The organism is Bacillus sp. SKDU12 (genome assembly GCF_010093085.1).
GTDB lineage: Bacteria > Bacillota > Bacilli > Bacillales > Bacillaceae > Bacillus > Bacillus mexicanus.
Genome location: NZ_MSRC01000004.1, coordinates 1 through 57,671, shown reverse-complemented (window position 1 = coordinate 57,671; position 57,671 = coordinate 1). Strand labels below are relative to the sequence as shown.

Below are 57,671 nucleotides of genomic sequence, written 5' to 3'. Positions count from 1 at the left end.
GACAATAGTTCTAAGAAAAGTGAATGCCTTGCAAGGGAAGTGCTGACATCCTTGAATCATCAGACTGCATTTGTCTGCGCCTCTGATCGAATCGCGCTCGGTGTTATTCGTGCAGCACAATCGCTTGGAAAACGAATTCCGACAGACGTCGCGGTGACTGGGAATGATGGTGTTTTTCTTGATCGCATCTCCTCGCCCCGGCTGACTACGGTCAGACAGCCTGTCGTTGAGATGGGGGAAGCCTGTGCGAAAATGTTATTGAAAAAAATGAATGAAGATGGAGCCGCTCAAGGAAATCTATTTTTTGAGCCGGAGTTAATTGTACGTGAATCAACGATGTAAGGGCTTATTTTGTTATCGATAACAAGGTAAAAAGGATTGTTCCTGCTATTTCATCATGATACTTTCAAACTAAAAGCCGACCTTAATAAAACGGAGGTCCAAGGAGGAGACAGGGTGGAGTATGCAGCGATACATCATCAGCCGTTCAGTTCTGATGCTTATTCTTATGACGGGCAGAAAGTGCATATCAAGATTCGGACAAAAAAAGGTGATGCAGAGCAGATCTCATTAATCTGGGGTGATCCTTATGAATACAACGACGGCAGGTGGTCGGCAAACGAGCAGCTGATGAGGAAAATAGCCGAAACAGACATGCATGATCATTGGTTTGCTGAAGTGGTGCCCCCATTCAGGCGCTTGCAATATGCGTTTGTTGTCACTGACCATCATGAAGACATCTTTTTCGGGAGTTCTGGTGTATGCCCTTATAACAAAAAAACACTGGAGACAATTCATTATTATTTTAAGCTTCCATTTGTTCACGAGGCTGATACATTTCAAGCGCCTGAGTGGGTGAAATCAACCGTCTGGTATCAAATTTTCCCGGAGCGTTTTGCAAATGGCAGAGAAGACTTGTCACCGGAGAATGCATTGCCGTGGGGGAGCAAGGACCCGGACGTGAATGATTTTTTTGGAGGGGATTTGCAAGGGATTGTTGATAAGCTTGATTATATAGAGGATTTAGGGGTGAACGGAATTTATTTGACGCCGATCTTTTCCGCGCCTTCTAATCATAAATACGACACGCTGGATTACTATTCCATTGATTCTCATTTTGGAGATCCCGATCTTTTCCGCACATTAGTCAGCCAGCTTCATGAGAGGGGAATGAGGATTATGCTTGATGCTGTTTTTAATCATATTGGCAGCGCTTCTCCGCAGTGGCAGGATGTCGTAAAATACGGTGCACAATCCCGTTATAAAGATTGGTTCTATATTCACTCCTTTCCTGTCAAAGAAGACAATTATGACAGGTTTGCCTTTACACCTAATATGCCGAAGCTGAATACGGCAAATCCCGAGGTGCAGAGATATTTGCTTGATATTGCTTTGTACTGGATTCGGGAATTTGACATTGACGGCTGGCGTTTGGATGTGGCCAATGAAGTGGATCATACTTTTTGGAAGTTATTCAGGCAAGCCGTCACAGCAGAAAAGCCTGACGTCTATATTTTAGGTGAGATCTGGCATTCTGCCGAACCGTGGCTTAGAGGTGATGAATTTCACGCGGTGATGAACTATCCTTTTACTGAGCCAATGATGGAATACTTTGCTGACCGGACGATTCCGGCCTCTCGTATGGCCCGCCGTATGAATGCGCATTTGATGAATGGGATGAAGCAGGCTAATGAGGTGATGTTTAATTTACTGGACAGCCATGATACAAAACGGCTTTTAACCAGATGCGAACATGATGAGAAAAAAGCACGCGCTTTGCTGGCCTTTATGTTTGCCCAGACAGGTTCACCATGCATCTATTACGGAACGGAAATCGGCCTGGACGGCGAAAATGATCCTTTATGCCGAAAATGTATGGTCTGGGAAAAAGAAAAGCAGAATCAAGACTTGCTGCGATTTATGAAACGGATCATTGCTTTACGCAAACAGGAACACACTTTATTGACTGAGGGAAGTCTTGAGTGGAATCTGCTGGATGACCAAAATGACTTTATTAGCTTTTCGCGGACTCTTGATGAAAAAACATTGATTTACTTCTTTAATCAAGGAGGCGAGACTCGACATGTCAGTTTGCGAGATTTGAATATTGAAAGGAATAAGAGAATCTGCGATGTATGGACAGAGCAGCCCCTTCAACTTAGCGATGTGATTGCTGTTCAGCCGGGAGAATTTTTTATTTTGGGTGCCTCCGCTCCTGTTTAAATTCTGTTATCGGTAACAACTCAAAAGAAGTTGTAATCGCTTTCTCTGAAATCATACCATTGTAATAGATTCATAAATAGAAGGGGGAAAAGAGATGATCCTTTTTAAAAGGGGGTTCGCCTTATTGGCCGCATCAGTTCTGGCAATTAGCCTTGCCGCTTGTTCTCATTCAAAAGATCCGGCAAGCTCTGACGGCAAGAAAGTATTGACTGTGTCTGTCGAAGAAAACTATAAAAAATACATTGAAAGCATTAGACCAACATTCGAAAAAGAGCATAAGGTCACGATAAAAATTGTTGAAAAACAAATGTTCGAACAGTTGGAAGCGCTTCCTCTAGATGGCCCAGCCGGTAACGCACCTGATGTTATGCTTGCAGCCTATGACCGAATCGGCAGTTTGGGACAGCAAGGACATTTGCTTAACATTAAGCCATCTCACACAAAAAGCTTTGGAGATAAAGAGATGCAGCAGGTAACCATTGACGGCAAGGTGTACGGAATGCCGCTAGTCATTGAGACACTTGTTTTGTATTACAACAAAGCTCTCTTACAAACAGCGCCAAAAACATTTAAAGATCTTGAAAAAGTAACGGAGGATCCCCGATTTGCGTTTGCTTCGGAAAAAGGAAAATCAACCGGATTTTTAGCGAAATGGACTGACTTTTATATGTCGTACGGTTTATTGGCAGGTTACGGCGGCTATGTATTTGGCAAAAACGGCACAGACGCCGATGATATCGGCCTGAACAATAAAGAGGCTGTTGAAGCGGTGAAATATGCGGAGAAATGGTTTAACACATATTGGCCAAAAGGCATGCAAGACAATTCAAGCGCAGACGACTTTATTCAGCAGATGTTTTTAGATGGAAAAGCGGCTGCGATCATTGGCGGTCCGTGGTCAGCTGCCAACTATAATGAGGCGAAATTGGACTACGGAGCGGCCCCTATTCCGACATTGCCAAACGGTGAAGAATATGCCCCTTTTGCCGGAGGGAAGGGCTGGGTTGCATCCACATATACAAAAGAACCTGAACTCGCTGAAAAATGGCTTGAGTATGCTGCTAATGATGCCAATGCTTACACTTTTTATGAAAATACAAACGAAGTTCCAGCTAACACAGCAGCAAGGAAGAAAGCGGATGAGCAACAACATGAGTTGACTTCAGCTGTGATAAAACAATATGAAACAGCGACACCGACACCAAATATTCCAGAAATGGCTGAAGTATGGACGGGAGCGGAAAGCTTGATTTTTGATGCGGCTTCAGGAAAAAAATCAGCACAAACATCAGCGGATGATGCTGTAAACGTCATAAAAGAAAATATCAAAGAAAAGTATGTGAAATAAAACGGCGGGACAGCGTCCTGAAGAATAGAGGGCGAAAAAATGAATACACACCACACACTTGCAAAGCAAAAACGAACGGCCGGGCTTTTATCGATCATTCCCGGGCTAGGACAGATCATAAATCAGCAGTTTTCAAAGGGGCTCTTGTTTCTTGCTGTCACCGGCTTGTTTGCTGTTGAATTAAGCGTTTTCGGCATTCAGGCGCTCCTCGGCTTGATGACATTGGGAAGTGTTCCCGGTGAGGATCACTCACTGTTTATGCTGATTGAAGGCACGCTGCAATTGATCGTAACGGTGATTTTCCTTATGTTCTACATCTTTAACATTCATGATGCACGTAAGATTGCTGCTATGAAAGCGGCGGGTATGGAGGTCAATGCAACGGCCAAGGATATGATCCGTCACGCGGGTGATAAAGGGTTTCCCTATTTATTTACACTGCCGGCATATATCATGATGGTGTTTGTGATTATTTTTCCGGTTTTGGTGACTCTGTTTGTTGCATGTACAAACTATGATTTTTATCATATTCCGCCTAATAGTCTGATTGACTGGGTCGGTTTTAAAAACTTCTTAAATATATTTTTCCTCGGCTCCTATCGTGAGACGTTTGTGAATGTACTGGGCTGGACAGTCATCTGGACCATCTGTGCAACAACGCTGCAAATCATATTGGGGATCGTGACGGCGCTTTTCGTCAATCAGGATTTTATAAGGGGCAAGCGGATATTTCGGATGATTTTCTTATTTCCATGGGCTGTTCCGGCCTTTATTACAATTATGAGTTTTTCCAACATGTTTAACGACAGCGTAGGAGCGGTGAATGCACAGGTGATTCCATTATTGAATCATCTGCCGTTTGTTGAGCTGCCGGCGATCTCATGGAAAACTGATCCATTCTGGACAAAAACAGCCCTCATTATGATTCAGACCTGGCTCGGCTTTCCCTATATTTATGTCATGGTAACCGGAGTGCTTCAGGCGATTCCAAGTGAATTGTATGAAGCGGCTAAGATTGACGGGGCCACTTTTATTCAGCGTTTTCGACGTATTACATTCCCCATGATTTTATTTGCGACAGCACCAGTGATGATTACCCAGTATACATTTAATTTCAATAATTTCTCGATTATTTACTTATTTAATGAGGGAGGGCCGGGCAGTGCGGGAGCTGGGGCAGGGTCGACCGATATCTTAATTTCTTGGATTTATAAACTGACAACAGGCACATCACCGCAATATTCTGTGGCCGCGGCTATTACACTGTTAATTTCCTTCATTGTGATTGGAATTTCCCTGATTGCTTTCAAAAAATCGAATGCTTTTGGCAATGAGGAGGTGATGTAGGTGAACGCGAGAACGGCTAAAATGCTTAATCGGATCTGCACCTATTTATTTTTGACCCTCTTAAGCATTGTCATTATCTATCCGTTGCTGATTACAGCCTCATCCGCTTTCCGTGTGGGGAATGCGGCGGCATTTCAGCTCGATTTTTCGGGATCTTGGACTTTGGATCATTTTAAGCGGTTATTTGATGAAACACTTTATCTTCATTGGTACAGCAATACACTTGTCATCGCACTATCGGTCATGGTATTGCAGGTGACGATCGTGACGCTTGCCGGTTATACGTACAGCCGTTATCGGTTTGCGGGCCGAAAAAAGAGCCTAGTCTTCTTTCTCATCATTCAAATGGTGCCGACGATGGCAGCGCTGACCGCTTTTTATGTTCTGGCAATGCTGATAGGCGCACTCGATCAATACTGGTTTTTGACTGCGATCTATATTGGCGGAGGAATCCCGATGAACACGTGGCTGATGAAAGGTTATTTTGACACTGTGCCGAGAGAAATTGATGAAGCCGCGCGCATTGATGGAGCGGGCCATCTGAGGATTTTCGCTTCAATTGTTTTACCGCTTGTTAAGCCAATGCTTGCAGTACAAGCGCTTTGGGCGTTTATGGCGCCGTTCGGCGACTATTTGCTGGCAAAGTTTTTGCTTCGCTCACCGGAAAGGCTGACCATCGCTGTAGGATTGCAGTCTTTCATTTCAAATCCCCAGCAACAAAAGGTCGCCCTGTTTGCAGCCGGTGCTATACTTGCCGCTCTGCCAATATGCGTTTTGTTCTTTTTTCTCCAAAAGAACTTTGTGTCCGGGCTGACAGCCGGCGGAACAAAGGGGTAATGACATGAAAAATGATCTGCAAAATGAAAGCTTTATTATCTGCTTCTTGAAAGCGATTTTCTGCCCGTCAGGTGTTTGCCGTTACAGGAATACATTCAGCTGGCTGAAGCTTTTCTTTCTGTTTATGTTTATAACAGCCTGTTTGATGGCGCCGTTAACGGTCTCGTTTATGAAAATGGATCACTACAGGATTACATCCTTTATGCCATCAGCGATTCAACAGGTTAATAATCAATTTGCTGATCAATTACAAGGTTTTCACATCAGAAATGGAAAACTGACAGGCGGGAAGAACTCTGAGCAGGTTGAAGAGGGGCGGAATTTGCTGGCGATTGATAAAAGGCATAAATATCAGACAAGCGGGGAAAATGGCCGCTTGAAAGTAAATGGGTATGATAATGCCGTCGTATTTCAATCTGATCAACTAGTGATCACCGATCAAAACGGAGCGGGATTTTCTGTTGGTTATGCAAAAATGGACACTGAGCTTAAGGAACCGAACGTTCATGATATAGAGGTGTTGATCAATACATTGTGGCTGGCACAGTATAAGCCGATGATCATGGTGCTGGCATATGCAGTGATGTTTATGATTCAGATTTTTGTAACGGCTGTTCTTGCGGGAGGCATCTGGATCACAAAAAAATCAAACATGATCTCTATTGCGTCGATCAAGGAAGCGGCATCTATGGCGGTTTGCGCATCAGCACTGCCGGCATTTACGGCAGCTGCTGTCGGTATGGTTCATTTTGACCTGATTACTGTATTGATGATTCATTCGTGCGGCGTCACTTTGATGATCTCTTTTGTATTTAAATATTTGACCAAAATCCGCCATTATAATGGAAACTTACATTCGGGAGGAAATCATGATAAATCAGCGATTATTTGAGATTGATGAATGGAAAATCAAAACACATACATTTCAAAAGGAGCATACAAGACTGCAGGAAAGCCTGACTTCTCTTGCTAACGGTTATATGGGAGTGAGAGGGAATTTTGAAGAGGGCTATTCAGGTGACAGCCATCAAGGCACATATATTGCAGGCGTGTGGTTTCCTGACAAAACACGAGTAGGCTGGTGGAAAAACGGGTATCCGGAATACTTCGGAAAAGTGATTAATGCGATGAACTTTGTTGGCATTGGCTTATATGTTGACGGTGAAAAAGTCGATCTTTATCAAAATCAAATCGAATCATTTAAGTTGGAGCTCAATATGAAAGAGGGAATTCTGCGGCGAAGCGCTGTTGTCCGTATTCAGGATAAGATCGTCAAAATCAAGTCAGAGCGATTTCTTAGCCTTGCCGTAAAAGAGCTTTGCGTCATTCATTATGAAGCGGAATGCCTGACAGAAGATGCTGTTATTACGCTTGTGCCTTATCTAGACGGACATGTCGCAAATGAAGATTCTAATTACGAGGAACAGTTTTGGCAGGAAGAAGCAAGGGGGGCTGATACTCACCACGGCCATTTGGTCACAAAAACGATCGAAAATCCGTTTGGAACACCGCGCTTTACAGTTTCAGCCGCAATGGCTAACGTGACAGAAGATTTTATTAATGAAAGCTCTCAAACAGCCGCGATGTATGTCGAGAATCGCTACAGCTACCAAACAAAGGCTTCATTGAAAAAGTTTATTATCGTCACGACTTCTCGTGATGTTCGGGAAACAGAGCTTTTATCGACAGCCAAGAAGCTTTTGGCGGGTGTTCTTGAGAACGGCTATGAAGAAGCAAAACGGAGGCACACCGAGCAATGGAAGGAAAGGTGGTCAAAAGCGGATATAGAAATTAAAGGAGATGAGGAACTTCAGCAAGGAATCCGCTACAATATCTTTCAGTTATTTTCGACGTATTACGGAGCCGATGCCCGTTTGAATATCGGGCCGAAAGGATTTACTGGCGAAAAATACGGAGGGGCCGCCTATTGGGATACGGAGGCGTACGCTGTTCCGATGTATGTGGCGACAGCCGAGCCGGCGGTGACGAAAAACCTGCTTTTGTACCGCTATCACCATTTGGAGGCTGCTAAACGGAATGCTGCCAAACTGGGGATGAAAGGGGCACTTTACCCGATGGTGACATTCACAGGGGATGAATGCCACAACGAATGGGAAATCACCTTCGAAGAAATTCACCGCAATGGCGCCATTTGCTATGCGATCTGGCATTACGTCCAATATACAGGCGATCATGATTATATGAAAGAATACGGGATAGATGTACTTGTGGAAGTCAGCAGGTTTTGGGCGGACCGCGTTCATTTCTCGAAACGGATAAATAAATATATGATTCACGGCGTCACAGGGCCGAATGAATACGAAAACAATGTCAACAACAATTGGTATACAAATGTCATGGCAGCTTGGACATTGGAGTATACATTAGAAAATCTCGAAAGGATTTCAGCGGAAAAACGCCGCCTGCTTGCTGTGCAGGCAGAAGAACTGAAGGCCTGGAGAGACATCATTCAGCATATGTATTACCCGTATAGTGAAGAGCTGCAAATTTTTATTCAGCATGATACATTCTTGGACAAAGATCTGCAATCTGCGGACGAGTTAGATCCAGCTGAGAGGCCGCTTTATCAAAATTGGTCATGGGACAAAATTCTCCGCTCTAATTTTATTAAGCAGGCAGATGTGCTTCAAGGCATTTATCTGTTTCATGACCGTTTTACAATGGAAGAAAAGCGGCGAAACTTTGAGTTTTATGAACCGATGACTGTTCATGAATCAAGTCTGTCGCCTTCTGTCCATGCGGTACTCGCAGCCGAGCTCAAGATGGAAAAGAAAGCGCTCGAATTATGTAAGCGTACAGCTAGGCTTGATCTTGACAATTACAATCATGACACGGAAGAAGGTTTGCACATCACATCAATGACGGGAAGCTGGCTTGCGATCGTTCAGGGCTTTGCAGGCATGCGGATCACGAATGAGACGCTGTCATTCGCTCCGTTTATGCCGAAAGAATGGGATGGATATTCGTTCAACATCAATTATCGAAACCGATTAATCAGTGTTGCGGTTGACAGAATGAGCGCCGTCTTTGAGCTTGTAAAAGGTGAGCCGCTTCGCATGAAAGTGTATGAGGAACCGGTTGTCTTAAATGGACAATGTGAAAGGAGAACGCCTGATGAGTGAATGGTGGAAAGAAGCTGTCGTTTATCAAATATACCCGCGCAGTTTTTACGATGCCAATGGAGATGGATTCGGGGATTTGCAAGGTGTGATTCAAAAGCTGGATTACATCAAACATCTCGGGGCAGATGTGATTTGGCTCTCGCCGGTGTTTGATTCCCCGCAGGATGACAACGGTTATGACATCAGCGACTACAGAAATATGTACGAAAAATTTGGGACAAATGAAGATATGTTTCAGTTAATCGATGAAGTGCATCAGCGCGGAATGAAAATCGTCATGGATTTGGTTGTGAACCACACGTCAGATGAGCATGCTTGGTTTGCAGAAAGCCGCAAGTCAAAGGACAATCCTTACCGGAATTATTATTTTTGGAAAGATCCGAAATCGGATGGCTCAGAGCCGAATAATTGGGGATCGATTTTTTCGGGTTCGGCGTGGACGTTTGATGAAGGGACAGGACAGTATTATTTGCACTATTTTTCGAAAAAACAGCCTGATTTAAATTGGGAAAATGAAGCCGTACGCCGAGAAGTTTATGATGTGATGAGATTTTGGATGGATCAAGGCGTTGACGGCTGGCGGATGGATGTGATCGGCTCCATTTCCAAGCACACCGATTTTCCGGACTATGAAACAGATAACAGCAAAAACTATATCGTCGGCCGTTATCATTCCAATGGCCCTCGCCTTCATGAATTTATTCGGGAGATGAACAGAGAAGTGCTTTCTCATTACGATTGCATGACGGTCGGAGAGGCAAACGGCTCTGATATTGAAGAGGCGAAAAAGTACACAGATGCAAGCCGGCAAGAGCTGAATATGATCTTTACATTTGAACATATGGATATTGATACAGAACAAAACTCGCCAAACGGGAAATGGCAGATTAAGCCGTTTGATTTGATTGCTTTAAAAAAGACGATGACAAGGTGGCAGACCGGGTTAATGAACACCGGCTGGAATACCCTGTATTTCGAAAACCATGACCAGCCGAGGGTTATTTCCCGCTGGGGCAATGATGGAAAGCTGAGAAAACTGTGTGCAAAGGCATTTGCAACGGTTCTCCACGGTATGAAGGGAACACCGTTTATTTACCAGGGAGAAGAAATCGGCATGGTTAACAGTGATATGCCGCTGGAGATGTATGACGATCTTGAAATCAAAAATGCGTATCGTGAGCTGGTCATTGAAAACAAAACGATGTCAGATGAAGAATTTCTAAAAGCCGCGGCAAAAAAAGGACGGGATCATGCGAGAACACCGATGCAATGGGATGACGGAGAACATGCGGGATTCACAGCCGGAAACCCTTGGATAGCGGTAAATTCCCGTTATCACGATATCAATGTGAAAGAGTCCTTGGCAGACCAAGATTCAATTTTTTATTACTACCAGAAGCTCATTCAATTACGAAAGCAATACAAGATTATAATATATGGAGATTTTCAGCTGCTTCACGAGAACGATCCGCAAATCTTTTCTTACCTTCGTGAATATCAAGGGCAAAAGCTGCTCGTCATTGTGAACTTGTCGGCAGTTAAAGCTCTGTTCGAGATGCCTCAAGAATTGCTTCATAAGCAATGGAAAGTGTTAATTTCAAACTATCCGCAGGGGCGGGCCGACTTGAAGAGCATTTGCCTCGAGCCTTATGAAGCTATGATGGGCATCAGCACATGAAAGCGGTCATTTTTGATTTAGACGGAGTGATAACAGATACTGCGGAATACCATTTTCTCGCTTGGAAGCATATCGCAGAACAAATCGATATTCCCTTTGACAGAAGTGTGAATGAAAGCCTAAAAGGAATCAGCAGAGAAGAGTCACTTGAACGCCTGCTTATCTTTGGCGGTGCAGAAACAAGGTATACAAATGAAGAGAAAAAAGAACTTTTAAATCAAAAAAATCACTATTATCAAACATTGATCAGCAAATTAACGCCTGAAGATCTTTTGCCGGGAATCGGCGGGCTTCTTTGTGAATTGAAAAGTCAGCATATAAAAATCGGGTTAGCATCTTCCAGCCGCAATGCTTCCGCGATTTTAAAACGTTTGGAGATCATTGATGTTTTTCATGCCATTGTTGACCCGGCTGCTCTCACAAACGGGAAACCTGATCCTGAAATCTTTTTAACAGCTGCATTGCTTCTCGGTGTTTCCCCGGCTGATTGCGCGGCAATAGAAGACGCTGAAGCAGGCATTTGCGCAATCAAATCTGCGGGGATGTTTGCGGTTGGAGTCGGTCATGAACAGTCAATGTGTGGTGCTGACCTCATTGTGCGGCAAACGTGTGATTTGACGTTTGGGCTGTTGAAGGAGGAATGGGAACAGTACAGAATAAAAGGTTTATCATGAAAAAAACCTGCAAGAGACATAGCCCTTGCAGGTTACAGTATTATTTTTGCTCTTCTGTGTTACGAGTCATGACTTTGTCAATCAGACCGTATTCAAGCGCTTCTTCAGCAGACTTGAAGTTATCGCGGTCTGTGTCGCGTTCGATCACTTCAAGCGGCTGGCCAGTACGTTCAGCAAGAACTTTGTTTAATTTGTCGCGAAGCAAGAGAATGCGTTTCGCAGCAATTTCAATTTCTGTCGCCTGACCTTGCGCACCGCCAAGAGGCTGGTGAATCATAACTTCACTGTTTGGAAGCGCATAGCGTTTGCCTTTTTCGCCGGCAGCAAGCAGGAACGCGCCCATTGATGCAGCCATACCGATACAAATGGTAGATACCTTCGGCTTAATAAACTGCATAGTATCATAGATCGCCATACCAGCTGTGATAGAGCCGCCCGGGCTGTTGATGTAAATAGAAATATCTTTTTCAGGATCTTCCGCTTCTAAGAATAAAAGCTGTGACACGATGGAGTTCGCAACGTTGTCATCAATCGCAGATCCAAGCATGATGATACGGTCTTTCAATAGACGGGAGTAAATGTCATACGCTCTTTCCCCGCGGTTCGTTTGTTCAATGACTGTAGGTATTAAATTCATAATGCTCCTCCTTCACCTTTTAGGTAAGTATGTAGTTACATGATACATTTTTGGTCAATAAAGGTCAAACAAAAAGCTGGCTGGATATGCAAAGTCGTCTCTTTTTCCCATTTTCCCCAAAAATACAGAGGTTCAAACCATCATATGCCAGATTGCCAAATCAGATGATGTATCTGTTTTTAAAAAGGTTGCTCTTGAAATAGAGGGTTGTTATTTGAATGGAATTATCGTATAATGATTTGTGCTGACGTTCTTATAACACAGTGAATATGCGCTCGTAGCTCAGTTGGATAGAGCGGTGGTTTCCGGTACCACGTCTGTCGGGGGTTCGAATCCCTCCGAGCGCGTCATGAGCATTAGATAGGTTTAGATTAATAAACCCTAAAGAAGTTGAAAACCCTTGCTGAGCAAGGGTTTTTCTTTGTTTTGATGGATTTATTGGGAGCCTGAGAAAGCGATAAAAAAGTTACTATTTCATTGTTTTACACAAATCTTGCACACGGTTTTTTTACACGCTTGTTTTTTTCAAGAGAGAGCATTTGTTGAAACAATTCGAGTGTGTTTTGTGTATCTTCTTCTCGAAGCTCTTTCACCACATGTGCATAATATTTAAGAGTCGTATCAATCCCAGCATGTCCTAACCGTTCTGATACATAATAAATGGATATTTTCTTGTAAAGAAGTATGCTGGCGTGGGTATGTCTTAAACCATGAATCGTTACAGGTTCAATTTCTAAGTCGTTCAACGTTTTGCGCAATATTTTATTAACAAATTCGTTTGTAAGAAATTTCCTTGAGTTATTGGGACTGACAAAAATAAGGCCTTCCTTATGATAAGGTATTCTTTCAAATAAATTTTCGAACAGGCTCATTGTTTTGGAATCCATTTTAATTACCCTGTTTGAAGGATCATTTTTTGTAGAAGTAAATCCTTTTCCTGTTTTATAGTCCCATGTTTTGTTGATTGTGATTTCATTCGAATCGAAATTAAAATCGTCTTTAGTTAAGGGAACCGTAAATCTATCGGTGTTGAAATCTGTTACAGCAAGTCAGGAGGCGCTAAATATAAGGCGGCAGAAAAGCTGGCAATCAAATTTGTGGCGCAGCTGCTTAAAGAACGCGGCTGGGGTGTTGATCAAGTTCGTAAACATCAAGACTGGAACGGGAAATACTGTTCTCACCGTATTTTGTCAGAGGGTAGATGGGATGAGGTTAAGACCGCCATTGAAAAACAATTGAAGGCGCTGGGCGGGAAAAACATCTTCTAAACCGTCATCGTCTGCGCCTAAAGCTTGTGGGGCACTTACACAGTAAAAAAAGGAGATACTCTTTCCACAATTGCAAAAGAGCATGGGATGAGTGTAGCAACCCTGCAAAGCTTGAACGATATCAAAAACCCGAACTTGATCAAGGTCGGCCAAGTATTAAAGCTCACAGGTTCGAGCACTTCAAGCCCTAAACCAAGTAGCCAAAAAACGTCCTATGCGCTGCCTTCTGGCATCTATAAAGCAACAAGTCCTATGCGAAAAGGGGATGACGTAAGGCAGATTCAAAATGCTCTGGCTGCTCTTTATTTCTACCCGGACAAAGGAGCGAAGAATAACGGCATCGACGGCGTGTATGGATGGAAAACAGCAAATGCGGTCAAACGATTCCAGTCAGTAAATGGCCTGACTGCTGACGGCATTTATGGACCGAAGACTAAAGCGAAAATTGAGGAGAAATTGAAATAAAAAGACTTCTGACCAAAGACTTTTAAGTGTCCCTATGTATGCACTTAATTTCGGAAATTGAATAAAATAAAAAGGGGTATCAACCACCCCTTTTTGCTTTTAATATAAACGCAAACTGCCATTCCAAGTTTGTCCGATTTTAGCTCCAATCGTAAATCCTTTAATGTCAATACCAAGAACCATAGCTCCTACAACCTTAATTTTTGCAGTATCATTAGTTGTTTTGGTTTTAGTAATGTTATAGCTCTGTCCAGTTTGTTTCCACCAAGCTACGTTAATGCCAGTAACATAAGAGTCAATACCCGACACTTTGGTGAACTGAGGCTTCTTATTTACAAATTTATATTGGTAATTAAACGCGATATTTTTCCAGCAAGCCACCCCTGTCATACCCCAACCTGTAAAAGGGGCCCACCAATTGATAACATGTGAGTCACTCACTTGTGGTTTTATTAGTGGAGTATCTTCACTAACATTAATGGTCTCTTCAAATTTTTGTGGTTGTTGAGCATCTTTAATAAACTCTTTAAAATCCTGAACTGAGTCAAACTTCAAAAAATCCTTTTTAGATACACTTGAAAATTCTTCACTTGAGACATCCACTAATTCAAAACCAAGGTCCTTTTGTAACTCTACCACTTGGTTCTTTGTTTCAGCAATCTCTTTTGTTGTGGATTCTGCGTTGGCTGAAGCAAAAGGAACCAAAGCCAAGCCAAGGGCAATGACTAAGACTAAAATCCTTTTCATACTTTCAACCTCCATTCAATTTAGTTCTTACAAACTAATTAAAACATATGAAAGTCCTGAAATCCATAAAAAACCAAAATATTTATATTTTTCAATAAATTTATTTATTTGGATATGTTATAATTGCCGGATAACATATAAGGGGAAGGGAGTGATTGCATGAAAAACCGATTGAAAAAATACAAGTTAGGTTTGATAAGCTTTCTAGTTCCGCTTATTTCGATTTTTGTAATACCCTATGAGAAGGTATCAGAATTGGGGTATGCTCTCGGTTTCCCTATTCAATTTGTGATTTATCGTAGCTATGATGGGTTTGTAGGAAATAGGTTTTTGTTATTTACTCCAACAGAATTTATAAAGACAGAGTTTAATGTTGTAAATTATTTAATCGCTGTCCTAATGGTTTATGTAATACTAAAGATCATCAAAAAAGTGATAACAGGGTTGAAATCAACTAAACACAATCCTATTGAGGAAAGATAATAGCCTCAAAAAAAGCCCAACTCATATGAGAAGGGCTTTTTATATAATCCATATTTTCTTTTCTTTATCCCAAGAAAGAGCGCCTTTGTGGATAAAAGCGATAACGCAAAACGGAGAAAACCCCTGTTTTATGTCCATCTCCAGTTAATAGCTCCGTCAGGGTAAACTGCAGGAACAATGATTCCTCGTTTGCTGTTGTTCTCGTCAAGGATGTACCAATTTTCATCTTCTAACCATTCTTCGTCGTATTTCGTTTCATCAAAGTCACCATCTTCGTCAATAAGGTCATTAAAAAGGTCTCGAAAGGTCTCGATGTTTTCATATGGGCTGAGTATACCGTACATCCACATACCTTCTCCGCTAACGTCGTGAATTTCGCCTAGCTTTTCATCTTTATAGTAAAGGAACACTTATTTTCCCTCCTTTTGATGCAATTTAAAATACTCTTTTGGTATTTCGCCTCTTATTAAATATTCAGTATCCCTTTTTGTCCAACTAAGAGCCCTTTTCTTCCAATAATCTGAATGCTTATCATTCTTTATTAGACGTTCAATTTGTTTTGGAGATAAAATAGCTACTCCTTTTACTTCTCCTGATTGGATGGCCTTTCGCAAAGCCGGCAGATTCAATTCAATAGAACTATCACCGTAATTAATGATTACATTTTTATTCATCGTGAAACTGGTGTACGGACTATTAGACTTTTGAGCTCCTCTAAATCCGCCTAAAATATGTTCTGTCACTGTGACTTGTCTACCTTTATACATTCCTTCTTTATTTATTGGCACAAGATTTCCGGTGTCCGGATCAATATGTGATTTTCCTAATCCGTTAGCTGCTTTGGTGGAATATAAATCTTTATCTCCACGATAGAGATTTGAGGATTTTCCGGCTCCTGCGCTTGCTTTCAATAATTTTCCCGTCCCGATTGCTCCTACAGGACCGAGAGCAGCTAGAGCGCTATTAAAGCTGTTTTCACGTCTCTCCTCAGAAATCTTATTCCCAAACATATCTCGGCCGGTTATTGCTTCACTAAATCCATTCGCTGAGGCAAGTCCGTAGAGTCCTTTACTGGAGTTTTGAAGAGCATGGAATGTCTTTGGCGTTTTGTAGACATCAAGTGCTTTGTCTGCTGTGTAGAGTGCTTTACTGGTTGAATAAACAGCTTTTCCGCCTTTTGCTAATTTTCCAGCCCATCCCACAATCGGGATATAACCTGCCGCAGCCATCGCTCCAGCTGCCACCCGTTGCCCAGCAGTTAATTTTTCACCGGTGACTGGATCGACGCCATCAGCGGCTCTTTTATAATCATAATAGCCAGAGACTTCCCCTGTAAAATTACAAACGACATCCCAGGTCTTTTCATACCATGGTCTATTTGCGAGTTCTTCCTGTTCCTTCGCAATTCTTCTTTGTTCGGCCTGCTGATCTTTAAAGGAAATATAGTCAGTAGTTTGTTTTTTTACATCCTCGGTCATCTTATGAATTTCACTGTCCCTATAAGCTTTTGCATTATAGTGGATAGGGGAGGCGTTTTTACCTTTTGCTGTAGCGTTCATGAGTGCTTGGTAACCCGCCTGAATCATTTGTTCATTTGCTTCTGAGAGTGCATATTCAGATGTTAAATTTTCATCGACTTCATGAATTTTTTTGATGGTCTTGGTACGTTTGTTGTCGGCTGAAGAGAGTTCGTCTTTAAAAGTTTCTGTGGAGAATAAATCTAGTGGTAGTATGTCGTTGATGTCATTTAGAATGTCTTTTATTGCTTTTTTCTGTTCTGACATGATGGATTTTGATTTAGTATAAGCGTTGGCCAGCTCGTGTTCTAAAAAAGATTCTTCTATGTAGGCATCGGATAAGCTTGCATCTTCCAAAATGCCAGTAATACTTGTGAGAAATGTGATTTTTGTCTCGATCAAATCAATCCACTGGTCAGCGATCCCGGCTTGATCCTCATAGAATGCCTTTATGTTGTCGGCACCTTTACCGGAAAACTCACTGTCATCTAAATCAGCTACGGCTTTAAAAGCCTTTTTTAGATCGACCATCTGACTTTTTAATTCCTTGTATTCTTTTACGCGTCTATCTGCTTCTGAAAGCAGTGATTTGGCTTCAAATACTTTCATGTTCATGTCCCTTCTTTTGGAATTTCACACTCAAAATTTTACCACGAGGAAAAGGTGAACAATTGAAAAGTCTTTGTATTAGATGAAAATGAATCGTTTGATCTGTGTCTTTATTCCTGTTGTGTAAAACAAAAAGGTCCCGACTCATTAGAGAGGGACTTTATATAATCCATATTTTCTTTTCTTTATCCCATGAAAGAGAGCCTTTTCGGATCAGGCTTTTTGTGGACTCACGTATTTCTTGTTTGCTTTTCCCAATCTTTCTTTTTAGTTCGGGAAGAGGCGGATTCTTTCATTTTCTTGCTAATCGGGGTTACATAAACATTTACACAAATTTCACACAAGTATTCTTAAAAAAACTTATATATCAACGTTTAGAGAGGTATATTATACGTCCTCCGTACGCGTCCGATACAACAACAGAAAAGACAAGGGTTTGGCATTATGCCGCTCTTGTCTTTTTTTGTTTTATTTCAAAAATCTTTCTCAACGGAACATACTTGTTCCTCCTCTTGGGCACGTTATGGTATGTGTGACATTGAATTTTGCAAGGAGGATGAACATGGGTATTTTAAGCGGAAATCCGCAAGATGAACCGATGCATTACGGTGAGGTATTCAGCTTATGGAGTTATGTGCTGGCGGGCAATAAAATGATCGGCAATTACCAGATGCTATTGAATCATGTCGGTGATGATGATCTAAAGAAGCTGCTTCGTGAATCGATTGAGAAGGGTCAGGATGAAATAAAACAGGTCAGCACAATCTTGAAGGAAAATGGGGTGGCGCTCCCGCCGGCTTCACCTGAACCGCCGTCAGCAGATCTGAACGATATCCCGCCGGGTGCGCGGTTTCTTGATCCGGATGTGGCGGCCTCTGCGGCAGCAGAAAATGCTGCAGGCCTTGTGACATGCAGCAAAATAATGGGGCAGTCGATTCGTGAGGACATCGCCATGATATTTGGGCAATTTCATATATCGAAAGCGGCAACCGGCGCAAAATACTTAAAACTGCTAAAAAACAAAGGCTGGCTGATCCCGCCGCCGCTTCATCTTCAAAAACATCAAGACGCTTAATGGCAAGGGCATATACAGCTGTATGTGCCCTTATCTTATGAGGAAGCCGTCAGACGCAGACCGATAACGCCCGCTAGGATAAGGCAAAGGGAAATCACCTGCGGCAGCTGAAATCGCTCCTTAAACCAGATAAATCCGACTGCCGAAACGCCAATGCTGCCAATGCCGGTCCAGACGGCATAAGCGACTCCTGCAGGAAGGACCAGCATCGCTTGGGAGAGGCAGTAAAAGGATAAGCCAAATCCAGCAGTCATCACGATAATCGGCCATTTTTTTCTTGTTCCGTCTATATATTTCATGGCGATTGCCGCGATAATTTCTTCTATGCCGGCAACCACTAATAAAAACCATGCCATTATTTTTCACCTTCCGGATTCGATTTAGTTTCTTTCGTGAATCGCTTCATTCCTAAAATACCGGCCAGCAATAAAGCTAAAAAGAACATTTGCGCTGCTGAGAAGGCTTCGCCTAACATAATTCCAGTAAGATATGTTCCGATGGTTCCAATTCCGACAAACACAGTGTATGCAGCAGCCATCGGGATTTTTTGATAAGAGCGGATCAACAAGATAAAGCTGATTGCGATTAAAATAAAAATGATCACCCAATCCAAAAGCGAATCGGCATGTTTAAGGGAAGAGGCCCAAACCACTTCTAAAAGCCCTGCAATGAAAACGAGCACCCAATTCAAATCAAACACCTCACTAATTTATGAATGAACGTCAGTCATTTTTGAGCCGTTAAAAAATGAGTGGTGTTACCCAGCCATTTTTTAAGCTGTATCTAAACTCCGTTTTAAGAAAGTAAAGATTTCTTTTTTATACACTTCGATATTTTCATCTTGTTCAAATCCAATATAGAATCGCTCTGCGGTATTTTCGACCAAGTTGATAATCGTTCTGGCCGTCCATTTTGCATTGATTCCTTCCGTTACCTCATGGTTTGCAATCGCCTTATTAATGATTTTTTCCAGCCAAGAATAATAAGGCTGGTAAATCGCCTCCCATTTTTCCATGGAGTGATCAATCGCGAGTCCAGAGTAACAGAGGATGATAATATCCTTATGACGTTCAGTAATGAGAAATGTCTCATCAATCAATATATCTAAAACAGCCCAAAATTCCTCATCCCCTTGAAGTCTTCCTTTGATTTGATCCAGTGTGTGGGTGAGAAGATTTTCTGCAATTGCCGGAATGAGGGCGTTTTTAGATGAGAAATACAAATAGAACGTTCCTTGAGCAGTGCCGGCCTTTTTGACAATATCAGAAATAGAGGCCTTGTCGAGACCTTTTTCAGAAATCACTTCTATGGCAGCCTGCAGTATTTTCTCATATTTGCCTGATGTTTGTTTTGGCATGAGAGGAACACCTCCTGTAATGACTGACTATCATTCATTTTATCGCCGGTATGTATATTTTGTAAAGAATAAAGAAGCAAGAAAATCTCTTGCTTCTTTATTTATCATAATCAATAGCGGCTTTCGGAAGCCCGGTATACTTTGCCCAGTAGAAAATCGCAAGTGACCCGATAGCGACTAAAATGAGATCGACGGGATTGCTGATGATGCCTACGCCATTTCCGAATGAACCGATATAGGAAAAGATCAGCATCATGATATAAAACCCGACAAGCCACCATGCTGATTTTAACTGTTGGGCAAGGCTGACATCCTCTTGTGGCGCATATTTTCTGAAACAGAGATAGATCAAAAACATCACGAGCTGTGAACCGAGCAGCCAGGAAACAGTTTTCCAGCCTGACCAGTACACAATAAACGCTGTGAAAATAAAGGAGAGCGGTCCGATGATGCTCATTCCTTTTAAATAAAACGGCCTGTTCAAGTCCTTCGCATTAACCCTTAGCGCTGCTGAACAAATCGGGGCAATCGCATAAGAAAGGATGAGCGCGACAGAACAGACATTGACGAGCGCGTTCCACGAAGGGAAGGGAAGCGTCCAAAATATCGACATGGCAAACGAAAGCCAGAGTGAAGCGCGGGGCGTTCCGGTTTCTTTATTGACCTTTGAAAATATGCCGAATAATGTGCCGTTCCGCGCCCAGGCGTAAACGAGGCGGGATGTCGTATTCATGAAAATATTCCCGTTTCCTCCGGGAGACAGAATGGCATCTAAAATGACAAGCGTTGCAAGCCATCCCAAACCGAGCATAATCGCAATATCTTTAAACGGCAATGAAAATTCCTGCCCGATAGCCGGCCAGCCATGTTTTAGCGTTTCTGTCGGAATGGCCCCAATAAAGGTAACCTGCAGAATTGTATAAATAATGGTTGAAACGATGATACAAATGATTAAAGCAATCGGGATGTTGCGTTTTGGATTTTGCACTTCACCTGCGACGGCGACAATCGGGTGCAGGCCAAGATAGGCAAACATGACGCCGCCTGTGGAAATCGCAGCTTGAATACCTGTAAAACCAAATGGTACAAATCCTTGAACAGATAAATTCTCCGGCTGAAAATGGAAGATGAGCACGATGATGATGGTAATCGGTACAATATATTTAAAAATCGATATGATGAAATTCGCTTTAGCGAAGGTTTTGACGCTCCAATAATTCAGCAGGAAAAACATGCATAGCAATGCAAACTGTAAGATCCATCCTGCTATGGTCGGCGAATCAGAACCTTTTATGGTCAGCCCGGGAAACCAATAGGCCACATATTGACGAACAGCTGTCACTTCAATTGAAATCAAGCTTGTGTAAGCGACAATCGTGACAAATGAAATTAAATAGCCGACAAGATGGCCATGGGAATACACAGGGTATCGAATGATGCCTCCGGTACGGGGGAGAGCGGCTCCAAGCTCCGCGTATACGAGTCCGATTAACAGAATAATGGCTCCGCCGATGATCCAGGAAAAAGCGCCCGATGGACCTGCTTTTGAAGCGACATTACTGACAGCGAACAGCCATGCTGATCCAAAAATGGCTCCCATCCCAATCAAAATCAGATCAAACAGCGACATTGATTTTTGAAAATTTCCTTGTTTAGACATTCGATTCCTCCTTAGAAACCAGTCCTACCTTCCTTACAATGCCCAATATGTAAAAGAGAATACCGCTCTAATAAAAAAGAGGTGCAGCCTGCGCTGCACCTCTTTTTTATTCATGAATCGAATCTAAATGCTTCACCGTTATATTTTTAAATGTGGCTGTGCCGCCTTCTGAAAAAAGAGACATTCCTTTATCATCAGGTTTTGGAAACACTTCATTTGAAAAAACAGCTTTCCCGTCGCCGACAAATACTTCTATCGTTGTTTTATCGACGAGGATTTTTAAATGTACCTGCTGTTTATCCACATCGAAAGGAGCCTTGCTTTCGACATAGTTATTGCTTTTGTCAGGCTGATTTGTGGCTGATCTGTTGACATATGCATAGCCGCCTTCAGCAAAAATGCCGACATCGATGTGACTTTTTTTGTCTTCTGACTCTCTCAGTCTGACCCCTGCATTCTTTAGCTCTGACCAAGAAAGGTCCAAATCAAGCTGGTACGTATCACCTGTAATGGGAAGTGTTTTTGACCCGTTCACATCTTGATTCTCTGCTTTATCAGTTGAAACAGTCAGTTGATCCAAAGCTTCGGTCGGCTGTGAGATGAGGCTGTATATGCCGTCCTGCTCTTGCAGCCGTAATTCGCGTATGACAGAATCTGTCCCGTTAAAGCCATGTTTTAGTGTCGGTGTGTTGTTGGCATAATCCCAATTGTTCATCCAGGCAAGTGCATAACGCTTTTCTAATGGATCTGTGCTATTGCCGTCTTCAAATGTGACGCCTCCGTACCAGTCAAAGCCATAGTCAAGCCATTGGGCTTCAGTCTGATCCGCTGTAAATGTTTTTCCGTCGAAGCTTCCGGTCCAGTAGGCATACGTATTTGGTTTGCCCCACGGTTTGCCATTCGCACTGGCGCCGAGAACCCACTTATTCGTTCCGTCGCTTGCCCGCATCATGTAGAGGTCGGGACATTCCACCATGCCCGCCTGCTCTGGGAAGAATCCGCCTGTGTAACGCCAGTCCTTTAGATTATCGGATTCATAAAAGCCGATTTTTGTTCCTTCAGCCATGACCATTACCCATTTGTTGTCCTCTTCATTCCAAATGACTTTCGGGTCTCTGAAATCGTCTGTACCCGGATTAGGCATAACAGGATTATCACTGTAGGGCTTGAATGTTTTTCCTTTGTCTGTGCTGTACCACAAATATTGCTCTTGATTTTTTTCTTTGTCTGAAGGCTGTGTCACAATTGCAACAAGCGCGTTTTTCCCGAATCCGGCTGTGTTTTCTTTATCGATCACCACAGAACCGGTCCAAATGTCACCGGCTGGGTTTGTATATTTCGGGATCGCCACGCCTTCATCAGTCCAATGCACCAAATCCTCTGATACGGCATGGCGCCATTCTGTGCCATTCCCATTTGGGTAATCCCGGTTATACAGATAGAAATAATGATACTGTCCATCCAAATAAACCGGTTTTTGGGGATCGTTTTTCCATTTATCTGGAACTGTAAAATGATAGGCTGCTCGGTAGTCCGGCTTCTGTGCTGATTTTGTTTTTTTGACAGTTTCTTTGTTTGGAAATAGGTTGATAAACAGTAATATTCCTAAAAAGATTAGGAATATGGTTAGGCATTTGCCTGCTTTTATAAAGTCCATTGGGATTCACCTTTAAAAAATTGATAAGAAATAAAAGAAAATGCCAATAGAATATCGGCATTTTCTTTCGCATTTTTTATTTGTTAACTGTTAATTGCCCTTGTTCAAGGATGCTGTCTTTTACAACAGATGTTTTATTGTTTTTGATGTTTAAGAGGAAGCTTGGTGCAAACGTTGCTTTTTTGTCTTCAAAGAAACCTCTATTTGTCATGTAGCTTGTAATGACAACGTTGTTTCCTTTAGCTTGAGGCACAGCGAAGTGTGAATAAGTAAAGGTTACATCGTTAGGATCAAGATCCATTTTTAACACGAGACCTGTTTTGTTCAGCGGCTTGTATGGGCCAGTTAAGGAATTAGATACATAACCAAGCATGTAAACGTCATTAGATGTAATGCCATCGATTGTCATTTTTGAGCCGCGAGAGTCAGTGAACAGATACCATTTGCCGTTCATTTTAAAGACATTCGCACGTTCAATTTCATCTGTGACCGTGTTAGATGTAATTAATGGTTTCATGACTTTTTTCAGTGTGTAATCATCATTTAGCTCAACCATACCGAGTGCGCCGTTTGCTAATTCAGCTGTGCGTTTTTTATCACTTTGCAAAAGTTTTTTACTCTCTTCACGGAAGAAAGATGTGCTCTTGCCGTAGTATGCTTTGTTAAATAAAGATTCTTCACCTTGGTAGCCGTTTTCAGTACCAGTGTTTGCTTCAAATACTAAGTATTTGCGGCCTTTATCTTCTACGTAGTGCGGATCTCTCAACGTATGGTTATCGCCGGAAGTGTAGTTACCTTCATCGATGAACTGCTGTACATTTTGATACTTTTTGCCGTCACCGCCGTCAAAGATTGATTTGAAGTCCTCTACACCCTTGATGTTCAGAGAGCTGTCAGATGTGTCTACGTTAACCTGTGCAGTTGTCAGTGTTTGTTTACCGTAATGTTTACCAGAAAAGTTCGTGTAGAACAAACGGATGTGACCGTCAGATGTGAATGTTGCTGAACCAGACCATTCTTGTGTTTGATCTTTCAGGATTGAATCATTTGTATCGAATTTGTCGCTGTCTTTGAAGACGCGGCCAGCGTTTTTCCAGCTGTCAATAGAAGTTTCGCCAGCTTTTTGATAGAACATGTAAATGGATGTATCATCCGCATCTTTAGGGCTTCCAGCTAATGCGAAAACGATGTGGTAGCCATGATAGTTTGCGACTGTGCCGTCAGCGTTTTGCAGTGGCCAGCTGTCCCAAACGTCCAAGCCTTCTGCAGAAGGGATATTTTTAATTGTGGATGAATCAAATTCAGGCACCTGATATTTTTCATTTTTTTGCTGTTCAGGGATTTGCAGCATATCATGGCGGGTAATATGGGAAACGCCGTAAGATTTCTTATACGGTTTTTGAGATGTTTCTTTCGCAAATGCTTGAGTCGCGCCTCCTGCCAACAGTGCAGTAGTAAAGGTTAATACTGTTGCTTGTTTTGCAAACTTTTTGAAGTTCATCGTTCATGTCTCCTTTTTTTATGTACTGTGTAAGTGATCCGCTTCTTCCAGCCCTCCTGTTAGAAGATGGCAAGTCCGTTACGCACAATAAAAAAGACCTAAAACATGTAAGGGGTCGTACAAAGAATACACTTTGCCCTTTACATATTTTAGGTCTTGCCTGCTTTATCAGTAACAAACCTGCGTGATTTACTTTTCGACATCATTCTATTAGACTCTTGTTTCGATTGCAACGGGTCTTTTATCCCCTTTTGTTTGATAGATAATGAAATAAGGCCTCTGTTGATGTAGTTCTATTAGACTAATAAGTTGTATGGAAAATGCGTGATGTTTTCTGCATAAAAACGTGGTGAATCCGTTTTCTTTCCTGGTATATCGGTCTTTTAAAAGACAATGCTTAGCTGCTGTGTGGACGGTGCGATTTCGACTTTAGATTTGCAATTATATTTCAGAATATTTTCAAATCATTGAAACATAGAAGGATAATAATCGTAGACAATAAGGGAGGTGTAAAAATGAAACAAGAAAAAAGCAAGCATCTTAGCAGGTTATTTTCTGTTTTAGCTGAAAAATATCAGTTTAATGGGACGGTTTTGGCTGCGGAGGATGGCTATATTTTATATCATCACTCTTTTGGTTATGCAGAGCTGAAGGAAAAACGCCCTTTGCAGACCAATTCTTTATTTGAATTAGCATCCCTGTCAAAACCATTTACAGCTTTGGGCATTATATTGCTGGAGGAGAAAGGGATTCTTGGATATGAAGACAAAGTGGAGCGGTGGCTGCCCGGTTTTCCATATCAGGGCGTTACCATTCGACATCTATTAAACCATACGTCAGGGCTTCCTGATTATATGGGCTGGTTTATTGCCAATTGGGATCAACAAAAGATTGCGGTGAATCAGGATATTGTCAATATGCTGATGAATGAGGGGCTGCCTCGTTATTTTAAGCCAAATGAAGGCTGGCTGTACAGCAATACGGGGTATGTGCTTCTGGCAGTTATTATTGAAAAAGCATCTGGCATGAGCTATGCGGATTTTATGAAAACAAGTGTATTTTCACCAGCCGGCATGAAGGAAACGAGAGTGTATAATAGGAGGCATAGGCCTGAGCGATTGGAACATTATGCATATGGATATGTGTATGATGTACATTCAGAAACATACGTCCTTCCAGATGATCTGGTGGAAACAAACTATGTTATGTATCTCGATGGCATACAGGGAGATGGGACAGTGAATGCTGTCGCAAGTGATTTGTTCCGATTTGATCAGGCTTTATATCGGGATGATTTCATCAGCAGGGCTTCTAAGGAATCCGCATTTGCTCCTGTGCGTCTCAACAATGGGGAAACAATTAATTACGGCTTTGGCTGGGGGCTGCAAAACACGACTGAAAAAGGGCGAATTGTCAGTCACGACGGAAGGTGGCCCGGCTATTCGACGATGATGATGCGATATATTGATCATCGCAAAACGCTGATCTATTTGAGCAATAAGGAAGAGGAAGCTGAATATGAACAGGCGATTCTGAAGGCGGCGGAACATATTTTATTTGATCAGCCTTATGAGATCCCGGAACGTCCTGCTCATAAAAAGAAACAAGCAATTGATACGTCGATATACAGTCGCTATATTGGCAGCTACTCCTTTCAGGATGGAACAGCTATATGGGTGACAGCCGAGCATGAACGTCTTTATTTGGAGATCACCGGCCAGCCGAAACTGGAACTATTTCCTTCCTCGGAAACCCGTTTCTTTCTGCGATCATTGTCTGTTGAAGTCGAATTTATATTAAGGGAAGAAGCTGTGAAAAGCTTTATCCTCTATGAAGATGGCTCCAAAGAAGAAGCGATCCGTAAGAATTAGAAAGGAATGAACGTGATGATCGGAATATTAGCCGGAATGGGGCCGAAATCGACCTCGCCGTTTATTGATAAGGTAATTGATTACTGTCAGAAGCTGTATGGAGCTTCACATGATATGGACTACCCGCACATGATGATCTATTCTTGTCCGACCCCCTTTTATGCAGATCGTCCCATTGACCATGACGAGATGAAAAGAGCGATTATTGATGGAGCGGTGAATCTCGAGAAGACAGGCATTGATTTTATTGCTCTTCCTTGTAATACGGCGCATGTGTACTATGAAGAGATTCAACAGGCGTTATCGGTTCCTTTGTTACATATCATTGAGGAAACAATAAAAGAAATTCCGCAATCTGCAAAAAAAGCGGTGGTTTTAGGGACAGATTCAACCATCCAATCCGGCATCTATCAAAAAGGGCTGAGCTCAAACGGACAGGAATTTGTTCACAAGGATCATTGGCAGCAGGCTGTGAATCAGCTTATCGCCGCAATTAAACAGCCGAACCATATGCAGCATACACACGTATTGTGGCAGACGCTATATGAAGAAATCAGTCTGCATGCAGATATCATCATTTCAGCCTGTACAGATTTAAATGTGGTGTTAGATCATATTCAAAGTGAGATTCCGATTATCGATTCCGCTGACTGTCTTGCAAAAAGCACTGTCAGCACATATCTTTCCTATCGAAGCTAACAAGGACTGTCTGCAAATCGTCCTTGTTTTTTTGATGCTCCTATTGTTTGACAGTTGCATGAAATAATGTTAAATTAAACATGTAAATAGTTACATGATTTTTTCTGGAGATTGAGTGGTGCTAGTGAAGGATCATCCGATTTTAAAACCATTCGCCTCTTTAGAAATTAAGGTTGATCTGCCTATTGCCATTGGTGGGGCAGAATTGGGACTAAGACGATGAATTTTTATTCGTTCGGGAACAATAACCGTGGCAGTGAAACATTTATCTGCCACATATCTCAGAAACAGCCGATCATGAACTGATTTACATGAAAAATAATAGAATACGGCAAGTCATCGAGTCGTTTCGAGGACAAGCTGCGGCCGGAGAAATCATTGATCCGGAGCATGTTTTTTCCGTACGGTGCCGAAGCAGGCAGTGAGCCGATATCGGTTCCGCAGAAAGAACCCCTGATTACGTTCGACGAAGTACAGTAAAGACTAAGGAGAGTGTGAAAGATGGAAAACTTTATCGGAAGCCACATGATTTATACTTATGAAAACGGATGGGAATACGAGATTTATATTAAAAACGATCATACTATTGATTATAGAATTCATAGCGGAATGGTTGCCGGGCGCTGGGTTCGGGACCAGGAAGTCAATATTGTTAAACTGACAGAAGGCGTTTATAAAGTGTCTTGGACAGAGCCAACAGGCACAGATGTTTCATTAAACTTTATGCCGAATGAAAAACGTATGCACGGCATTATTTTCTTCCCGAAATGGGTGCATGAGCATCCAGAAATTACGGTCTGTTACCAAAATGACCACATTGACCTAATGAAAGAATCCCGTGAGAAGTACGAAACATATCCAAAATATGTTGTACCTGAATTTGCAGAAATTACTTTTCTGAAAAATGAAGGAGCCGACAATGAAAAAGTAATTTCGAAAGCTCCTTATGAAGGCATGACAGACAATATTCGCGCGGGAAAATTGTAAAAAACAAAAACCCGGGAAAAAGAGAGTGAGTTCTCTTTTTCCCGGGTTTTCTTTTTGTTGAATTTACGGGAACGATCACAGTTCCCGCGAAAATCGTGATGATTCCCAGTCAATTAAACGGTCTTGAAATGGATGTTCCCATAAAACCACGACTGCTGACAAGCAAATGATACAAGCAGCTACAATGATGACAGCGTATCCTTTTTCCTTATGTTTATTTTCCTTGTGAAGGGAATAGGCTTTGTCTTTTTTCGGAGTCAGGATCGTTTTCAATTGTAAGCTCAGAATCGAAAATCAGCGTCTTCCTTGTATCTTCATGATACGATGGCCAATTTACATCTTTAGTGCTTGGGTTTCCTGTTTTTGCGAACGTGATCCATGCTGATTGTATGGTATGGGACAGCTGTTTTACATCTTCGGTAATCTCCGCTTTTGCCATGCGTTCTAACCCGTCCAGATTTCCGAAAACAAAAGGAATTTCTATGGCGTGAACCGCTTTATGAAACGGCGGATGATCCGAGTGCCAATCAAAGCGGTACATCCAGACAGGTGCGTAATGGGACTGGGCGGATGCATAGGCAACCGACGGACGCCAAAACAATAAATCAGTCATCATATGAATTTGGCTTTCCAGCGAACGGGGATAAAGGTCGGCAACTTTCTCGGCCAGCGGCTGCCCTAATAAATACTCAAGTGCGGCATCCAGCGTTTCCTGCGGAAGAACGGCTGAGTCGGGTGGGAAAAATAAATAGCCTTCATCTCGATTTGTACCAATAATAATCGGAATGCCGTCAGCAGCACCTTCTGCGATTGCTGTTTCTGGTTCAGCGGGCAGCGTTTTCGGATCAATGGCGGGCTGGAAGAACAGCTGAAAGATATTTTCACCTTCTTCTTTTCGAAGCTGATCGGCAGCTTTCAGCAAATCTTCCGCAGATACAGTGTGCAATCTGTCCAATTGATTCTCGTCAATCCCAAGAACCTGTAAAAAGGCGGCTGCTGTACTAGCCGCTTTTTCTTTTGTCATCGTTCTGGAAGCGCCGCTTTCCATGATCGCTTTCTGGAACAGGCCTTTTGCTGCCGGCATAGTAAGCAGCGCGGCAATACTCATGCCTCCTGCCGATTCTCCAAATACTGTTACGTTATCCGGATCACCGCCAAATGCTGAGATATTGTCTCGCACCCATTTCAGTGCGGCGGCTTGGTCTAAAAGCCCAAGGTTATCGGAATATGCATCATCAAACGAAGACAAATGTAAAAATCCAAATGGCCCCAGTCGATAATTCAGCGTAACGACAATAACTTCTCCCTGTGCCGCAAATTTTGAGCCATCGTATAATGGCTCACTGCCTGATCCAAGATAAAAAGCGCCGCCGTGAATCCACACCATGACAGGCAGGTTTTGACTTAGAGTGTCCGGCGCAAATATATTGAGAGACAGGCAGTCTTCAGACTGACGGGGCGGCTCAGCATAGGAAAATGACAGTAAATCAGATGGCTGCGGGCAAATCGGGCCGTACACTGTTGCGTCAAGTTCGTTTTCCCACGCTTCTGGAGGTTCCGGTGCTTTAAAACGCAATGGTCCGACAGGCGGCTTGGCATAAGGGATGCCTTTCCATTTATGTACACCATTTTCCGTTGTGCCTTTCACTTTGCCATATTGAGTTATTACTGTTTTTTGAGTCATTGCATTCTCTCCCTTTTTCCCCCATTATAAACAGGTTTGCCCTGCGGATGCGAACGTCAGCCCTTGACCGATATTCATCTTCCCATCGTTTTGAAAAAGGATTTAACTTCCTGGACGGTCAAGCCGATTTCCCTGGCTTCCGCCATCAGCGCCTTCCATTCTTCAATATTAGATTCAGTCAGTTTACGTTTGCGATAGGAAGCAGTTTTAGACGGTTCTTCCTTTAGTATGTTCGTAAAAGTGAACAACTCTTCTTTTTCCATTCCAGCTTGGACGGCTTGCACAAGATGCACGCGCCATTCGTTTTCTCCACCGCTGATTTTTTCATACAACATGGTTTCTGCGTCGAATAATTCTGTTAATTCAACCTCTAGTGTGGCAGAAATTTTCTTTAAGAATTGAACGGATGGATTCGTGTGAACCCCTCTCTCAATCTTGCTTAAATAGGATTTAGATACACCTGATTCCATAGCCAGCTGATTAATAGAATAGCCTTTTCTTTTACGGTATAAACGGATAATTCTTCCAATCATGATATGAAATTCTCCTCTATTCCTGTCGTTATTTTGTTCATTATAAGGAATAGTTTGTTCTTTATAAAATTTGAAATCATAAGGGAAGTGTAGTAAATTAGAGAAAAATCATGATTTTGTTCTTTAAAGAGAACTTAATGGCTTATTTTGCAATTTTTAAATAGAATAGTTTTCTTTTATAATCCAATCATTAACAGAAAGGGGCGCGGGAAGCCTGAAGGCTATGAATACATGAATGAGAATATGAGTTTTAAAGAGTTATATGCGATTGTCAGACAGAGGTTCGTGCTGATTCTGCTCCTTACAATCGGCGTGACCCTGATTTCGGGTTTTGTGCAATTTAAGGTCATATCACCGATCTATCAAGCGTCGACACAAGTGCTGATTCATGAATCAGGCGGTGGAGGAAACTCGAATCTCAGTGACATCCAGCGAAATCTTCAGTACAGCAGCACGTTTCAATCGATTATGAAAAGCACGGCTTTGATGAAAGAGATCAAGGCAGAGTTGCATCTTTCTGAATCGGCTTCCACGCTGAAAGGAAAAGTAGTGACCAGCAGTGAAAATGATTCAGAAATTATCACCATTGCCGTCCGAGATCACGACCCGGAGAAAGCGGCTGAGATTGCAAACACATTAGTGGACAAGTTTGAAAAAGAAGTAGATGAAAGAATGAATGTGCGAGGCATACATATATTATCGGAGGCAAAGGCTTCTGAAAGTCCGATGATCAAGCCGGCCAGAGTGCGAAATGTGATTATGGCTTTTGGCGCTGCTGTCATCGGCGGCATTACACTGGCATTTTTTCTGCATTTTCTCGATGATACGTGCAAAAGCGCACGGCAGATCAGCGAGAGAACCAGAATGCCATGCTTAGGCTCCGTCCCTGATGTCCGAAAAGGGCGGAATTGCGGGAAACAACATTTCGGGGAGTGAAGCTGATGGTCTTTAGAAAAAAGAAAGCAAGGAGAGGTTTGGACCAAATATGTGTTTTGCACAATAAATCAATTGTTGCGGAACAATATCGCACCATTCGGACAAATATTGAATTTTCATCCGTTCAGACCAACTTGCGGTCTATCCTTGTCACCTCCTCTTTGCCTGGTGAAGGTAAATCGTTCAGTGCAGCGAATCTTGCGGCTGTCTTTGCGCAGCAGCAGGAAAAGAAAGTGCTGTTGGTGGATGCTGATCTCAGAAAGCCGACCATCAATCAGACGTTTCAGGTGGAGAATGGAACAGGGCTGACAAATGTGCTGGTGGGGAATGCTTCGCTCTGTGAGACGGTGCAAAAGACGCCGATCGATAACTTGTATGTGCTGACAAGCGGACCGACTCCGCCGAATCCGGCTGAGCTGCTGTCTTCACAAGCGATGGGAGATTTCATCTCTGACATCTATGAACAATTCAGTCTCGTTATTTTTGATTCCTCTCCGCTTTTGGCGGTTGCGGATGCTCAGATTTTAGCAAATCAGACAGACGGCAGTGTGCTCGTCGTTTTAAGCGGAAAAACGAAAATCGATACCGTCCTGAAAGCGAAGGATGCACTGGAGCAATCCAATGCGAAGCTGTTAGGCGTTCTTTTAAACAAAAAGAAAATGAAAAAATCAGAACACTATTCCTACTAAATAGATAGAAAAGGTGATGTCTCCTGACCTGTATCAATGGAGGCACTCGGCTCTGCTGTGGGCAGCTGAAGTTGCTGCCTTAGATGCTGGTCGTCGCTGGCGGGGTGTGAGGACGGGTTAAATGCCCACTTATCTGATATATACATAAGACATGTTGTCGGTTTAGCTGTTGACGATGTTTTGAAAGCAAAAAACCGCCGCAGCTAAACCGATAAAGATTAGGGGGTAAAAGGTTGAGTTACCGGAGAAGACTGTCAATGATTATTGCATTGGATACGTATCTCGTTTTACATTCAGTTATTGCAGGATATCAATTTTTAGAAGATTCTTATCAGTTTGATGACTCCGGAGCATTATTGCTTACAGCTGTCAGCTTGCTCCTCAGCTATCATGTATGCGCTTTTCTGTTTCATCAGTATAAACAGGTATGGACATATACCGGACTCGGCGAGCTGATCATCCTGCTTAAGGGTATTACACTTTCAGCTGCTGTGACAGGCATCATTCAGTATGCTGTGTATCATACGATGTTTTTTCGTCTGCTCACTGCATGCTGGGTGCTTCAGCTTTTGTCTATCGGGGGAACCCGTGTGTTATCCAGAGTGTTTAAAGAAAGCATCAGAAAAAAACGCAGCGCTTCATCCCGTGCGCTGATTATCGGAGCGGGTTCAGGCGGGACTTTGATGGTCAGGCAGCTGCTTTCAAAAGATGATCCCGACATCCTGCCAGTCGCTTTTATTGATGACGACCAAACGAAGCATAAATTAGAAATTATGGGGCTTCCTGTGATTGGCGGAAAAGAAAGGATCATGCCAGCAGTGCAAAAGCTCAAAATTAACTATATTATTATTGCCGTTCCTTCCCTCCGCACTCATGAGCTTCAGGCGTTATATAAAGAATGTGTGCGAACAGGAGCAACCATTAAGATTATGCCTCATGTTGATGAAATGCTGCTCGGCACACGAACTGCCGGACAAATCAGAGATGTAAAAGCTGAGGATTTGCTAGGCAGAAAGCCTGTAACCCTCGACATCAGTGAAATTTCGAACCGCATCAAAGGAAAAACAGTTCTCGTGACAGGAGCGGGCGGATCAATCGGCTCGGAAATCTGCCGGCAGATCAGCGCGTTTCAGCCTAAGAAAATCATTCTGCTCGGCCATGGAGAAAACAGCATTCATTCAATTTATACAGAGCTGAACGGACGATTCGGCAAACACATTGTATTCCATACGGAAATTGCGGATGTGCAGGACCGTGATAAAATGTTTACTTTGATGAAAAAGTACGAGCCGCATGTTGTTTACCATGCAGCTGCCCATAAACATGTGCCTTTAATGGAACATAATCCTGAAGAGGCTGTCAAAAACAATATTATCGGAACGAAAAATGTCGCGGAAGCAGCCGATCTGTCGGGTACAGAGACATTCGTGCTGATTTCATCAGACAAAGCGGTAAACCCGGCCAATATAATGGGGGCGACAAAACGATTTGCAGAGATGATGATTATGAATCTCGGAAAAATCAGCAGAACCAAATTTGTCGCTGTCCGCTTCGGCAATGTGCTCGGAAGCCGCGGCAGTGTCATTCCGATTTTCAAAAAACAAATTGAAAAAGGCGGACCGGTGACGGTAACACATCCGGCGATGACCCGTTATTTTATGACGATCCCAGAGGCCTCAAGGCTTGTTATTCAGGCAGGGGCACTGGCAAGAGGGCGTCAGATTTTCGTTCTCGATATGGGAGAGCCCGTTAAGATTGTGGATCTGGCCAAAAATCTTATTCATCTCTCCGGCTACACGACTGAGCAAATTCCAATTGAATTTACGGGTATTCGCCCCGGTGAAAAAATGTATGAGGAATTGCTGAACAAAAATGAAGTGCACACGGAGCAAATCTTTCCGAAAATACATATCGGCAAAGCGGTGGACGGCGATTGGACCGTGCTGATGCGCTTTATCGAGGACTATCATGAGCTTCCGGAAGCCGATCTGAGAGCGAGGCTGTTTGCGGCCATTGATACTTCTGACAAAATGACGGCCGCCACGGTTCGTTAGGGGGAGCGAAGATGACGAAAAAAATCTTGTTTTGCGCGACTGTTGACTATCACTTTAAAGCGTTTCATCTCCCTTACTTTACCTGGTTTAAACGAATGGGCTGGGAGGTTCATGTCGCCGCAAGCGGTCAAACCAAGCTGCCGCATGTGGATGAGAAATTCTCCATCCCGATGCGCAGATCACCCTTTCATCCTTACAATCTGTCCGTTTACAGACAGCTGAAGGAAGTGATCGACGCCAATCAATACGACATTGTCCATTGCCATACGCCGGTTGGCGGCGTGCTTGCCAGACTTGCGGCGAGACAGGCAAGGCGGCATGGAACAAAGGTGCTGTACACAGCACATGGATTCCATTTTTGCAGCGGAGCGCCGATGAAAAATTGGCTGCTTTACTATCCGATTGAGAAATGGCTTTCGTCTTATACAGACTGCCTGATTACCATCAATGAAGAGGATTACATACGGGCGAAAGGACTTCAAAGATGTGAAGAAAACACGCGAAAAATACATGGCATCGGCGTCAATACTGAACGGTTTCGGCCTGTCAGTCTGGATGAGCAGCATAAACTAAAAGAAAAACATGGCTTTCGTGAAGACGATTTTATATTGATTTATCCGGCTGAGCTCAATCAAAACAAAAATCAGAAGATGCTAATCGAAGCCGCAGCCTTGCTGAAAGATAAAATTCCGTCGCTCCGCCTTGTTTTTGCCGGAGAAGGAGCGATGGAGCAAGCGTATCGGACGTTAGCTGACAAGCTTAGTGCTTCTGACAATGTCCGCTTTTACGGCTTTTGCGGCGATATTCACGAACTGATCCAGCTCGCAGATGTCTCTGTCGCATCCAGCATCAGAGAAGGCCTCGGCATGAATGTGCTGGAAGGGATGGCAGCGGAAAAACCGGCGATTGCCACGGATAACCGGGGGCACAGGGAAATCATTCGGGACGGAGAAAACGGTTTTTTGATTAAAATCGATGACAGTGCCGCTTTTGCCGACCGGATTGAACAGCTTTATCACCAGCCCGAACTTTGCAGAAAGCTTGGACAGGAAGGCCGAAAAACAGCCTTGCGTTTTTCAGAGGCGCGAACGGTGGAAGAAATGGCGGATATTTATTCCGCGTACATGGATATGGATACAAAGGAGAAAAGCGTATGAACTCAGGACCGAAAGTTTCTGTCATTATGGGCATTTATAATTGTGAACGCACTTTGGCGGAAAGCATTGAATCCATACTCAGCCAATCCTATAAAAATTGGGAGCTGATTATGTGCGATGATGCCTCAACAGACGGCACGCTCCGCATCGCGAAGCAGTACGCCGCTCATTACAGCGACCGCATCAAGCTGATTCAAAACAAAACAAATAGGCGGCTGGCCGCTTCGTTAAATCATTGTCTTTCACATGTGACAGGCGAGTATATCGCACGCCAGGATGGAGACGACCTTTCCTTCCCGCGCCGTTTGGAAAAGCAGGTCGCGTTTTTAGAAAAGCACCGCCACTATCAGGTGGTTGGCACAGGCATGCTTGTATTTGATGAAAACGGCGTGAGAGGCACACGCACCCTGCCTTCCGCTCCGGAGCCGGGTATTATGGCAAAAGGAACTCCGTTTTGCCACGGGACGATTATGATGAGAGCCAGCGCCTACCGCACGCTGAAAGGCTACCGTTCGGTACGGCGGACGAGACGGATGGAGGATATTGATTTGTGGCTTCGCTTTTTTGAAGAGGGCTTCAGAGGCTACAATCTTCAGGAAACCTTGTATAAAGTAAGGGAAGACAGCGATGCATTCAAACGGCGGTCATTTACGTATTCTATTGACAATGCCATCCTTGTTTATCAGGCATGCAGACGCTTAAAGCTTCCTATATCTGACTACATATATGTCGCAAAACCGCTCATTCGCGCGTTTATGCCTGCCTCCGTAATGAATCGATATCATAAAAAAAGGATAACGAATCAAAAGGAAGGGCTTGTCAAACATGAATAGCAGTCAAAAACGCGTGCTCCATGTTCTTAGCGGCATGAATAGGGGCGGCGCGGAAACGATGGTGATGAATTTATATCGGAAAATGGACAGACACAAAGTACAATTTGATTTTTTGACGTATCGAAATGATCCGTGCGCTTATGATGAAGAGATTTTATCTTTAGGCGGACGGCTTTTTTATGTCCCAAGCATCGGGCAAAGCAATCCTCTTACATTTATAAGGAATGTGAAAAACACGATAAAAGAAAACGGGCCGTTCAGCGCGATTCATGCGCATACAGATTTTCAAACGGGTTTTATCGCTCTTGCAGCAAGGCTTGCTGGGGTGCCGGTCAGGGTATGTCATTCTCACAATACGTCATGGAAGACTGGATTCAACTGGAAGGATCGCTTGCAGCTAATGATGTTCAGGCGGCTGATTTTGTCGAATGCGACAGCACTGTGTGCCTGCGGAGAGGATGCGGGCAGGTTTTTATTCGGGCAAGCCAGCATGGAAGAAGATCGTGTCCATCTCCTCCCGAATGGAATTGATCTTGCTTTATTCGCTCCAGACGGGCAGCGGGCTGATGAAGAAAAAACAGCACGCGGCATAGCAGCTGACCGTCTTATCATCGGCCATGTAGCCCGGTTTCATGAAGTGAAAAACCACGCGTTTCTGCTCAAGCTTGCCGCTCATCTGAAGGAACGAGGGGTCCGCTTTCAGCTTGTGCTCGCAGGAGACGGGCCGCTGCGAGAGGAGATGGAAGAGGAGGCACGGCGGCAGGATCTGCTTTCAGATGTCCTTTTTTTAGGCACTGAAGACCGCATTCATGAATTAATGCGCACATTTGATGTGTTTGTTATGCCGTCTTTATATGAAGGCTTGCCGGTTGTGCTTGTGGAAGCGCAGGCGTCGGGGCTTCCATGCATTATTTCAGATCACATTACAGATAAAGTCGACGCCGGACTCGGGCTTGTGACGAGATTGAGCCTTTCTGAGCCGATCAGTATCTGGGCTGAAACCATTGCGAGATCGGCCGCCGCAGGCAGGCCGAAGCCGGAACTCATCAAAGAAACTCTCGCAAAACTCGGCTACGATGCACAGCAAAACGTAGGAGCGCTGCTGAATGTATATAACCTCAGCGGCGGAAAAGGACAATAAACGATGATTGTATATGCCGTCAATATGGGCATTGTATATATTTGGTCCTGGTTTGCCAAAATGTACGGCGGACGAGACGATTCACTCGCCACGAGGCATCGGCCGAATACGCTTCTGATTTGGATTCCGCTTGCTTCTCTTGTGCTCGTATCGGGTCTCCGCTATAGAGTAGGCACAGATTTTCAGACGTACACGCTCCTGTACGAATTAGCGGGCCAATATCAAAACGTGTGGCAGATATTCGGCTTTGGCACAGCAAAAACGGCGACAGATCCGGGCTTTACAGCACTGCTTTGGCTGTTGAATTTCATAACGGAAGATCCGCAAATCATGTATATCACGGTGGCTGCTGTGACCTACAGCTTTATTATGAAGACACTCATCGACTATGGAAGGCCGTTTGAATTGAGTGTCTTTTTATTTTTGGGAACTTTTCATTATTACGCGTCTTTTAATGGCATCAGGCAATACATGGTGGCAGCCGTTTTGTTTTGGGCCATTCGTTATATCATCAGCGGGAAATGGAAGCGATATTTTCTGATCGTACTGATTAGTTCGCTTTTTCATTCCTCAGCGTTCATTATGATTCCAGTGTACTTTGTTGTCAGAAGAAAAGCCTGGTCACCTGCGATATTCATCTTATCCGCTTTATTTCTGGGCATGACATTTTTATATCAAAAATTCATTTCAGTATTTGTCGTTGTGCTTGAAAACAGCTCATACAGCCATTATGAAAAATGGCTTACGACAAACACAAATGGAATGAATGTGATCAAAATCGTTGTCTTGATTTTGCCGCTATTGCTCGCCTTCTGCTACAGGGCGCGTCTTCGGAAGCTGTGGCCGCAAATCGATATCGCCGTTAATTTGTGCCTGCTTGGTTTTTTGTTCGGGCTTTTGGCTACAAAGGATGTGATCTTTGCCAGATTCAATATTTATTTCGGACTGTATCAAATCATCTTAGTCCCATATTTCGTCAGGCTGTTTGATGAAAAATCAAACGCCCTTATCTATATCGCGATCGTTGTTTGTTATTTTCTTTACAGTTATTTGCTTATGCCGGTTGATTCATCCGTTCTGCCTTACAGAACGATTTTTTCCCGGTAATTTTTTATGCAAGAGGAGCCGGTCATTATGGAAATACCTGCGGTTAGTCTGTTAGTCGCTGTTTATAACACAGAAACATATATCAGAACATGTCTCGAATCATTGCGGAACCAGACCGTGGACAATATTGAAATTATCATCGTTAATGACGGTTCTCAAGATGCCAGCCCGGATATCGCGGAGGAATACGCCAAAAAGGATCACAGATTCAAAGTGATTCATCAGGAGAACCAGGGTCTTGGCGCGGTTCGAAATAAAGGCATTGAAGCGGCGCGAGGTGAGTTTATCGCGTTTATCGATTCAGACGATTGGATCGAGCCCGATTACTGCGAGCAGATGCTTCGGGCAGCAGGCGATGAAACTGATCTGGTCATTTGCAATTACGCCGCAGAGTTTGAGGACACTGGAAAAATGATGGTCTCTGACATGGCGGAAACCTATCAGGATCAGCCGAAGGCGTATTATATAAAGGCATTATTTGAAGGGAAGGTCAGAGGATTTTCATGGAACAAGCTGTACAGAAGAAGCATGGTTAAAGCTCGTGGACTGGCGTTTCCGCTCCGAGGCGAGCTGGAGCATGTAGAGGATCAGTTTTTCAGCTTCCGGGCTCATTTTTTCGCCCGCTCGGTATCCTATGTAAAGGTGCCGCTCTATCATTACCGAATCCACCTTTCGTCCATCGTGCAGCGCTATCAGAAAAAACTGTTTGAATCAGGGCTTGCACTGTATGAGGCGAACGCGGCATTTTTACAGGAGAACAACAAACTGGATGAGTACAGTAAGGAGCTTGATACCTTCATCGTGCTTCACAGCAGCATCTGTATGCTGAATGAATGGAAAACAAGCGGCAGCGGCCGGCTGTTTGACAAGGTTAAAAATGTCAGCGTCATTTGCGCGGATCCGGTGTTTCAGCAGAGCCTCTCAAAAACAGGTACCGCGCCTTTTGACGCAAAACGGTCATGCCTGCTGCTGATGGCGAAATACAGAATGATTCCGTTCGTCGCTATAGCATCGGCTGTGTATCAGCGGGTGATCGAGTACAAAATGAGAAACAGAGGGTGAGGACATGTCGTTACAATCGTTGAAAATCAATCTAGCAGAATGGCTGCTGCTTAAGGTCAAATACCCATCCCAATATTGGCTGGGTGCGGCCGGCCAGCAGGTAAAAGCCCAAGTACATCAGAAAAAAATCATACTGACCCTGCTGCCGTCCCATGACAATTTGGGGGACCACGCGATTGCTTATGCCAGCAAGGCGTTTCTTGAGCAGGAATACCCCGATTTTAACATCGTCGAAGTCGATATGAAGGATATGTACAAATCAGCAAAGGCGCTGCTTCGCTCGCGTCATCCGGAGGATATGGTCTTTATCATCGGCGGGGGAAATATGGGAGATCTATACCGTTATGAGGAGTGGACGCGCCGCTTTATCATAAAAACATTTCATGACTATCGAGTTGTCCAGCTGCCGGCAACGGCGCATTTTTCTGATACGAAAAAAGGTCGCAAAGAGCTGAAACGGGCCCGGAAAATTTATAACGCGCATCCCGGATTATTGCTGATGGCCCGGGATGAAACAACCTATCAGTTTATGAAACGTCATTTTCAAGAAAAAAAGATTTTGAAGCAGCCGGACATGGTGCTGTATTTAGATAGAAGCAAAGCTGCGTCAGAGCGCGAAGGGATTTATATGTGTTTGCGCGAGGATCAGGAAAGTGTGCTTCAGAAGGATGAGAGAAACCGGGTCAAGGCTGCTCTTTTTGAAGAATTCGGCGAAATTCAATCCTTTACGACGACGATTGGGCGGCGGGTCAACCGCCATTCCAGAGAGCAGGAGCTTGAAGCGCTGTGGTCTAAGCTGAAAAGCGCAGAAGCTGTTGTTACTGACAGGCTTCATGGCATGATTTTTTGTGCGCTGACAGGAACGCCGTGTGTTGTCATCCGTTCCTTTGACCATAAGGTGATGGAAGGCTATCAATGGCTCAAGGACATTCCATCCATGAAGCTGATTGAACATCCGCAGCCAGAGCGTGTGACAGCCGCAGTAAAAGAGCTGTTAACAAAAGAAATACCCGGCGCCGGCTTTCCGAGAGATATGTACTTTAAAGGACTGCGGCGCAAAATCAGCGGTGAAGCGAAATGAGCCCGCTCGCCAGTATTATTGTCCCGATGTATAACGTTGAACCATTTATAGAGGAATGTATCAATTCTTTGCTTTGTCAAACGCTTTCTGATATTGAAATCATCCTCGTGAATGACGGCTCACCCGATCGTTCAGGCGAAATTGCAGTGAACTATGCAAAACAGGATGCGAGAATCCGGGTCATTCATCAGACAAACGGCGGGCTGAGCTCAGCACGAAATGCGGGAATAAAGGCGGCGCGGGGCACGTACATCGGCTTTGTTGACGGCGATGATTATGTATCTTCGGCCATGTTTCAGAGGCTGATTGAAGAAGCGGAAGAGCACCGGCTTGATATCGCTGGCTGCGGTTTTTACAAACAGTCAGCGGACAGGCGGACTTATGTGCCGCCGCAGCTTGACAAAAATCGTGTGCTGACAAAACCGGAAATCGCTGAACGGCTCAAACAGGCGCACGAAACGAGATTTATTTGGTTCGTATGGCGTTATGTTTATCGCCGAGAGCTTTTGGAGCGAACCAATCTGATGTTCGATGAAGACATCCGTTTTGCCGAAGATTCTCCCTTTAATTTGTCCGCTTTTTGCGAAGCGGAGCGGGTGAAAATGCTTGATGAAGGCTTGTACATCTATCGTGAAAATCCGAACAGCCTGACAGAAATTCCGTATAAGCCGGCAATGGACGAGCAGATTCAAAAGCAATATGAGGCAAAAATTGCATTTTACCAGCATTACGGATTGGAACGTGCGTGTCAAGAAGATCTGAATGTGTACATTTGCAAGCACCAGCTTCCAATGCTTCTGGCAAACGCCTGTGCTTCTCCGAACCCGTCAAAAGATATTAAAAAGCAGATCAAACACATTTTATCCTATGATATGGTGCGGCTGGCTGTCAGACATACACCGGTTCAGCATGAGAAATTATTAAGAGGCGAGCGTCTGGTATTAGGACTATGCAAATGGCGGCTTATATTTCTCATTAAGCTGTTTTTTGAGCAGCGGGGAATGGTGAAAGGCAGTGCGAAGCAGGCATGAAATTCACCATCAACTTAAGCGCTAATCTCACAGCATTTCTCTTGTCTGTTTTTCTGTCGGTATGGATGACGCCTTTTATTGTTAAAACACTTGGTGTGGAAGCGTTCGGTTTTGTTCATCTGACACAAAATGTGATCAATTACTTTTCGATTATCACCGTAGCGCTCAGCTCGGTTGTCGTGCGTTTCTTTTCTGTTGCCGCCCATAGAGGAGAGCGGGAAAAAGCAAATGCGTATATCAGTAATTATGTGGCAGCGTCTATTTTGATTTCGTTGCTTCTTTTACTGCCTCTTGTGGGCTCTGCTTTTTTGATTGACCGCGTTATGAACGTGCCGCCAGCGCTTTTGGCTGATGTGCGTTTGTCGATTTTGATCGGCAGTTTGCTGTTTATTTTAACGTTTTTAATGGCGGGGTTTGGCTCTGCGCCATTTTATGCCAATCGTCTCTATATCACAAGCTCCATTCAGGCGGTGCAAATGCTCGTCCGCGTGCTGTCTGTGCTGCTCTTGTTTACTTGCTTTGCGCCGAAAATCTGGCAGATTCAGCTTGCTGCTTTAGCTGGTGCTGTCATCGCGTTTCTGCTGTCTTTCTATTTCTTCAAAAAGCTGATTCCGTGGTTTTCGTTTCGGATGAAGGATCTGTCATTCCGAACAAGCAAGGAGCTGTTTCAAGCGGGCGCATGGAGCTCTGTCAATCAAATCGGCGTCCTGCTTTTTTTGCAGATTGATCTATTAACCGCCAATTTGGTTTTGGGGGCATCGGCAGCCGGGAAATACGCGGCGATTATCCAGTTTCCGTTGCTTTTGCGCAGCTTGGCTGGAACGGTCGCATCCCTGTTTGCGCCGCTTATCACTTCGTATTATTCAAAAGGCGACATGGACGGATTGGTGAATTACGCCAACAATGCAGTGAGGCTGAACGGTCTTCTGCTCGCGCTTCCTGCTGCCTTATTAGGCGGGCTGGGGGGGCCTTTTTTGACGATCTGGCTTGGAACGTCCTTTTCGTCTTTAGCGCCGCTTTTATATATTCATGCCGGATACTTGGTGGTCAGCCTGGCCTTTATGCCGCTGTTTTATATCTGGACCGCCTTTAATAAACAAAAAACACCAGCGGTTGTAACCCTGCTGTTGGGTGCGGTTAATGTGGTGCTGGCCGTCACACTGAGCGGGCCGGCTCATCTCGGCTTGTACGGCATCACATTGGCCGGGGCGATTTCCCTTATTTTGAAAAATGCCATCTTCACGCCGCTTTACGTATCCCGTATGACAGGCTACAAAAAGCATGTGTTTTTTAAAGGCATCATCGGGCCTCTTTCAGCCGCTGTGTTTGCCTGGCTGGTCTGTAAGGCGATGCAGTTCGTTGTGAAGATTGACGGCTGGCCGTCACTGATAGCGGCGGGACTGACAGTCAGCTTTTGCTACACGGTTTTCGCCTTTATGTTCGTTTGCACGAAAGAGGAGAGACACCTTGTACTAAAACGATTTCGAAAAACGAAAGGAGCTGTGAATCTTTGATCCTGAAACGACTTTTTGATCTGGCGGCCGCCATCTTTTTATTGTGCTGTACGAGTGTCATTATTCTGATTACCATCGCCGTTATCAGGCTGAAAATAGGATCACCTGTCTTCTTTAAGCAAGTAAGACCGGGCTTGAATGGCAAGCCGTTCACCCTTTATAAATTCCGAACGATGACGGATGAACGGGACAGTGAAGGAAACCTATTGCCGGATGAAGTCCGTCTGACGAAAACGGGCAGGCTGATCAGGAAGCTGAGCATCGATGAGCTTCCGCAGCTGCTGAATGTCCTAAAAGGCGATCTGAGCCTTGTCGGTCCGCGCCCACTTTTGATGGACTATCTGCCGCTTTATACAGAACAGCAGGCGCGGCGCCATGAAGTGAAGCCAGGGATCACAGGCTGGGCGCAAATCAACGGCAGAAACGCGATTTCCTGGGAACAGAAATTTGAATTAGATGTTTGGTACGTTGACAGCCGTTCATTTTTTCTGGATTTGAAAATTTTATGTTTGACTGTGCGAAAAGTGCTTGTTTCAGAAGGGATTCAGCAAACCAATCATGTGACGGCAGAACGGTTTACAGGAAGCGGAGATGTGTCCTCATGAAAAACGTGGCCATTGTAGGTGACGGCGGGCACGGTAAGGTGATTAGAGAGCTGATCAATGCCCGGACGGACACGCGCTTAGTCGCAGTGCTGGATGATAAATTCCAAACGCTTGAAGCTGGAAAAGAGGGGTACACAGGTCCGATCGAAGCTGTTAGTGAATTGCGAAGGCTCATTCCCGATGTGATGTTCCTCATCGCCATCGGAAACAACAGAGTCAGAAAAAAGCTGGCGGAGCGGCTGGGACTGAAGAAAGAAGACTTCATTACATTAATTCACCCGTCTGCCATCGTCAGCAAATCTGCTGTCATCGAAGAAGGAACCGTCATTATGGCGGGCGCGATCATTCAGGCGGATGCGCGAATCGGAGCCCACTGCATTATTAATACGGGTGCAGTGGCAGAGCATGACAATCTAATCAGTGATTACGTACATCTTTCCCCGCGTGTCACGCTGTCAGGAGCAGTTGCCGTTATGGAAGGCGCCCACCTCGGAACCGGCGCTTCTGTCATTCCGCAGCTCACAATCGGGTCTTGGTGCATTGTCGGCGCCGGCTCTGCGGTGATTCGTTCGATTCCGAACGAGGTAACGGCGGCCGGTGCTCCGGCGCGCGTCATTTCTTCCATTCAACATTAAACAAAGGATGATTACATGCATAAAAGAATCTACTTATCTCCCCCTCACATGAGCGGCAGAGAGCAACACTATATTTCAGAGGCCTTTCGTTCAAATTGGATTGCGCCGCTTGGGCCGCTCGTGAATTTATTTGAAGAACAACTGGCCGAACGTGTCGGCGTAAAAGGAGCGGCTGCGGTCAGCTCAGGAACGGCAGCGATTCATCTGGCACTGCGTTTGCTCGAGGTCAAAGAAGGAGACAGCGTGTTTTGCCAGTCCTTCACCTTCGTAGCAACTGCCAACCCGATTTTATATGAAAAAGCAGTGCCCGTCTTTATTGATTCTGAGCCGGATACATGGAATATGTCACCGAAAGCTCTTGAAAGGGCGCTGGAGGATGCGAAGAGAAACGGAAAGCCGCCCAAAGCAGTCATTGCTGTCAATCTATATGGTCAAAGCGCGAAAATGGATGAAATCGTCAGTCTGTGTGATACGTACGGAGTTCCTGTCATTGAGGACGCAGCTGAATCTCTTGGCACCGTTTATAAAGGGAAGCAAAGCGGGACATTCGGTCGCTTCGGCATTTTTTCCTTTAACGGGAACAAGATCATTACTACATCAGGCGGCGGGATGCTAGTTTCAGACGATGAAGCAGCTATTGAAAAAGCACGATTTCTCGCTTCACAGGCACGAGAGCCGGCTGTTCATTATGAGCATTGCGAAATCGGACACAATTACAGGCTGAGCAATATTTTAGCAGGCGTGGGTGTTGCCCAGCTTGAGATGCTGGATGAGCGGGTGGAGAAAAGAAGAGCTATTTTCACGAGATACAAAAACGAACTCAGTCACATAAACGGCGTCCGCTTTATGCCGGAGCATGAAGCGGGCGTATCCAACCGCTGGCTCACCGCGCTCACACTTGATAATGGATTCAGTCCCTATGACGCAGTTCAGCGTTTGGCAGAAGAAAACATTGAAGCGCGTCCGTTGTGGAAGCCGCTCCATACCCAGCCGCTGTTTAAATCGTCTTTATTTTATTCACATGAAGATACAGAAAGCATATGCGAAAACCTTTTCAAGCGAGGAATCTGTCTCCCATCAGGGTCGAATCTGACGGAAGAAGAGCAAGACCGGGTTATTGATGTTCTCGTACACTTATTCCAAACAGCCGAGGTGAAAAAATGGACAGCAAGCATTCAATGATCAGCCTGAAACAGAAACTGTCCGGGCTGCTCGACATCATTCCGAAACATTCGGAGATTATCTATGCCGACTATCCTCTATACGGAAATGTAGGGGATTTATTTATTATGAAGGGAACAGAAGCCTTCTTTAAAGAACATGGAATTCGTGTCAGAAAACGTTGGAATCCCGACAATTTTCCAGTCGGTCGAAAGCTGGATTCGAATCTCATCATAGTCTGCCAGGGAGGCGGCAACTTTGGGGATTTGTATCCGTATTATCAAAGCTTTAGAGAGAAAATTGTCCAAGCCTATCCGAATCATAAAATCGTGATTCTGCCGCAATCAATTTATTTTCAACATGAAAACAATCTCAGACGGACGGCGGAGATATTTTCTAAGCATGCGAATCTCCATATCATCACAAGGGAAAATGCCTCCTTTGCAATAGCGCAGGCTCATTTTACAAGCAATCACATTAAGCTTCTGCCTGACATGGCTCATCAGCTGTTTCCCATTGTTCCTACGGCGCAGCCGCTCAATCAAAAGCTGAGATTTATCAGGACAGATCATGAAGCAAATAAGGAGCTTCAGGAGCACGCAAAAGCGGAAAGCTACGACTGGCGCACGGTGCTGTCAGCTTCAGACCGCCGGACGATCGCTTTTCTGCAAACATTGAATGTCTTAAACAAAAAAGCGGGAAATCCTCTCCCTATCGCATATATATGGGGAAAATACTCGGATTATATTGTCACAAAAGCGATTCGGTTCTTCAGTCAATACGAATCAGTAGAAACGTCAAGGCTGCACGGGCACATTCTGTCTTCTCTTCTCCAAAAAGAAAACACGGTCATTGATAATTCCTACGGGAAAAACGCTAATTATTTTCATACCTGGATGGAGGGCGTGCCGCGCACACGGCTCATCCAGAACGCCTCGAAGAAGGAAAACCTTCCTGCTCACATGTGAGCGGAAGGTTTATTTTGATTCTCCCCGTTTGACTTTGTTGTAAGCTTCATCTAAATGCTGAATCCGTTTTAAGACGACTGCGTTTTTGGTCAGCTGGTCCTGCACAAGCGTTGAGACGACGGAACGGTAGTAGCTATTCATCGCATGGATTTTATCCTCAGACCGGTTCATTTCAATATGCTGTTTGAAATTCTCGATAAAATAAGGGACAGAAAAAAGTTCAGACATTTCTTTGGCAGCTCCTTTTTCATAAATATATACGGTGTGATCTCAATCATGTACAATGAAGAAAGAGGAGTGAGCAAGATGGATATGAAACTTCAGCAAGTCCAAGTATTAAAGCCTCAACTGACACAGGAGCTCAGGCAGGCCATCACGCTGCTTGGCTATCATTCGGCAGAACTCGCTGAATACATTGATGAGCTCTCACTGGAAAACCCTCTTATTGAACGAAAGGAAACAGACACACCGCCACTATCTTACCATAAAATAAGGAAAAACAGGGTGAACGCACAGGAAGCCGGCCTTCCATTACGTGATCCGCAAAAAACATTGCAGGATGTGTTAACACAACAGTCACTCGATATGAATCTGACATACTCCGAAAAAAAGATTTTCAATTATCTGATTCATTCACTTGATTCAAATGGGTATTTGGAAGAAGCAGTGGAGGAGGCGGCACAGCGCCTAGCTGTTTCAACTCGGGAAACGGAAGCTGTTTTGGCCAAACTCCAGTCATTAGAGCCGGCTGGGATCGGCGCGCGATCTCTGCGGGAATGTATCCTTCTTCAATTACAACGGCTGCCGAACAGAAATGAGCAAGCGGAAAAGCTTGTTTCCGCTCATTTTGATGCTTTTGCGCAAAAAAACTGGAAAGCGCTTTCGTTGGAATCAGGAATTCCGCTTCATACCATTCAAGATATTTCAGATGACATTGCGGCTCTTCATCCAAGACCGGGCCTTCTGTTTGCCCAGCCAGAGCAAGACGTGTATATTGAGCCTGATATTTTTATCACTGTGAAAAATGGGCACATCGCAGCGGAGCTGAATACCCGCTCGTTTCCTGAGATAGACCTGCACCCGCAGTACAGCCCGCTTTTATCATCCGCCTCCTGCCAGGACACCGCCTCTTATTTATCAGCGAAATACCAGGAATGGCGCTGGCTGAGCCGCGCGCTGCGACAGCGAAAACAGACGATTACGAGAATTGTCAACGAACTGACCACACGACAAAGAGATTTTTTTCTAAAAGGGCGAAGCGCAATGAAGCCGCTGACACTCAGAGAGATAGCGGAATGCTTAAGCCTTCATGAATCAACGATAAGCCGGGCAATCAAAGGAAAAACGATACAAACGCCGTACGGCCTTCTTGAGATGAAAGTCTTTTTCACAGCAAAAGCTGAAGCTTCAGGAGATGGAGATGCGTCTAACTATGCAGTCAAAATGCATCTTCAAGACCTGATCAATCAAGAAGACAAAACAAAACCGCTCTCAGATCAAAAGCTTGCCAACCTCTTATATGAACAGCGCAGCATACGAATTTCCAGACGCACAGTCGCAAAATACCGCGATCAAATGAACATTCCCTCATCTGCGGCAAGAAAACGATATAAGTAAAATCCTCCCATGGAGGGAGGATTTTACTTTGCTACTCACAAAAATGTAAAGAAAGACACAAGAGGAATGTCCAGTTCATTTCTCAGACGTCATAAACGTTCTGAACAATACCTCTTATTACATTATTCGTGTATGTTTTGCAAAAAAATGATTTTTTGCCGATATTACCCATAACAAAGAAAATGTGAAAAGAGGAAATGCTATGCACATAAAAGATAGTGTAAAGCTGCAATACTTAGCACAACAAATCAATAAACAAAGTCATTCATCCATCCGCAAAGAAAATACAGTCGCAAAACAGGAGAATCAGTTCCATGCTTACAAAAAATCATCGCCCGTACAGATCAGCAGTCTGCAACAAATCAATTATTCTAGAGAATCGGTAATGAGTGAGAAGAATGATGTCGCAAAACGATATCAATTAGCGAACGAGAAAACAGTTGTGGATACAGGTGAGGAAACGTTAATCCATAGCAGAAATCCATATGTTTCTGAAAGTGATATTGAAATTCAAATACTTAATGAAAAATATAGCCGAATCAATAAAATCAATTTATCAAAAGAGAATCCGATTGGTTATATACGCGACAAATACAAAAATGCCAATTCACCATATTTTCGTCATGATTTAACAAATGAAGAGAGACAAGCAGCATATGACAATGAGACAGAGTGGCTATATAAAGGAAAAGCGCAGTGTTACAATATGCGAGATGCGGCATTTCGTCATGTTGATATGTCTGCACCAAATGAGGATGATCGAGCAAAAGCATTTCAGCGAGATGTTGTGAATCAACAAATTGGCCTTCTCTTTGATCGCCAAAACCTGACGATTCCTAAGAATACAAAATTAACATTTACCATTACCCCATTTGATTATGCTGCAACAGTAACTGGAACAGATGATCCAAAGGTAATTGACACAATTGAAGCCCTTTTGAATAGTGGCAGTAACAGCAAAGAGTTATTTCAACATATCATGGGAAGCAGAACAGATGATTCTGTACAATTTGAGAAAGAATCATACGAAAAGTATCAAGCCGTTCGAGAAATATATGAAAAAACCGGTTATCATCTTGGTGATCTTCATGCACAAAATGGAACGTTCATGACAGAGGACGGCCGTGACATTTTAGATGTGTATCGTGAAGCATTAGAAAAAGATCCATTAACGAAAGATTTCACCTCAGTAGCATTATCTCATTACGGAACTGAAGTAAAGCATCTGGCATCAGTTGGTTATGATACGGTTCCCGACTTGGTTTTATCGATTCATTATCAAAACGGGTACCTTGAGGATATGGGCCAGAGCAAAAATTATAGTGCGAATAACCGCGCTTGGCTTCCGTCATTGCAGCTTTCGAATCGTTAAAACAGACATCATGATTCCCTCCCATGGCCGGGAGGGTTTTTTAAGGAATCATCCAGCTAAACACATGATGCTGCAAAAAGGTGATGATACAAACGAGCAGCAGCAAAAACAGGCTGTGTTTCATCGTAAAGCGGAAAAGGTCTGACTCCTTTCCGGCGAGTCCTACCGCAGCGCATGCCACCGCAATGGACTGCGGCGAAATCATTTTTCCTGTGACACCGCCCGATGAGTTGGCGGCAACAGACAGAACAGGGTCCATGCCGACTGATAACGCGGTGACTTTCTGCAGATTGCCGAACAGCAGGTTGGCAGAAGTATCCGAGCCGGTAATAAAGACGCCGAGCCAGCCGAGGACAGGCGAAAAGAAGGTGAACATCGAACCTGTCAGCGCGAGCGTCATCCCGAGTGTCGCGCTCATTCCCGAGGAGTTGGTGACATAGGCAAAACCGACGACAGAAGCAATGGTCAAAATCGGAAACTTCAACTCTTGGATCGTATCTGTAAAAACGGCTCCCCAATCTTTCCACGAAATGCCCGTGACGAATTTTGACAGCACCGCGGCAATCAATATCGCTGTACCGGCCGAGCCAAGCAGCTCAAGCTTATAAACCGCTTCAATCGGCGCGCCGTCAGCATTGACAATTTGATTGTTCAAAAAAGGCACACCAGGCGCGAAAGTCAGCTTTTCGCCAACAGCATTCAGCCACTTCAAAAAAACAGCAGAGCCGTCATAATGTCCAATCAGCGCGGATTTGACAGAGGGAATGCCCCATATAGAAATGATCACCGTCAGCAGCAGAAATGGCGACCAAGCTTTAAAAATCTTTCCGCCGCTGTACGCAGGCACCGGTGCATTCGTTTTTGTTGTTTCAATCGCGGCAGCTGATTCCTGTTCACCTGCAAACTTAAATGTTGTTTTCGGCTTCCACCATTTCAAAAAAACAGCTAGCGCAGCCATTGAAACCAGCGCTGACAAAACATCCGGCAGCTCAGGCCCTAAGAAATTGGAACTGAGATATTGCACAACAGCAAAGGAAACGCCGGAAACGAGAATCGCCGGCCAGACCTCAAAGGCTTTCTTGAACCCGCTCATAATGATAAGCAGATAAAGAGGAATAAATACAGATAAGAATGGCAGCTGGCGTCCGACCATTTGCGAAATCTCCATCGCCGGAATCCCTGTCGGCCCTTCTACGGCTGTAATCGGAATCCCAATCGCACCAAAGGCGACCGGTGCCGTATTGGCGATCAAACAAATGCCCGCTGCATAAAGAGGGTTAAAGCCGAGACCGACCAGCAGCGCGGCAGAAATGGCGACCGGCGCTCCGAAGCCGGCTGCTCCCTCTAAAAAAGCCCCGAATGAGAAAGCGATCAGCAGCGCCTGTAGCCGGCGGTCATCTGTAATGGAGAGAACAGAACTGCGAATAATATCAAACTGTCTCGTTTTCACAGTGATTTTATACAAAAAAACAGATGTCACAATAATCCATCCAATCGGCAAAATCCCGTATACGGCTCCCTGTGTGGCGGACATCAGCGCTTTTTCCGCCGGCATCCGATAAACCAATACAGCAATGATAAGGGCGATTCCCAATGTGGACAAGCCCGCTGTATACCCCTTCATCCGTTTCACCGCAAGCGCCCAAAAAAAGAAAATAATCGGTACAAGTGCGGCAAGCGCTGATAAAAGCAAATTTCCCCCTATAGGCGTATATGCCTGTGTCCATTGCATCCCAAACCCCTCCTTGAAACGTAAACTGGCGTTTTTAAGTAAGCGGTTTCTTAAGGTGGTGTGATCATCTGATGATTAGGTAATAAGACCAGTTACCTAGCATTATATTTTGAAAAAAATCAAAGTACAAGACTTTTTGACAAAATTGTCAAAATCTTTTGGCGTCACCAAAAACAGAGTATAATAGATCGTAAACAGCTAGACCTACAAGTGACGGGGTGAATTGCATTGAAATACAAACAGATTAAAACAAAGAAAATATATGAAGAAGTGGCGGATGCGCTATTAGATATGATCAAAAACGGCGATTTGAAGCCGGGAGATAAACTGGACTCAGTTCAGGCGCTTTCCGAAAGCTTTCAAGTCAGCCGCTCAGCAGTTCGTGAAGCACTTTCTGCACTAAAAGCGATGGGGCTTGTCGAAATGAAACAAGGAGAAGGCACATACCTGAAGGAATTTGAGCTTGATCAAATTTCTCAGCCGCTCTCAGCCGCCCTTCTCATGAAAAAAGAGGACGTTAAACAGCTGCTCGAGGTCAGAAAACTGCTTGAAATCGGTGTGGCGTCATTAGCTGCTGAAAAAAGAACAGAAGAAAATCTCGAAAGAATTCATGCTGCGTTAAAGGAAATGGGCAGCATTGATGCGGACGGGGAGCTGGGCGAGAAAGCAGACTTCGCATTTCATCTGGCACTGGCTGATGCTTCTCAAAATGAGCTTCTTAAACACTTGATGAACCACGTATCATCATTACTGCTGGAAACGATGAGAGAAACACGGAAAATCTGGCTGTTTTCCAAGAAGACCTCCATTCAGCGATTGTACGATGAGCATGAACGGATTTACAAGGCAGTGGCAGCAAGGGATGGAGCACAGGCAGAAGCCGCCATGCTGGCGCATTTAACAAATGTGGAAGATGTGCTTTCGAGATATTTCGAGGAAAATGTGCAATAACCAACTCATTTCCCGGGCAATTTCGCCGCAGAATAGAATAACTGAGACTGAGCCGCAAATGGTTCAGTCTTTTTTCTATAATTTTCACTATACAGTGAGGAGGGAATCATGAAAATTGTTGTTTGCAGCGGTTATTGTGTTGAGTCCCTTCAATTCAGGGCGTATCTACCTTCTGCTCAAAAGCAGGCAAACGCAATAAGTAGGCTGGAGGATGCTGGATATGACCATAAAATGCCTGTAAGTGGTAGGGAAGAAACGCTCAAACAAAAAATCCATGAGACGCATCACATCTCATGGATCATTTTATTTCAAATCAACTAATATAAAACATTCATCATCACTTTGATGATGGGCTTCCTTATGATGGTTCAGTGATGTGAGGATTTTCTCTTTCAGGCCAGCAATAGACAAATCGGGATGAGTTTTTAATAAATCAAATAAATAACATGAAGCCGTAGGATCCATCACGCCATCCGTATACAGAAGGAGCCTTCCGCCTTCCTCGTATGAAAGGCTGTTTGATTGAAACACAGTGTCTTCAAACATGCCAATCGGCGGCGAGGTAGCGTACAGCGGATGCTGAGTTCCGTCACCGTCCTGCCACAACGCCGGCGGATGCCCTGCATTGACATAATCAATTTTTTGCCGGACTGTATCAATCTCGAGATAAATGGCAGTGCAATAATGTCTTGCCTCCTCATCATTTTGAAACAAGCTGTGGAGGTGACGATCCAACTCCTTCATGACTATGACAGGACTGGCGCCTTGCGTGATCTGGCGCTGAAACAAAGGGTGAAGAGACATCGTAATCAAAGCAGAGGAAATCCCGTGCCCCATTACATCAAGAATAATAATGCCATAACGATGATCATCGATTTGATAAAACCCGTATAGATCACCCGACAATTCACTCGATGCTTTGTAATAAGCGTCAATCTGAACCTGATCGTTTACAATCGGTTCAGTCAATGAGTTTTTCTGGATCTTTCTGGCGAGTTCAAGCTCTCGTTTCGTATTTGATTTAAATTGTTGATTTTGTTTGTTGGTCTCAAGCAGTTCTTCTTGTTTGGCCTTAAGCGTTTCCAAGGCAATCTCTAACTCCGCATTGGCTTTCTGTTTGGCGAGCAAAGCCTCCTGAGCCGCATTTCTCGCTATCAGGAGCTCATTTTCATATTCATTTCTCTTCTGCATCGGAATGAGCACACAATCGAAGACAGAAACTCCGCTATCGGTTCTCGCAATAGCATTGACAAGGACGGGGATTTCTTCGCCGTCTCTTGCTTTCAAAGAAATATATATTTCTTCGATATGATGCTCCAGTTTCAAAAGCGGAAAAAAATAAAGCTGGCAGAAAAGCTGTGCGGGAACGGTCAACATCGTATTCAGATGCTCGCCGATAACCTGCTCCGGTCCATAATCCAAAATCTTGAAAAGGGTGCGATTAGCAGCTAGAATCGCACCCTCTTCTGACAAGGTGAGGAAACCGCATGGTGCATCAATCAATTGTTTGTCCATTAAGAGGGTCACCTCTATCCCTTTCGTTCCTAGATCACACGTATGCTTTTAAATAGTCGCCGATTAGATGTATCGTTTCATTTGGATGGCTCATGTGGGGGCAATGCCCGCGAGCTTCCATATGTATCAGTGTACTATAAGGAAGATGCTTATGCATATACTCGCCCACTGCCGCTGATGCGATCATATCATCGGCACATTGGAGAATAAGAGAGGGAACGGTCACCTTCGAAAGCTCCGTCCGATGATCTGAAAAAAACGCCGCTTTCGCAAATTGTTGGGCAATCACAGGGTCAGTAGAACAAAAACGGCTTTCAAGTTCTTCCTTAATCTCAGGCCGATTTGGCTGGTTCACAACAGTTCCCGCAAATACAGTTGCCCAGCCTATGTAATTTTTCTCCATCATTTCAAGCAAACCAAGGAGCTGCTCTTCTTCAAATCCTCCGTAATACTCAGGCGGATCATTCAAATAGCAAGGAGAAGGTCCGACCATCACCAGACGGGAAAAAAGATCCGGACGGCGGATGGAAGCAAGCATCCCGATCACAGCTCCGACAGAGTGCCCCACAAACACGGTTTCTTCCAAATCTAAAGCTTCGCAAACATCAATAACATCTTGGGCATAGCCGTCAAGTGTCCGATACCGATTCAGGTCATATGCGCGCAAATCTGAATGGCCCGACCCGACATAATCAAATAAAATGACTTGATGATCTTCTTCGAAGGCTGGCACCACGGCGTTCCAGACGCTTTGGTCACAGCCAAAACCAGGTGCGAAAATGATAGATGTTTCGCCGCTGCCCTTCACTCTCACATTATTTCTAGACAAAATCGCTTCGTTCATGATTGGCTCCTTTCAGCCGGAAAGTCATTCAATAACTATATCATAACACTCACCGTTTCAAGAGTGTGCTTTTCTATGAAAGTAAATAGCAGTCGCATGTATTGAGGAAAAACATGACATTTGTCACCTGTCATCATGACACCCCATACTACTAACGGCTTCTCTGGCACTTTACAATTAATATAAGCCATTAGGAGGTGCTCATGTGATGAATGAGGCAGTATCAATAAGCCATGTGACAAAACAATTCCAACAAAAAACAGCTGTAGACAATGTTAGCTTCAACATCAAAAAAGGAGAAGTTGCGGCTATTCTCGGACCGAATGGGGCAGGGAAGACGACTGTCATTTCTATGATACTGGGGTTGCTGAAACCGAGTAAGGGAGAAATCAAGCTATTTAACCGGGCTCCCGATGATCAAGAGGTTCGCGAAAAAATAGGCGTAATGCTCCAGGAAGTGAGTGTCATGCCGGGCTTGAAGGTAAATGAAATTCTCGAACTCTTCCGAAGCTATTATCCGAATCCATTGTCCATGAAAGAACTCGTTTCGTTAACAGCGCTCACAAAAGAAGATTTAAAAACAAAGGCAGAAAAATTATCTGGCGGGCAAAAACGCCGTTTGAGCTTTGCTTTGGCTCTTGCCGGAAATCCGGAGCTTCTTATCTTTGATGAACCGACAGTCGGAATGGATACATCATCAAGACAACGATTTTGGCAGACGGTTCATGGCCTGGCGGGACAAGGAAAAACCATTATTTTCACAACTCATTATTTACAGGAAGCAGATGATGCCGCACAGCGAATTTTATTTTTTGCTAAAGGACAGCTTGTGGCAGACGACACGCCAATGCAGATTCGCTCAAGGATCCAAAAACAGTCTGTTTCCTTTACACTCCATACAGATGAATCATTGGGCAAGCTGTCCCGCCACCCGGAAGTGGAGCGGGTGACCCAAAAGCATCAAAGAACCATCATCCACACATCAAATACAGACAAAGTGTTAGCGCTGATCTTTCAAGAAAAAATACATGCACGCGATATCCGGATTGAGCAAGGAACGCTTGATGAGGTATTTCGCCATCTGGCTGATAAAAACAAGGAGATGATGTGAGTGAACATGCTGAAGAAGCAAAGCATAGCTGAAATGAAAAGGATGCTTCGGAATAAGTACTTTGTGTTTTGGTCGCTGATCATGCCGCTTGCCTTTTATTATCTCTTTACCAATGTCGTGCATACCAATGTTCCTGATGAACGCGCGTGGGATGCCCATTATTTAATATCGATGACTGTCTTTAGTGTGATGGGCTCCTCTATCATGACGCTTGGAATCCGTATGGTTCAAGAACGTTCACAGGGCTGGACAGCTTTTATCCGCATTACGCCTCTTCCGGATCATATCTATTTATCAGCTCAGATGATCGGTCAAAGTGTGATTCATGTTTTATCCATTACTATCATTTTTCTTTTCGGCGCCATCATCAATGACATTGCCTTGTCACCATTAGAATGGATCTTAAGCGGCCTGTGGATTTTATTTGGCGCATTGCCGTTTTTGGCGTTAGGCACGCTAATCGGTCTCATGAGAAAAGTAGAGACAGCAGCTGGAATCAGTAACGTGCTTTATATGCTGCTGGCGTTAGGCGGTGGCCTGTGGATGCCATTGGAGGTCATGCCTAATATTATGCAGAACATTGGCCGCTGGCTTCCATCTTATCATTTCGGGAGCGGAGCGTGGGAACTTGTCCAAGGCGGTAGTCCGAGCTGGAAAAATATCCTGACATTAATCGCTTATTTGATGCTCTTCATGCTACTATCTAAATATATACGAAGAAAACAAGAAGCGGTGTAATCTATGAAAAAGGCATTATCCATTTTCCCAAAGCAATTTGGTTTTTTCCCTTATATCTTTCTAGTGTATTTGATCATGCCGTTTCTTACTTTATTGAAAGAATCAGGCATCAAACAGGCGATTGGGTATGGCATGCTGCTCTTTTTTGCTATGGCATATCGCCAGTTATTCTGCAGTGTAGGAAGAGCTTCGTTTACATATTGGCTTATCGTACAAATGGCGGTTATTTTTATCTATAGCGTGTTTTACAATATCACCTATATCTACTTAGGTTTTTTCCCGGCAAACTTTGTTGGTTATTACAAAGAAAAAACAAAATTTCACCGTGCGTTCTGCGGTTTAATCTTTATGCTGCTTTTTCCATGTTTTTATCAATTTCTCGCCAATTCGGTTTCGTTTCGAGAGCTTCTTTCTGTTTTCCCGTTTCTCGTCATCATGCTCATTTCTCCATTCGGAATCCGTTCTATGTTTCGGAGAATTGAACTCGAAACTAAGCTTGCGAAAGCCAATGAACAGATAATGGAACTCTCTAAAAGGGAGGAACGTGTCCGAATTGCCCGTGATCTTCACGATACTCTCGGCCATACGCTGTCACTGCTCACATTAAAAAGTCAGCTCATTCAGCGGCTGGCAACAACTGATCCAGAACGGACCCGGCTTGAGGCCAAAGAAATGGAAACCAGTTCAAGAGCTGCGCTAAAGCAGGTTCGTGAGCTTGTTTCTGATATGAGAACAGTCACGATGACGGAGGAGCTTGCCAATATTCAGCACATATTAAGAACGGGGAACATTACCTTTCAATACGAGGGGGACGAAGACTTTTCAGCAATATCCCCGGTCACGCAAAATATTATCAGCATGTGCATGCGGGAAGCTGTAACCAATATCATCAAACACAGCAATGCCACCCACTGCGCCATCACCATTACCAAGTTCGCTGACAAAATGAAGATTATGATACGAGATGACGGAAAGGCAGCAGTGAAGGAGAAAACGTTTGGGAATGGCCTGCGGGGCATGGAAGAGCGGCTCATGTTCATTGAAGGCGGATTAACGCTTTCAGCTCATAACGGAACGGTTGTGACACTGACCGTTCCCCTTATTAAAAAAGCAGAAGGATAGGAGGGCGAAAGAAATGATTCGTCTGTTTATTGCTGAGGACCAGCGAATGCTGCTAGGCGCTTTGGGAGCTCTGCTTGATTTAGAAGAGGATATGACAGTCATCGGACAAGCATTAAACGGGGAAGAAGCACGAAAAGCGATTTTGAAGCTGGAGCCCGATGTATGCATCATGGATATTGAAATGCCGATTCGAAGCGGGCTGGATGTGGCAGAGGAATTAATGCAAATAGGCTGCGGCAGCAAGGTTATTATTTTAACAACCTTTGCCCGCCCCGGCTATTTTGAACGCGCCGTCAAAGCAGGTGTACATGGCTATCTGCTGAAAGACGGCGAAATCGACGATCTGGCCGACGCCATTCGGAAATGTGTTAAGGGGAAACGAGTGTTCAGCCCTGAGCTGACGTTTAACATGATGCGTGATGAAAATCCGCTTACTGTAAGAGAGCAAGAAATTCTGCGGCTGGCAGCTTTAGGCAAGACAACAAAAGATATTACGCTGGAACTCTACCTATCTCAAGGCACCGTTCGAAATTATATCTCAGACATCATCCAAAAGCTCGATGCGAAAAATCGGACAGAAGCAGCCAGCATTGCTGAGGAAAAGGGCTGGATTTAATGGAAACCTGGTGTTGTACAGCCAGGTTTTTTTATGTTTATTTGGTTATTTATGGTTGAACTATTCAGTATTACTGTAT

General features: G+C 44.1%; 52 protein-coding genes, 1 tRNA gene and 4 pseudogenes (1 of these 57 running past the window's edge). 40 read left to right on the top strand and 17 right to left on the bottom strand.

The window, feature by feature from the left end; genetic code table 11:
* The 9 genes from BTW01_RS04530 to pgmB form a co-directional block, all read left to right on the top strand.
* Positions 1-342, top strand: the 3' end of a protein-coding gene (locus tag BTW01_RS04530) for a LacI family DNA-binding transcriptional regulator (protein WP_162101847.1). The gene continues 609 nt to the left of window position 1, outside the view; the window shows 342 of its 951 coding nt (coding positions 610-951); its start codon lies off the left edge, out of view; the stop codon is at positions 340-342.
* 114 nt (positions 343-456) lie between these two features.
* Positions 457-2,223 (top strand): glycoside hydrolase family 13 protein, encoded by a 1,767-nt coding sequence (locus BTW01_RS04525; RefSeq protein WP_162101846.1) that lies wholly within the window; start codon positions 457-459, stop codon positions 2,221-2,223.
* Positions 2,224-2,317: 94 nt separating this feature from the next.
* Positions 2,318-3,571 carry an extracellular solute-binding protein gene (locus tag BTW01_RS04520; RefSeq protein WP_162101845.1) on the top strand — a complete coding sequence of 418 codons (1,254 nt, stop codon included), beginning with the start codon at positions 2,318-2,320 and terminating at the stop codon, positions 3,569-3,571.
* Positions 3,572-3,610: 39 nt separating this feature from the next.
* Complete coding sequence (mdxF, locus tag BTW01_RS04515) at positions 3,611-4,918, top strand: maltodextrin ABC transporter permease MdxF (protein ID WP_162101844.1); 1,308 nt, start codon at positions 3,611-3,613, stop codon at positions 4,916-4,918.
* Positions 4,919-5,755, top strand: coding sequence for a maltodextrin ABC transporter permease MdxG (gene mdxG / locus BTW01_RS04510; RefSeq protein WP_162101843.1), 837 nt, complete (start codon positions 4,919-4,921; stop codon positions 5,753-5,755).
* 4 nt (positions 5,756-5,759) lie between these two features.
* A complete protein-coding gene (locus tag BTW01_RS04505; RefSeq protein WP_162101842.1) occupies positions 5,760-6,647 on the top strand; it encodes a DUF1189 domain-containing protein in 888 nt (295 codons plus the stop codon).
* Positions 6,625-8,898 carry a glycoside hydrolase family 65 protein gene (locus tag BTW01_RS04500; RefSeq protein WP_162101841.1) on the top strand — a complete coding sequence of 758 codons (2,274 nt, stop codon included), beginning with the start codon at positions 6,625-6,627 and terminating at the stop codon, positions 8,896-8,898. The genes BTW01_RS04505 and BTW01_RS04500 overlap by 23 nt, the downstream gene beginning before the upstream one ends.
* Positions 8,891-10,576, top strand: a complete 1,686-nt coding sequence (locus BTW01_RS04495; protein WP_162101840.1) for a glycoside hydrolase family 13 protein — start codon at positions 8,891-8,893, stop codon at positions 10,574-10,576. The genes BTW01_RS04500 and BTW01_RS04495 overlap by 8 nt, the downstream gene beginning before the upstream one ends.
* A complete protein-coding gene (gene pgmB / locus BTW01_RS04490) occupies positions 10,573-11,250 on the top strand; it encodes a beta-phosphoglucomutase (RefSeq protein WP_162101839.1) in 678 nt (225 codons plus the stop codon). The genes BTW01_RS04495 and pgmB overlap by 4 nt, the downstream gene beginning before the upstream one ends.
* 40 nt (positions 11,251-11,290) lie before the next feature.
* Here the strand turns inward: pgmB and clpP are convergent, their stop codons facing one another.
* Positions 11,291-11,887, bottom strand: coding sequence for an ATP-dependent Clp endopeptidase proteolytic subunit ClpP (clpP, locus tag BTW01_RS04485; protein ID WP_162101838.1), 597 nt, complete (start codon positions 11,885-11,887; stop codon positions 11,291-11,293).
* Between the two features lie 271 nt (positions 11,888-12,158).
* Between clpP and BTW01_RS04480 the strand changes: the two genes are divergently transcribed.
* Positions 12,159-12,234 (top strand) — tRNA-Arg (locus tag BTW01_RS04480).
* A 135-nt stretch (positions 12,235-12,369) separates the two neighbouring features.
* Here BTW01_RS04480 and BTW01_RS04475 read toward each other — a convergent pair.
* Positions 12,370-12,882 (bottom strand): annotated as a pseudogene (locus BTW01_RS04475) (site-specific integrase); the annotation flags it as partial.
* A 27-nt stretch (positions 12,883-12,909) separates the two neighbouring features.
* Here BTW01_RS04475 and BTW01_RS04470 point away from each other — a divergent pair.
* Positions 12,910-13,620: pseudogene (locus BTW01_RS04470) on the top strand (LysM peptidoglycan-binding domain-containing protein).
* Between the two features lie 99 nt (positions 13,621-13,719).
* Here BTW01_RS04470 and BTW01_RS04465 read toward each other — a convergent pair.
* Positions 13,720-14,367 (bottom strand): hypothetical protein, encoded by a 648-nt coding sequence (locus BTW01_RS04465; protein WP_162101837.1) that lies wholly within the window; start codon positions 14,365-14,367, stop codon positions 13,720-13,722.
* Positions 14,368-14,526: 159 nt separating this feature from the next.
* Between BTW01_RS04465 and BTW01_RS04460 the strand changes: the two genes are divergently transcribed.
* Positions 14,527-14,850 carry a hypothetical protein gene (locus BTW01_RS04460; RefSeq protein WP_048655161.1) on the top strand — a complete coding sequence of 108 codons (324 nt, stop codon included), beginning with the start codon at positions 14,527-14,529 and terminating at the stop codon, positions 14,848-14,850.
* Positions 14,851-14,978: 128 nt separating this feature from the next.
* Here BTW01_RS04460 and BTW01_RS04455 read toward each other — a convergent pair whose 3' ends face one another.
* Together BTW01_RS04455 and BTW01_RS04450 are read right to left on the bottom strand one after the other, a co-directional pair.
* Positions 14,979-15,260, bottom strand: a complete 282-nt coding sequence (locus tag BTW01_RS04455; protein ID WP_162101836.1) for a hypothetical protein — start codon at positions 15,258-15,260, stop codon at positions 14,979-14,981.
* Positions 15,261-16,976, bottom strand: a complete 1,716-nt coding sequence (locus BTW01_RS04450) for a ribonuclease YeeF family protein (protein ID WP_162101835.1) — start codon at positions 16,974-16,976, stop codon at positions 15,261-15,263.
* Positions 16,977-17,538: 562 nt separating this feature from the next.
* On the opposite strand from BTW01_RS04450, the gene BTW01_RS04445 reads away from it, so the two are divergent.
* Entirely contained in the window at positions 17,539-18,051 is a 513-nt protein-coding gene (locus BTW01_RS04445; RefSeq protein ID WP_162101834.1) for a DUF3231 family protein, read from the top strand.
* Between the two features lie 35 nt (positions 18,052-18,086).
* Here the strand turns inward: BTW01_RS04445 and BTW01_RS04440 are convergent, their stop codons facing one another.
* From BTW01_RS04440 to BTW01_RS04415, 6 genes are all read right to left on the bottom strand, one after another.
* A complete protein-coding gene (locus BTW01_RS04440; RefSeq protein ID WP_162101833.1) occupies positions 18,087-18,407 on the bottom strand; it encodes a DMT family transporter in 321 nt (106 codons plus the stop codon).
* Complete coding sequence (locus tag BTW01_RS04435; protein ID WP_162101832.1) at positions 18,407-18,742, bottom strand: SMR family transporter; 336 nt, start codon at positions 18,740-18,742, stop codon at positions 18,407-18,409. The genes BTW01_RS04440 and BTW01_RS04435 overlap by 1 nt, the downstream gene beginning before the upstream one ends.
* Positions 18,743-18,823: 81 nt before the next feature.
* On the bottom strand, positions 18,824-19,408 hold the full coding sequence (locus BTW01_RS04430; protein WP_162101831.1) for a TetR family transcriptional regulator: 585 nt from the start codon (positions 19,406-19,408) through the stop codon (positions 18,824-18,826).
* Positions 19,409-19,505: 97 nt separating this feature from the next.
* Positions 19,506-21,068 (bottom strand): aspartate/proton symporter AspP, encoded by a 1,563-nt coding sequence (gene aspP / locus BTW01_RS04425; RefSeq protein ID WP_162101830.1) that lies wholly within the window; start codon positions 21,066-21,068, stop codon positions 19,506-19,508.
* A 106-nt stretch (positions 21,069-21,174) separates the two neighbouring features.
* Positions 21,175-22,725, bottom strand: a complete 1,551-nt coding sequence (locus BTW01_RS04420; RefSeq protein ID WP_162101829.1) for a glycoside hydrolase family 32 protein — start codon at positions 22,723-22,725, stop codon at positions 21,175-21,177.
* A 76-nt stretch (positions 22,726-22,801) separates the two neighbouring features.
* A complete protein-coding gene (locus BTW01_RS04415) occupies positions 22,802-24,226 on the bottom strand; it encodes a glycoside hydrolase family 68 protein (RefSeq protein WP_162101828.1) in 1,425 nt (474 codons plus the stop codon).
* A gap of 515 nt (positions 24,227-24,741) precedes the next feature.
* Here BTW01_RS04415 and BTW01_RS04410 point away from each other — a divergent pair.
* From BTW01_RS04410 to padC, 4 genes and pseudogenes are all read left to right on the top strand, one after another.
* Entirely contained in the window at positions 24,742-26,097 is a 1,356-nt protein-coding gene (locus BTW01_RS04410; RefSeq protein ID WP_162101827.1) for a serine hydrolase, read from the top strand.
* A 15-nt stretch (positions 26,098-26,112) separates the two neighbouring features.
* Positions 26,113-26,796, top strand: coding sequence for an aspartate/glutamate racemase family protein (locus BTW01_RS04405; protein ID WP_162101826.1), 684 nt, complete (start codon positions 26,113-26,115; stop codon positions 26,794-26,796).
* Positions 26,797-26,911: 115 nt separating this feature from the next.
* Positions 26,912-27,338, top strand: a pseudogene (locus BTW01_RS18665) (DUF3237 domain-containing protein).
* Positions 27,298-27,783: a phenolic acid decarboxylase gene (gene padC, locus BTW01_RS04400; protein ID WP_162101825.1), complete on the top strand. Its 486-nt coding sequence runs from the start codon at positions 27,298-27,300 to the stop codon at positions 27,781-27,783. Before BTW01_RS18665 ends, padC begins: the two are co-directional and overlap by 41 nt.
* Before the next feature lie 214 nt (positions 27,784-27,997).
* Here the strand turns inward: padC and BTW01_RS04395 are convergent, their stop codons facing one another.
* On the bottom strand, positions 27,998-29,467 hold the full coding sequence (locus tag BTW01_RS04395; protein ID WP_162101824.1) for a carboxylesterase/lipase family protein: 1,470 nt from the start codon (positions 29,465-29,467) through the stop codon (positions 27,998-28,000).
* A 74-nt stretch (positions 29,468-29,541) separates the two neighbouring features.
* The gene (gene slrR / locus BTW01_RS04390; protein ID WP_162101823.1) at positions 29,542-30,000 is read right to left on the bottom strand and encodes an HTH-type transcriptional regulator SlrR; all 459 of its coding nucleotides are present in this window, start codon (positions 29,998-30,000) and stop codon (positions 29,542-29,544) included.
* 231 nt (positions 30,001-30,231) lie between these two features.
* On the opposite strand from slrR, the gene BTW01_RS04385 reads away from it, so the two are divergent.
* The 15 genes and pseudogenes from BTW01_RS04385 (at position 30,232) to BTW01_RS04315 (ending at position 45,974) form a co-directional block, all read left to right on the top strand.
* A complete protein-coding gene (locus BTW01_RS04385; RefSeq protein ID WP_162101822.1) occupies positions 30,232-30,936 on the top strand; it encodes a YveK family protein in 705 nt (234 codons plus the stop codon).
* A 5-nt stretch (positions 30,937-30,941) separates the two neighbouring features.
* Positions 30,942-31,625, top strand: coding sequence for a CpsD/CapB family tyrosine-protein kinase (locus tag BTW01_RS04380; protein WP_162101821.1), 684 nt, complete (start codon positions 30,942-30,944; stop codon positions 31,623-31,625).
* Positions 31,626-31,858: 233 nt separating this feature from the next.
* Positions 31,859-33,679, top strand: a complete 1,821-nt coding sequence (locus BTW01_RS04375) for a nucleoside-diphosphate sugar epimerase/dehydratase (protein ID WP_202923586.1) — start codon at positions 31,859-31,861, stop codon at positions 33,677-33,679.
* Positions 33,680-33,690: 11 nt separating this feature from the next.
* Positions 33,691-34,836 carry a glycosyltransferase family 4 protein gene (locus tag BTW01_RS04370; RefSeq protein ID WP_162101820.1) on the top strand — a complete coding sequence of 382 codons (1,146 nt, stop codon included), beginning with the start codon at positions 33,691-33,693 and terminating at the stop codon, positions 34,834-34,836.
* A complete protein-coding gene (gene epsE / locus BTW01_RS04365) occupies positions 34,833-35,669 on the top strand; it encodes a glycosyltransferase EpsE (protein WP_162101819.1) in 837 nt (278 codons plus the stop codon). The genes BTW01_RS04370 and epsE overlap by 4 nt, the downstream gene beginning before the upstream one ends.
* Positions 35,662-36,817, top strand: a pseudogene (locus tag BTW01_RS04360) (glycosyltransferase family 1 protein). The gene epsE and the pseudogene BTW01_RS04360 overlap by 8 nt, the downstream one beginning before the upstream one ends.
* Positions 36,814-37,917, top strand: a complete 1,104-nt coding sequence (locus BTW01_RS04355; protein ID WP_162101817.1) for an EpsG family protein — start codon at positions 36,814-36,816, stop codon at positions 37,915-37,917. Before BTW01_RS04360 ends, BTW01_RS04355 begins: the two are co-directional and overlap by 4 nt.
* Positions 37,918-37,944: 27 nt before the next feature.
* Positions 37,945-38,979 (top strand): glycosyltransferase family 2 protein, encoded by a 1,035-nt coding sequence (locus tag BTW01_RS04350; protein WP_162101816.1) that lies wholly within the window; start codon positions 37,945-37,947, stop codon positions 38,977-38,979.
* A gap of 4 nt (positions 38,980-38,983) precedes the next feature.
* Complete coding sequence (locus BTW01_RS04345; RefSeq protein WP_162101815.1) at positions 38,984-40,060, top strand: polysaccharide pyruvyl transferase family protein; 1,077 nt, start codon at positions 38,984-38,986, stop codon at positions 40,058-40,060.
* Complete coding sequence (locus BTW01_RS04340) at positions 40,057-41,091, top strand: glycosyltransferase (RefSeq protein ID WP_162101814.1); 1,035 nt, start codon at positions 40,057-40,059, stop codon at positions 41,089-41,091. Before BTW01_RS04345 ends, BTW01_RS04340 begins: the two co-directional genes overlap by 4 nt.
* Positions 41,088-42,605, top strand: a complete 1,518-nt coding sequence (locus BTW01_RS04335) for an MATE family efflux transporter (protein WP_162101813.1) — start codon at positions 41,088-41,090, stop codon at positions 42,603-42,605. The genes BTW01_RS04340 and BTW01_RS04335 overlap by 4 nt, the downstream gene beginning before the upstream one ends.
* Positions 42,602-43,210, top strand: coding sequence for a sugar transferase (locus BTW01_RS04330; RefSeq protein ID WP_162101812.1), 609 nt, complete (start codon positions 42,602-42,604; stop codon positions 43,208-43,210). The genes BTW01_RS04335 and BTW01_RS04330 overlap by 4 nt, the downstream gene beginning before the upstream one ends.
* Positions 43,207-43,845 (top strand): acetyltransferase, encoded by a 639-nt coding sequence (locus tag BTW01_RS04325; RefSeq protein ID WP_162101811.1) that lies wholly within the window; start codon positions 43,207-43,209, stop codon positions 43,843-43,845. Before BTW01_RS04330 ends, BTW01_RS04325 begins: the two co-directional genes overlap by 4 nt.
* Before the next feature lie 15 nt (positions 43,846-43,860).
* The gene (locus tag BTW01_RS04320; RefSeq protein ID WP_162101810.1) at positions 43,861-45,027 is read left to right on the top strand and encodes a DegT/DnrJ/EryC1/StrS family aminotransferase; all 1,167 of its coding nucleotides are present in this window, start codon (positions 43,861-43,863) and stop codon (positions 45,025-45,027) included.
* Positions 45,006-45,974 (top strand): polysaccharide pyruvyl transferase family protein, encoded by a 969-nt coding sequence (locus BTW01_RS04315; RefSeq protein WP_162101809.1) that lies wholly within the window; start codon positions 45,006-45,008, stop codon positions 45,972-45,974. The genes BTW01_RS04320 and BTW01_RS04315 overlap by 22 nt, the downstream gene beginning before the upstream one ends.
* Positions 45,975-45,983: 9 nt before the next feature.
* On the opposite strand, the gene yvfG is transcribed toward BTW01_RS04315, so the two are convergent.
* Positions 45,984-46,202 carry a protein YvfG gene (gene yvfG, locus BTW01_RS04310; RefSeq protein WP_162101808.1) on the bottom strand — a complete coding sequence of 73 codons (219 nt, stop codon included), beginning with the start codon at positions 46,200-46,202 and terminating at the stop codon, positions 45,984-45,986.
* Between the two features lie 78 nt (positions 46,203-46,280).
* Between yvfG and rpoN the strand changes: the two genes are divergently transcribed.
* Both rpoN and BTW01_RS04300 read left to right on the top strand, forming a co-directional pair.
* On the top strand, positions 46,281-47,591 hold the full coding sequence (gene rpoN, locus BTW01_RS04305) for an RNA polymerase factor sigma-54 (protein ID WP_162101807.1): 1,311 nt from the start codon (positions 46,281-46,283) through the stop codon (positions 47,589-47,591).
* A 202-nt stretch (positions 47,592-47,793) separates the two neighbouring features.
* The gene (locus BTW01_RS04300) at positions 47,794-48,963 is read left to right on the top strand and encodes a DUF4885 family protein (RefSeq protein ID WP_162101806.1); all 1,170 of its coding nucleotides are present in this window, start codon (positions 47,794-47,796) and stop codon (positions 48,961-48,963) included.
* Positions 48,964-49,003: 40 nt separating this feature from the next.
* Here the strand turns inward: BTW01_RS04300 and lutP are convergent, their stop codons facing one another.
* Positions 49,004-50,695, bottom strand: coding sequence for an L-lactate permease LutP (gene lutP, locus BTW01_RS04295; protein ID WP_162101805.1), 1,692 nt, complete (start codon positions 50,693-50,695; stop codon positions 49,004-49,006).
* A 228-nt stretch (positions 50,696-50,923) separates the two neighbouring features.
* Between lutP and lutR the strand changes: the two genes are divergently transcribed.
* A complete protein-coding gene (lutR, locus tag BTW01_RS04290) occupies positions 50,924-51,646 on the top strand; it encodes an L-lactate utilization/bacilysin biosynthesis transcriptional regulator LutR (RefSeq protein ID WP_162101804.1) in 723 nt (240 codons plus the stop codon).
* 108 nt (positions 51,647-51,754) lie between these two features.
* Positions 51,755-51,967, top strand: a complete 213-nt coding sequence (locus BTW01_RS04285) for a hypothetical protein (protein ID WP_162101803.1) — start codon at positions 51,755-51,757, stop codon at positions 51,965-51,967.
* Here BTW01_RS04285 and BTW01_RS04280 read toward each other — a convergent pair.
* Together BTW01_RS04280 and BTW01_RS04275 are read right to left on the bottom strand one after the other, a co-directional pair.
* Positions 51,950-53,161, bottom strand: a complete 1,212-nt coding sequence (locus tag BTW01_RS04280) for a SpoIIE family protein phosphatase (RefSeq protein WP_162101802.1) — start codon at positions 53,159-53,161, stop codon at positions 51,950-51,952. The two genes, BTW01_RS04285 and BTW01_RS04280, sit on opposite strands and share 18 nt — an antisense overlap.
* A 34-nt stretch (positions 53,162-53,195) precedes the next feature.
* Positions 53,196-54,005, bottom strand: coding sequence for an alpha/beta fold hydrolase (locus tag BTW01_RS04275; RefSeq protein WP_162101801.1), 810 nt, complete (start codon positions 54,003-54,005; stop codon positions 53,196-53,198).
* 205 nt (positions 54,006-54,210) lie between these two features.
* Between BTW01_RS04275 and BTW01_RS04270 the strand changes: the two genes are divergently transcribed.
* The 4 genes from BTW01_RS04270 to yvfU are packed head-to-tail and all read left to right on the top strand — an operon-like array spanning position 54,211 to position 57,592.
* Positions 54,211-55,116, top strand: coding sequence for an ABC transporter ATP-binding protein (locus BTW01_RS04270; RefSeq protein WP_162101800.1), 906 nt, complete (start codon positions 54,211-54,213; stop codon positions 55,114-55,116).
* Positions 55,117-55,854, top strand: a complete 738-nt coding sequence (locus tag BTW01_RS04265) for an ABC transporter permease (protein ID WP_162101799.1) — start codon at positions 55,117-55,119, stop codon at positions 55,852-55,854.
* 3 nt (positions 55,855-55,857) lie between these two features.
* Positions 55,858-56,976, top strand: coding sequence for a sensor histidine kinase (locus tag BTW01_RS04260; protein WP_162101798.1), 1,119 nt, complete (start codon positions 55,858-55,860; stop codon positions 56,974-56,976).
* Between the two features lie 13 nt (positions 56,977-56,989).
* Complete coding sequence (gene yvfU / locus BTW01_RS04255) at positions 56,990-57,592, top strand: two-component system response regulator YvfU (protein ID WP_162101797.1); 603 nt, start codon at positions 56,990-56,992, stop codon at positions 57,590-57,592.
* Positions 57,593-57,671 lie beyond the last annotated feature (79 nt).

Coding starts and splice junctions, on each gene's coding strand:
- BTW01_RS04500 (WP_162101841.1), top strand. CDS start 6,625: ATGATAAATCAGCGATTATTTGAGATTGATGAATGGAAAATCAAAACA.
- BTW01_RS04460 (WP_048655161.1), top strand. CDS start 14,527: ATGAAAAACCGATTGAAAAAATACAAGTTAGGTTTGATAAGCTTTCTA.
- BTW01_RS04350 (WP_162101816.1), top strand. CDS start 37,945: ATGGAAATACCTGCGGTTAGTCTGTTAGTCGCTGTTTATAACACAGAA.
- BTW01_RS04380 (WP_162101821.1), top strand. CDS start 30,942: ATGGTCTTTAGAAAAAAGAAAGCAAGGAGAGGTTTGGACCAAATATGT.
- BTW01_RS04440 (WP_162101833.1), bottom strand. CDS start 18,407: ATGGCATGGTTTTTATTAGTGGTTGCCGGCATAGAAGAAATTATCGCG.
- BTW01_RS04260 (WP_162101798.1), top strand. CDS start 55,858: ATGAAAAAGGCATTATCCATTTTCCCAAAGCAATTTGGTTTTTTCCCT.
- BTW01_RS04505 (WP_162101842.1), top strand. CDS start 5,760: ATGAAAAATGATCTGCAAAATGAAAGCTTTATTATCTGCTTCTTGAAA.
- yvfU (WP_162101797.1), top strand. CDS start 56,990: ATGATTCGTCTGTTTATTGCTGAGGACCAGCGAATGCTGCTAGGCGCT.
- BTW01_RS04300 (WP_162101806.1), top strand. CDS start 47,794: ATGCACATAAAAGATAGTGTAAAGCTGCAATACTTAGCACAACAAATC.
- epsE (WP_162101819.1), top strand. CDS start 34,833: ATGAACTCAGGACCGAAAGTTTCTGTCATTATGGGCATTTATAATTGT.
- lutP (WP_162101805.1), bottom strand. CDS start 50,695: ATGCAATGGACACAGGCATATACGCCTATAGGGGGAAATTTGCTTTTA.
- BTW01_RS04410 (WP_162101827.1), top strand. CDS start 24,742: ATGAAACAAGAAAAAAGCAAGCATCTTAGCAGGTTATTTTCTGTTTTA.
- BTW01_RS04445 (WP_162101834.1), top strand. CDS start 17,539: ATGGGTATTTTAAGCGGAAATCCGCAAGATGAACCGATGCATTACGGT.
- BTW01_RS04320 (WP_162101810.1), top strand. CDS start 43,861: ATGCATAAAAGAATCTACTTATCTCCCCCTCACATGAGCGGCAGAGAG.
- BTW01_RS04340 (WP_162101814.1), top strand. CDS start 40,057: ATGAGCCCGCTCGCCAGTATTATTGTCCCGATGTATAACGTTGAACCA.
- BTW01_RS04385 (WP_162101822.1), top strand. CDS start 30,232: ATGAATGAGAATATGAGTTTTAAAGAGTTATATGCGATTGTCAGACAG.
- BTW01_RS04415 (WP_162101828.1), bottom strand. CDS start 24,226: ATGAACTTCAAAAAGTTTGCAAAACAAGCAACAGTATTAACCTTTACT.
- BTW01_RS04335 (WP_162101813.1), top strand. CDS start 41,088: ATGAAATTCACCATCAACTTAAGCGCTAATCTCACAGCATTTCTCTTG.
- BTW01_RS04355 (WP_162101817.1), top strand. CDS start 36,814: ATGATTGTATATGCCGTCAATATGGGCATTGTATATATTTGGTCCTGG.
- pgmB (WP_162101839.1), top strand. CDS start 10,573: ATGAAAGCGGTCATTTTTGATTTAGACGGAGTGATAACAGATACTGCG.
- BTW01_RS04395 (WP_162101824.1), bottom strand. CDS start 29,467: ATGACTCAAAAAACAGTAATAACTCAATATGGCAAAGTGAAAGGCACA.
- BTW01_RS04275 (WP_162101801.1), bottom strand. CDS start 54,005: ATGAACGAAGCGATTTTGTCTAGAAATAATGTGAGAGTGAAGGGCAGC.
- clpP (WP_162101838.1), bottom strand. CDS start 11,887: ATGAATTTAATACCTACAGTCATTGAACAAACGAACCGCGGGGAAAGA.
- BTW01_RS04315 (WP_162101809.1), top strand. CDS start 45,006: ATGGACAGCAAGCATTCAATGATCAGCCTGAAACAGAAACTGTCCGGG.
- BTW01_RS04420 (WP_162101829.1), bottom strand. CDS start 22,725: ATGGACTTTATAAAAGCAGGCAAATGCCTAACCATATTCCTAATCTTT.
- BTW01_RS04345 (WP_162101815.1), top strand. CDS start 38,984: ATGTCGTTACAATCGTTGAAAATCAATCTAGCAGAATGGCTGCTGCTT.
- BTW01_RS04520 (WP_162101845.1), top strand. CDS start 2,318: ATGATCCTTTTTAAAAGGGGGTTCGCCTTATTGGCCGCATCAGTTCTG.
- aspP (WP_162101830.1), bottom strand. CDS start 21,068: ATGTCTAAACAAGGAAATTTTCAAAAATCAATGTCGCTGTTTGATCTG.
- BTW01_RS04450 (WP_162101835.1), bottom strand. CDS start 16,976: ATGAAAGTATTTGAAGCCAAATCACTGCTTTCAGAAGCAGATAGACGC.
- BTW01_RS04280 (WP_162101802.1), bottom strand. CDS start 53,161: ATGGACAAACAATTGATTGATGCACCATGCGGTTTCCTCACCTTGTCA.
- BTW01_RS04465 (WP_162101837.1), bottom strand. CDS start 14,367: ATGAAAAGGATTTTAGTCTTAGTCATTGCCCTTGGCTTGGCTTTGGTT.
- BTW01_RS04495 (WP_162101840.1), top strand. CDS start 8,891: ATGAGTGAATGGTGGAAAGAAGCTGTCGTTTATCAAATATACCCGCGC.
- mdxF (WP_162101844.1), top strand. CDS start 3,611: ATGAATACACACCACACACTTGCAAAGCAAAAACGAACGGCCGGGCTT.
- rpoN (WP_162101807.1), top strand. CDS start 46,281: ATGGATATGAAACTTCAGCAAGTCCAAGTATTAAAGCCTCAACTGACA.
- BTW01_RS04405 (WP_162101826.1), top strand. CDS start 26,113: ATGATCGGAATATTAGCCGGAATGGGGCCGAAATCGACCTCGCCGTTT.
- padC (WP_162101825.1), top strand. CDS start 27,298: ATGGAAAACTTTATCGGAAGCCACATGATTTATACTTATGAAAACGGA.
- BTW01_RS04430 (WP_162101831.1), bottom strand. CDS start 19,408: ATGCCAAAACAAACATCAGGCAAATATGAGAAAATACTGCAGGCTGCC.
- BTW01_RS04285 (WP_162101803.1), top strand. CDS start 51,755: ATGAAAATTGTTGTTTGCAGCGGTTATTGTGTTGAGTCCCTTCAATTC.
- BTW01_RS04325 (WP_162101811.1), top strand. CDS start 43,207: ATGAAAAACGTGGCCATTGTAGGTGACGGCGGGCACGGTAAGGTGATT.
- BTW01_RS04370 (WP_162101820.1), top strand. CDS start 33,691: ATGACGAAAAAAATCTTGTTTTGCGCGACTGTTGACTATCACTTTAAA.
- yvfG (WP_162101808.1), bottom strand. CDS start 46,202: ATGTCTGAACTTTTTTCTGTCCCTTATTTTATCGAGAATTTCAAACAG.
- slrR (WP_162101823.1), bottom strand. CDS start 30,000: ATGATTGGAAGAATTATCCGTTTATACCGTAAAAGAAAAGGCTATTCT.